This window comes from Nitrospiraceae bacterium, assembly GCA_035623075.1.
Taxonomy (GTDB): domain Bacteria; phylum Nitrospirota; class Nitrospiria; order Nitrospirales; family Nitrospiraceae; genus DASPUC01.
This window is the reverse complement of sequence record DASPUC010000049.1, coordinates 1-57,331: the sequence shown is the minus strand read 5'-3', so window position 1 is coordinate 57,331 and position 57,331 is coordinate 1. Positions and strand designations below refer to the sequence as shown.

Annotated in this window: 58 protein-coding genes (1 of these 58 cut by a window edge); 34 read left to right on the top strand and 24 right to left on the bottom strand. The window is 56.6% G+C overall.

Going from position 1 to position 57,331, the window contains the following annotated elements:
- A protein-coding gene (locus VEI50_14390; GenBank protein HXX76314.1) for an SAM-dependent methyltransferase crosses the window boundary here: on the bottom strand, positions 1–201 show its beginning. It extends 999 nt beyond the left edge of the window; the window shows 201 of its 1,200 coding nt (coding positions 1–201); it begins with the start codon at positions 199–201; its stop codon lies off the left edge, out of view.
- 600 nt (positions 202–801) lie between these two features.
- On the opposite strand from VEI50_14390, the gene VEI50_14385 reads away from it, so the two are divergent.
- Both VEI50_14385 and VEI50_14380 read left to right on the top strand, forming a co-directional pair.
- Entirely contained in the window at positions 802–1,281 is a 480-nt protein-coding gene (locus VEI50_14385) for a DUF4136 domain-containing protein (protein HXX76313.1), read from the top strand.
- A gap of 441 nt (positions 1,282–1,722) precedes the next feature.
- On the top strand, positions 1,723–2,205 hold the full coding sequence (locus VEI50_14380; GenBank protein HXX76312.1) for a hypothetical protein: 483 nt from the start codon (positions 1,723–1,725) through the stop codon (positions 2,203–2,205).
- A 1,040-nt stretch (positions 2,206–3,245) separates the two neighbouring features.
- On the opposite strand, the gene secA is transcribed toward VEI50_14380, so the two are convergent.
- Positions 3,246–5,954, bottom strand: coding sequence for a preprotein translocase subunit SecA (secA, locus tag VEI50_14375; GenBank protein HXX76311.1), 2,709 nt, complete (start codon positions 5,952–5,954; stop codon positions 3,246–3,248).
- A gap of 156 nt (positions 5,955–6,110) precedes the next feature.
- Between secA and VEI50_14370 the strand changes: the two genes are divergently transcribed.
- The 5 genes from VEI50_14370 to VEI50_14350 all read left to right on the top strand — a co-directional run bounded on the left by VEI50_14370 (position 6,111) and on the right by VEI50_14350 (position 10,515).
- On the top strand, positions 6,111–6,380 hold the full coding sequence (locus VEI50_14370) for a hypothetical protein (GenBank protein ID HXX76310.1): 270 nt from the start codon (positions 6,111–6,113) through the stop codon (positions 6,378–6,380).
- A 686-nt stretch (positions 6,381–7,066) separates the two neighbouring features.
- Positions 7,067–7,378, top strand: a complete 312-nt coding sequence (locus tag VEI50_14365) for a hypothetical protein (GenBank protein ID HXX76309.1) — start codon at positions 7,067–7,069, stop codon at positions 7,376–7,378.
- Positions 7,379–7,533: 155 nt separating this feature from the next.
- A complete protein-coding gene (locus tag VEI50_14360) occupies positions 7,534–8,655 on the top strand; it encodes a transporter (GenBank protein HXX76308.1) in 1,122 nt (373 codons plus the stop codon).
- 32 nt (positions 8,656–8,687) lie between these two features.
- Positions 8,688–9,242 (top strand): TlpA disulfide reductase family protein, encoded by a 555-nt coding sequence (locus VEI50_14355; protein ID HXX76307.1) that lies wholly within the window; start codon positions 8,688–8,690, stop codon positions 9,240–9,242.
- Between the two features lie 193 nt (positions 9,243–9,435).
- Entirely contained in the window at positions 9,436–10,515 is a 1,080-nt protein-coding gene (locus tag VEI50_14350) for a tetratricopeptide repeat protein (protein HXX76306.1), read from the top strand.
- A 98-nt stretch (positions 10,516–10,613) separates the two neighbouring features.
- Here the strand turns inward: VEI50_14350 and VEI50_14345 are convergent, their stop codons facing one another.
- Positions 10,614–11,156 carry a Slp family lipoprotein gene (locus tag VEI50_14345; GenBank protein ID HXX76305.1) on the bottom strand — a complete coding sequence of 181 codons (543 nt, stop codon included), beginning with the start codon at positions 11,154–11,156 and terminating at the stop codon, positions 10,614–10,616.
- Positions 11,157–11,239: 83 nt separating this feature from the next.
- Between VEI50_14345 and VEI50_14340 the strand changes: the two genes are divergently transcribed.
- From VEI50_14340 to VEI50_14305, 8 genes are all read left to right on the top strand, one after another.
- Positions 11,240–11,896 (top strand): thioredoxin domain-containing protein, encoded by a 657-nt coding sequence (locus VEI50_14340; protein ID HXX76304.1) that lies wholly within the window; start codon positions 11,240–11,242, stop codon positions 11,894–11,896.
- 132 nt (positions 11,897–12,028) lie between these two features.
- The gene (locus tag VEI50_14335; protein ID HXX76303.1) at positions 12,029–14,572 is read left to right on the top strand and encodes a heavy metal translocating P-type ATPase; all 2,544 of its coding nucleotides are present in this window, start codon (positions 12,029–12,031) and stop codon (positions 14,570–14,572) included.
- A gap of 74 nt (positions 14,573–14,646) precedes the next feature.
- Positions 14,647–16,071, top strand: coding sequence for a Do family serine endopeptidase (locus VEI50_14330; protein HXX76302.1), 1,425 nt, complete (start codon positions 14,647–14,649; stop codon positions 16,069–16,071).
- 120 nt (positions 16,072–16,191) lie between these two features.
- Positions 16,192–16,608: a nickel-responsive transcriptional regulator NikR gene (gene nikR / locus VEI50_14325; GenBank protein HXX76301.1), complete on the top strand. Its 417-nt coding sequence runs from the start codon at positions 16,192–16,194 to the stop codon at positions 16,606–16,608.
- Positions 16,609–16,611: 3 nt separating this feature from the next.
- Complete coding sequence (locus VEI50_14320) at positions 16,612–17,037, top strand: DUF3842 family protein (protein ID HXX76300.1); 426 nt, start codon at positions 16,612–16,614, stop codon at positions 17,035–17,037.
- A gap of 117 nt (positions 17,038–17,154) precedes the next feature.
- A complete protein-coding gene (locus VEI50_14315) occupies positions 17,155–19,347 on the top strand; it encodes a TonB-dependent receptor (GenBank protein ID HXX76299.1) in 2,193 nt (730 codons plus the stop codon).
- A gap of 38 nt (positions 19,348–19,385) precedes the next feature.
- Positions 19,386–20,180 (top strand): DUF4198 domain-containing protein, encoded by a 795-nt coding sequence (locus VEI50_14310; GenBank protein ID HXX76298.1) that lies wholly within the window; start codon positions 19,386–19,388, stop codon positions 20,178–20,180.
- 209 nt (positions 20,181–20,389) lie between these two features.
- Positions 20,390–20,953, top strand: a complete 564-nt coding sequence (locus VEI50_14305; GenBank protein ID HXX76297.1) for a DNA-3-methyladenine glycosylase — start codon at positions 20,390–20,392, stop codon at positions 20,951–20,953.
- 74 nt (positions 20,954–21,027) lie between these two features.
- Here VEI50_14305 and VEI50_14300 read toward each other — a convergent pair whose 3' ends face one another.
- From VEI50_14300 to VEI50_14265, 8 genes are all read right to left on the bottom strand, one after another.
- Entirely contained in the window at positions 21,028–21,396 is a 369-nt protein-coding gene (locus tag VEI50_14300; GenBank protein ID HXX76296.1) for a hypothetical protein, read from the bottom strand.
- Positions 21,397–21,680: 284 nt separating this feature from the next.
- Positions 21,681–23,498 carry an ATP-binding protein gene (locus VEI50_14295; GenBank protein ID HXX76295.1) on the bottom strand — a complete coding sequence of 606 codons (1,818 nt, stop codon included), beginning with the start codon at positions 23,496–23,498 and terminating at the stop codon, positions 21,681–21,683.
- A 156-nt stretch (positions 23,499–23,654) separates the two neighbouring features.
- Complete coding sequence (locus VEI50_14290; GenBank protein ID HXX76294.1) at positions 23,655–24,125, bottom strand: phage holin family protein; 471 nt, start codon at positions 24,123–24,125, stop codon at positions 23,655–23,657.
- A 9-nt stretch (positions 24,126–24,134) separates the two neighbouring features.
- Positions 24,135–24,461 carry a DUF5666 domain-containing protein gene (locus VEI50_14285; GenBank protein HXX76293.1) on the bottom strand — a complete coding sequence of 109 codons (327 nt, stop codon included), beginning with the start codon at positions 24,459–24,461 and terminating at the stop codon, positions 24,135–24,137.
- Positions 24,462–24,493: 32 nt separating this feature from the next.
- Positions 24,494–25,114, bottom strand: a complete 621-nt coding sequence (locus VEI50_14280; GenBank protein HXX76292.1) for a c-type cytochrome — start codon at positions 25,112–25,114, stop codon at positions 24,494–24,496.
- A 15-nt stretch (positions 25,115–25,129) separates the two neighbouring features.
- On the bottom strand, positions 25,130–25,996 hold the full coding sequence (locus VEI50_14275) for a carotenoid biosynthesis protein (GenBank protein HXX76291.1): 867 nt from the start codon (positions 25,994–25,996) through the stop codon (positions 25,130–25,132).
- A gap of 124 nt (positions 25,997–26,120) precedes the next feature.
- Positions 26,121–27,104 (bottom strand): hopanoid-associated sugar epimerase, encoded by a 984-nt coding sequence (hpnA, locus tag VEI50_14270; GenBank protein ID HXX76290.1) that lies wholly within the window; start codon positions 27,102–27,104, stop codon positions 26,121–26,123.
- A 118-nt stretch (positions 27,105–27,222) separates the two neighbouring features.
- A complete protein-coding gene (locus VEI50_14265; GenBank protein HXX76289.1) occupies positions 27,223–28,113 on the bottom strand; it encodes a farnesyl diphosphate synthase in 891 nt (296 codons plus the stop codon).
- Positions 28,114–28,288: 175 nt separating this feature from the next.
- Here VEI50_14265 and VEI50_14260 point away from each other — a divergent pair, with 175 nt between their 5' ends.
- The 9 genes from VEI50_14260 to VEI50_14220 all read left to right on the top strand — a co-directional run bounded on the left by VEI50_14260 (position 28,289) and on the right by VEI50_14220 (position 34,755).
- Positions 28,289–28,579 (top strand): hypothetical protein, encoded by a 291-nt coding sequence (locus VEI50_14260; GenBank protein HXX76288.1) that lies wholly within the window; start codon positions 28,289–28,291, stop codon positions 28,577–28,579.
- A 270-nt stretch (positions 28,580–28,849) separates the two neighbouring features.
- Positions 28,850–29,185 carry a hypothetical protein gene (locus tag VEI50_14255; GenBank protein ID HXX76287.1) on the top strand — a complete coding sequence of 112 codons (336 nt, stop codon included), beginning with the start codon at positions 28,850–28,852 and terminating at the stop codon, positions 29,183–29,185.
- 32 nt (positions 29,186–29,217) lie between these two features.
- Positions 29,218–29,595 carry a hypothetical protein gene (locus VEI50_14250; GenBank protein HXX76286.1) on the top strand — a complete coding sequence of 126 codons (378 nt, stop codon included), beginning with the start codon at positions 29,218–29,220 and terminating at the stop codon, positions 29,593–29,595.
- A gap of 90 nt (positions 29,596–29,685) precedes the next feature.
- Positions 29,686–30,306, top strand: a complete 621-nt coding sequence (locus tag VEI50_14245) for a hypothetical protein (GenBank protein ID HXX76285.1) — start codon at positions 29,686–29,688, stop codon at positions 30,304–30,306.
- A 174-nt stretch (positions 30,307–30,480) separates the two neighbouring features.
- Complete coding sequence (locus VEI50_14240) at positions 30,481–31,131, top strand: hypothetical protein (GenBank protein ID HXX76284.1); 651 nt, start codon at positions 30,481–30,483, stop codon at positions 31,129–31,131.
- A gap of 24 nt (positions 31,132–31,155) precedes the next feature.
- Positions 31,156–32,217, top strand: coding sequence for a hypothetical protein (locus VEI50_14235; GenBank protein ID HXX76283.1), 1,062 nt, complete (start codon positions 31,156–31,158; stop codon positions 32,215–32,217).
- Between the two features lie 408 nt (positions 32,218–32,625).
- A complete protein-coding gene (locus tag VEI50_14230) occupies positions 32,626–32,886 on the top strand; it encodes a hypothetical protein (protein ID HXX76282.1) in 261 nt (86 codons plus the stop codon).
- Between the two features lie 249 nt (positions 32,887–33,135).
- A complete protein-coding gene (locus VEI50_14225; protein HXX76281.1) occupies positions 33,136–34,242 on the top strand; it encodes a DUF2914 domain-containing protein in 1,107 nt (368 codons plus the stop codon).
- A 150-nt stretch (positions 34,243–34,392) separates the two neighbouring features.
- On the top strand, positions 34,393–34,755 hold the full coding sequence (locus VEI50_14220; GenBank protein ID HXX76280.1) for a DUF1499 domain-containing protein: 363 nt from the start codon (positions 34,393–34,395) through the stop codon (positions 34,753–34,755).
- Here VEI50_14220 and VEI50_14215 read toward each other — a convergent pair.
- Positions 34,750–34,902, bottom strand: coding sequence for a hypothetical protein (locus tag VEI50_14215; GenBank protein ID HXX76279.1), 153 nt, complete (start codon positions 34,900–34,902; stop codon positions 34,750–34,752). The two genes, VEI50_14220 and VEI50_14215, sit on opposite strands and share 6 nt — an antisense overlap.
- Before the next feature lie 158 nt (positions 34,903–35,060).
- Between VEI50_14215 and VEI50_14210 the strand changes: the two genes are divergently transcribed.
- From VEI50_14210 to VEI50_14200, 3 genes are all read left to right on the top strand, one after another.
- A complete protein-coding gene (locus tag VEI50_14210; GenBank protein ID HXX76278.1) occupies positions 35,061–35,792 on the top strand; it encodes an FAD-binding oxidoreductase in 732 nt (243 codons plus the stop codon).
- 373 nt (positions 35,793–36,165) lie between these two features.
- On the top strand, positions 36,166–36,606 hold the full coding sequence (locus tag VEI50_14205; protein ID HXX76277.1) for an S-adenosylmethionine decarboxylase: 441 nt from the start codon (positions 36,166–36,168) through the stop codon (positions 36,604–36,606).
- A gap of 84 nt (positions 36,607–36,690) precedes the next feature.
- On the top strand, positions 36,691–37,023 hold the full coding sequence (locus VEI50_14200; GenBank protein HXX76276.1) for an SCP2 sterol-binding domain-containing protein: 333 nt from the start codon (positions 36,691–36,693) through the stop codon (positions 37,021–37,023).
- A gap of 11 nt (positions 37,024–37,034) precedes the next feature.
- Here the strand turns inward: VEI50_14200 and VEI50_14195 are convergent, their stop codons facing one another.
- From VEI50_14195 to VEI50_14155, 9 genes are all read right to left on the bottom strand, one after another.
- The gene (locus VEI50_14195; GenBank protein HXX76275.1) at positions 37,035–40,226 is read right to left on the bottom strand and encodes an efflux RND transporter permease subunit; all 3,192 of its coding nucleotides are present in this window, start codon (positions 40,224–40,226) and stop codon (positions 37,035–37,037) included.
- 120 nt (positions 40,227–40,346) lie between these two features.
- The gene (locus VEI50_14190; protein HXX76274.1) at positions 40,347–41,522 is read right to left on the bottom strand and encodes an efflux RND transporter periplasmic adaptor subunit; all 1,176 of its coding nucleotides are present in this window, start codon (positions 41,520–41,522) and stop codon (positions 40,347–40,349) included.
- Entirely contained in the window at positions 41,519–42,154 is a 636-nt protein-coding gene (locus tag VEI50_14185; protein HXX76273.1) for a TetR/AcrR family transcriptional regulator, read from the bottom strand. The genes VEI50_14190 and VEI50_14185 overlap by 4 nt, the downstream gene beginning before the upstream one ends.
- A gap of 173 nt (positions 42,155–42,327) precedes the next feature.
- Positions 42,328–42,708, bottom strand: coding sequence for a PilZ domain-containing protein (locus tag VEI50_14180; protein ID HXX76272.1), 381 nt, complete (start codon positions 42,706–42,708; stop codon positions 42,328–42,330).
- A gap of 55 nt (positions 42,709–42,763) precedes the next feature.
- Positions 42,764–43,141: a PilZ domain-containing protein gene (locus VEI50_14175; GenBank protein HXX76271.1), complete on the bottom strand. Its 378-nt coding sequence runs from the start codon at positions 43,139–43,141 to the stop codon at positions 42,764–42,766.
- 28 nt (positions 43,142–43,169) lie between these two features.
- The gene (locus VEI50_14170; protein HXX76270.1) at positions 43,170–43,592 is read right to left on the bottom strand and encodes a PilZ domain-containing protein; all 423 of its coding nucleotides are present in this window, start codon (positions 43,590–43,592) and stop codon (positions 43,170–43,172) included.
- A 218-nt stretch (positions 43,593–43,810) separates the two neighbouring features.
- A complete protein-coding gene (locus VEI50_14165) occupies positions 43,811–45,490 on the bottom strand; it encodes an isocitrate lyase/phosphoenolpyruvate mutase family protein (GenBank protein HXX76269.1) in 1,680 nt (559 codons plus the stop codon).
- A 78-nt stretch (positions 45,491–45,568) separates the two neighbouring features.
- Positions 45,569–46,132, bottom strand: a complete 564-nt coding sequence (locus tag VEI50_14160) for a hypothetical protein (GenBank protein HXX76268.1) — start codon at positions 46,130–46,132, stop codon at positions 45,569–45,571.
- A complete protein-coding gene (locus tag VEI50_14155) occupies positions 46,132–46,665 on the bottom strand; it encodes a hypothetical protein (GenBank protein ID HXX76267.1) in 534 nt (177 codons plus the stop codon). Before VEI50_14155 ends, VEI50_14160 begins: the two co-directional genes overlap by 1 nt.
- Positions 46,666–46,802: 137 nt before the next feature.
- On the opposite strand from VEI50_14155, the gene VEI50_14150 reads away from it, so the two are divergent.
- The 6 genes from VEI50_14150 to VEI50_14125 all read left to right on the top strand — a co-directional run bounded on the left by VEI50_14150 (position 46,803) and on the right by VEI50_14125 (position 52,362).
- Positions 46,803–47,300 (top strand): thiamine pyrophosphate-binding protein, encoded by a 498-nt coding sequence (locus VEI50_14150; protein ID HXX76266.1) that lies wholly within the window; start codon positions 46,803–46,805, stop codon positions 47,298–47,300.
- On the top strand, positions 47,297–47,875 hold the full coding sequence (locus tag VEI50_14145) for a thiamine pyrophosphate-dependent enzyme (protein HXX76265.1): 579 nt from the start codon (positions 47,297–47,299) through the stop codon (positions 47,873–47,875). The genes VEI50_14150 and VEI50_14145 overlap by 4 nt, the downstream gene beginning before the upstream one ends.
- 80 nt (positions 47,876–47,955) lie before the next feature.
- Complete coding sequence (locus VEI50_14140) at positions 47,956–49,038, top strand: alanine--glyoxylate aminotransferase family protein (GenBank protein ID HXX76264.1); 1,083 nt, start codon at positions 47,956–47,958, stop codon at positions 49,036–49,038.
- Positions 49,035–49,754 carry a phosphocholine cytidylyltransferase family protein gene (locus tag VEI50_14135; GenBank protein HXX76263.1) on the top strand — a complete coding sequence of 240 codons (720 nt, stop codon included), beginning with the start codon at positions 49,035–49,037 and terminating at the stop codon, positions 49,752–49,754. Before VEI50_14140 ends, VEI50_14135 begins: the two co-directional genes overlap by 4 nt.
- A 9-nt stretch (positions 49,755–49,763) precedes the next feature.
- Complete coding sequence (locus VEI50_14130) at positions 49,764–51,194, top strand: CDP-alcohol phosphatidyltransferase family protein (GenBank protein HXX76262.1); 1,431 nt, start codon at positions 49,764–49,766, stop codon at positions 51,192–51,194.
- Between the two features lie 154 nt (positions 51,195–51,348).
- Complete coding sequence (locus VEI50_14125; protein ID HXX76261.1) at positions 51,349–52,362, top strand: lysylphosphatidylglycerol synthase transmembrane domain-containing protein; 1,014 nt, start codon at positions 51,349–51,351, stop codon at positions 52,360–52,362.
- Between the two features lie 27 nt (positions 52,363–52,389).
- Here VEI50_14125 and VEI50_14120 read toward each other — a convergent pair whose 3' ends face one another.
- On the bottom strand, positions 52,390–53,421 hold the full coding sequence (locus VEI50_14120) for a DMT family transporter (GenBank protein HXX76260.1): 1,032 nt from the start codon (positions 53,419–53,421) through the stop codon (positions 52,390–52,392).
- Between the two features lie 2 nt (positions 53,422–53,423).
- Positions 53,424–53,747: a PilZ domain-containing protein gene (locus tag VEI50_14115; GenBank protein ID HXX76259.1), complete on the bottom strand. Its 324-nt coding sequence runs from the start codon at positions 53,745–53,747 to the stop codon at positions 53,424–53,426.
- Between the two features lie 1,149 nt (positions 53,748–54,896).
- Here VEI50_14115 and VEI50_14110 point away from each other — a divergent pair.
- The gene (locus VEI50_14110; protein ID HXX76258.1) at positions 54,897–55,397 is read left to right on the top strand and encodes a hypothetical protein; all 501 of its coding nucleotides are present in this window, start codon (positions 54,897–54,899) and stop codon (positions 55,395–55,397) included.
- Positions 55,398–55,603: 206 nt separating this feature from the next.
- Here the strand turns inward: VEI50_14110 and VEI50_14105 are convergent, their stop codons facing one another.
- Complete coding sequence (locus VEI50_14105) at positions 55,604–56,758, bottom strand: OmpA family protein (protein ID HXX76257.1); 1,155 nt, start codon at positions 56,756–56,758, stop codon at positions 55,604–55,606.
- Positions 56,759–57,331 lie beyond the last annotated feature (573 nt).

The following is a 57,331-nucleotide window of genomic DNA, read 5'->3' as shown; positions in this document are numbered from 1 at the left end:
GAGGATCGAGTGAACATCGGAGCTGGTATAGAAATCGCCGGACCAGCCGATCCGTTCCGTCCCTTCGTCGGGTGGCCGCATGTAATAACCGAACTGGGGGTGATAGAGGGTGAGTTCCATGAACCGGACGAACGGGATCGGGCCGGATTGCGCGATCTCAGAGGCGATGGTGGCGACGAGTGCAGGGTGTCCGGCCGTCACACACAACTCCCTTCGTCCGCTGGAAAGCTCACGTAGAGACACCAATAAGTTACGGGCTCATTCCTCCCGTCCCATTGGTTGCCTCAAAAGTGGCGTAGAGTAGCCTCGCGAGGCAAGCTAAGTCAAGGCGAGATCAGGCGGAATCGCCGTGCTCTGCTCGCTCCAGGCCGGCAATTCGACCGTTCTTGTCTCACCCACTGCTTGACGCCGAAACTCGTTCCGTTCGAGCGATGCTGAACGGAACTTCAGACATCGGCGTCACTCACAGAAGCGAGCCGCAGTGGTTCGTGAGAACGGTTCCCGAATTGTCGGCATGTCGCTCACAAGGCGCTGCGATTTTCCCTTTGGAGGGGTTATGGTCTGATCAAAAACCTGCCTCCCCGTCAAGGCGGAGAAGTCGATTTTTCAAGGGCTATGACGTATTCTTCTGCCTGTTCCATAAACTAATCTTTCTTGAGTCAAAGCGGAGAGTAAGACCGGGGCCTATTTATCGCACGGGCGTTGCGTTTGCCTACGACTGGCGTCCGCAATTTGGCATTCAAAAGATATGCTGATTCTGTTGTTTCTGCACAAGACCACATCATGGGAGGGAGACACAGGATGCACATCAGATTCCTGATCGGGTGGGTGGCGCTGGAGGCGCTCGCGGTCGGAGGCTGTGCGGGGCCGTATGACATCAAGGTGCACACAGATTTCAGTCCGTCCGCCGAGTTCTCTGCGTTTCACACATTTGCCTTTTCGGGGATGACGGATAGAGGGCAAAAGATCGGGGCATCTGACAATTCGCCCTTGAGGATGCGGGTGAAAGCGATGGTAGACAAGCAACTCGCCGCCAAGGGGCTCCGGCAGGTCGGCTTGGAAGACCGTCCAGACCTCCTGGTACATTTGTTATTCGGCGTGAATGATGCCGATAAGTATCAGGAAGCCACCTTGGTCGTGAATCTGGCTGAGTCGTCGGAAAAGAAGTTGGTGTGGCGAGCCGTGATCAGTGAAATGGTGGGGGACAATTTGGAGAAGAATTTCGAAATGGTCAACAAGGGAGTTGCCAAGGCATTCAAAGAGTATCCCCCGACCAAATGAAGTGATCGAACGATCCGTACGTTAGTTACCTTGAAGCCTTGGCGCTCAGCAAAACGGCTTAGATGTCAAAACCAGTTGATTTTGACACCCCCCACCGAAGGCGAAAAAACCATAAGGAATTAATTAGATCTGCCAAGCGTCGACTGGAACCTTTTTGGAACCTCCGTTGGTTCTCTCTGTGAATTCTCGTGGGTAAAGGTTCGTACCCCCTTTGAGGGGGTCATGCTTCTTCTGAGGGATTGTACGTAAATGAATTGGAATGTACCCTTGCCGCGCTATTCATGGCTTTTGTCTTCAGACGAAGGTTCAGTGGATGGGTTCTTCTCGGAGTTATCGTAGCCTCCCGTTATCTCAGCCGCGCTTCAGTCCTACCATCATTTCCACTATGTCCTTCAAAAAGTCTCAGTCCATCCGAACGATAAGCTAGAAGGAGGGTGCGCCATGAAAACTCCCGATGGGGTTGGAGAGCAGGGCTGTTTTCACAACTTCTGGGGCACTGGTGCGCAAAACACAAGCAGTCCCGGGATTCTCGTCTTGTCTCGCACGATGGATTTGCTCCATGCGAATCGACGGGCCTTAGAAGTGACCAACCAAAGCGACATGGAAGCGACCACGTCAATCCACTGGGTCCTTCCGAGACCAGTGCGAGAGGTGTGTGCAGAAATTCAACAGGCCTTCGATAGCTACACGAAGACAGGCAGGTGGGTGCCGCTCGAAGTAAAGAAACTAATGAGCAGCCCTGAGCGATGGATCCAGCTTCGCGGATTTGGCTTGCTCGATCGGAATGTGATTGACCACTCACGAATCGTTATCGTGCTGGATGAGATAGGTCCGGCTAAAAAGCAGAGGACCCAGCCATCGCAAATCCACGTTCATCGAAATCCGAACCAGAGCACAGTTGCCAAAGTCGTTGCTGCTCAATAGAGCACAGATGAACTCCTAGCGTGTCGAGCGTCAGACAAAGGTAGATGGGGGCAAACCCAAAAGGAGGACCCTAGTATTACAAGAAGGGCACATGCATGGCACCTCCGGAGATGCCGCCAAGAGTTGATGAGTCGTTCCATCAGGAACGAAGAGACAGTCAACGGCTACCGACGATTCTGTCGTGTCCTTACGAACTGACCCGTGTCTCGGGTACTGACACTGTCGAATTGTCCGAGGGTGCCACGCTTGCTCTAAATATCAGCGCTGGGGGAATGTTGCTCTTGATGCCTCAGTCACCAGGAGAGCGGAAAGTATTTGAGGTGCAGGTACCTTCGCCCACCCCATCAGAGAAGACAGCCAGGTTAGTGGAGGTCTGTTGGACCCGAGAGTTTCCCTTTGGCGTCGACACCAAAGTCCATCTCGTTGGCGTCAAATCCCTCTTCGAACCTCCTGCTGGTCGATAGGTGGCGTCCTCATCACAGGCTTCCCCCCCTTTCTCTCAAGGATGCCTCAGGATCGGACGTTTGAACTTCACTGAGTATGAGAAATTAATGCCGAAGGAAGACCTAGCCAGTAACGGAAAGCTTCTCAGGTGTGCTCATTTTGTGCTCAACCCCCATCTCACTCCAGACAAAGTTCGAAATTTTTCCAAACCTTGGGCCCAATGGGCCTGAGTGCGTTCCTGTAGGCCTGAGGAGGGTCGTGATCGCGCTTTCCTAAACCGCTGCTCCACTGCAGCCTTTAGCAAGTTCCTCGGCGATGCGAATCTGAGAATTGCATACTCTCTCCCTCACGCCGCTGACGCGATTCGCGAACTCCATCTTCACACCATGCTCGGCTGGGAGGGATGAGGGTCGAGGCGTTCGGCATGGCGCCTGACCATATCCAAGTACGCGCTCATGTCCACGCGCGACGGCATTGCGACGTTTCGACGCAGATTTATAGGAGTGCGTGGTAAGGTCGAGACAAGTTAGCAGCAGCGGCAGATCGTCGCATCATGGCGACGCCGACAGTCCACGCCCTCCGCCAGCCGAGACTCTTTACGCCCCGTGGCATTTCTTATATTTCTTCCCGCTTCCGCAGGGGCAGGGGTCGTTGCGGCCGACCTTCTCGTTGCTGCGATGGACGGTTTGGGGTGGAGCAGGTTCTTCGCCACGGTTGAGGGTCAGCCGTAACGGTGGTGGTGCAGAAACCTGGGGAGGCGGCGGAGCTTCGCCTTTGGCGGCTTGAACGAGGAAGAGGCGTTCGAGGCTGTCGGATTTGATGCGTTCCATCATGCCGGCGAAGAGATCGTAGCCTTCCCGCTTGTACTCGATGAGTGGATCTTTCTGACCGTAGCCGCGCAGCCCGATTCCATCGCGCAGGTGATCCATCCCGAGCAGATGGTCCTTCCAATGGTGATCGATGACTTGAAGCATGAACGTCTTTTCGAGAAACCGCATGAGGTCTGACCCGAGTTCCTTCTCTTTTCGCTCATAGGCTTCATGCACATGCTTTTTGAGGTCTTCCACCAGGGCATCTCGTCCGAGCTCGCGAAGTCCTTCACCGCCATCGTTCTTCCCTTGCGTGATATCGAGGCCGAACTGGCCCTGCATCATCTCGGAGAGACCCTTGAGGTCCCATTCCTCCTGGTATTGTTCGGCCGGACAATACACGTTGAGGGCTGAGTCGACGACCCCTGCCACCATGTCGTAGATGTCATCCTTGAGATTGGTCCCGCCCAAGACGGCTCGGCGATGCTGGTAGATGACCTCGCGCTGCTTGTTCATGACATCGTCATATTCGAGCAGCTGTTTGCGAATTTCGAAATTGTGGGCTTCGACCTTCTTCTGCGCGTTGGCGATCGCGCGGGTCACCATGTTGTGCTCGATCGGGATCCCTTCCTCCATGCCGAGCTTGAGCATGAGCTGCGAGACACGCTCTGAAGCAAAGATGCGCATCAAGTCGTCTTCGAGCGACAGGTAGAAACGCGAGGTGCCCGGATCGCCCTGGCGGCCGGAACGGCCGCGCAACTGATTGTCGATCCGGCGGCTCTCATGTCGCTCGGTGCCGAGGATGTGTAACCCGCCGAGATTGACGACTTCCTGTTTATCTTTTTCACAATCGGCTTTGATCTCCTCGTAGACCGCGAGCTTGCGGTCGTCTGGCAGATTCTCTTCCCGGTACAACACCTGTTTGAACATGAAGTCAGGATTGCCGCCCAGGAGAATGTCGGTGCCACGGCCGGCCATGTTCGTGGCAATGGTGACGGCGCCTTTGCGTCCGGCCTGCGCGACGATTTCGGCCTCTCGTTCGTGCTGCTTGGCGTTGAGCACGTTGTGCTTGACGCCGTTTCGGCTCAACAGGCCGGCCAGTCTCTCGGATTTTTCTATCGAGATGGTTCCGACCAGCACCGGCTGGCCGAGTTCATGGCATTCTTTGATCTCTTCGACGATGGCGGCGAACTTTTCCTTTTCCGTCCGATACACGACGTCCGCGTAATCGAGCCGAATCATCTTGCGATTGGTCGGGACCACGTTCACGTCCAGGTTGTAGATCTTCGCGAACTCCGCAGCTTCGGTATCCGCCGTGCCGGTCATGCCGCCCAGCTTCTTGTACATGCGGAAATAATTCTGAAAGGTGACGGAGGCCAGCGTTTGATTTTCGTTGGCGATCTTCACGCCCTCCTTCGCTTCGACGGCCTGGTGGAGGCCGTCGCTCCAGCGCCGGCCTGGCATGAGCCGGCCGGTGAATTCATCAACGATGATGACCTCTCCGTCTTTGACGACGTAGTCCACATCGCGCTTGTAGAGCGCATAGGCTTGAAGCGCCTTGACGACATGATGGACGAGATCCATGTTCGCCGGGTCGTACATATTATCGACGCCAAGCAGCTTTTCGACACGAACGTTACCGTCCTCCGTGAGCGAAGCGGTCTTGGTTTTTTCTTCGATCGTATAGTCCCGCTCGATCTTGAGTTGCGGGATAATGGCATTGATCCGGTAATAGAGATCGGTCGTTTGGTCGGTCGGACCGGAAATAATCAACGGCGTCCGAGCCTCGTCGATGAGAATGCTGTCGACCTCGTCCACGATGGCGAAATTCAGCTCACGTTGCACGCACTGGCTCAGGTCGCTCACGATCAGATTATCCCGCAGGTAATCAAACCCGTACTCGTTATTGGTGCCGTAGGTAATGTCGGCCCGATAGGCTTCCGGTCTGGTACAGGGACGCAAGTGCTGCAGACGCTTGTCGGATGCGTCATAGGTGGGGTCGTACAGGAACGAGGCGTCGTGTTGAATGATCCCCACGGAGAGCCCGAGCGCGTGATAGAGGACCCCCATCCATTGCGCGTCGCGCTTGGCCAAATAGTCGTTCACCGTGACGAGATGGACCCCCTTGCCTTCGAGCGCGTTCAGATAGAGAGGGAGCGTGGCAACGAGCGTCTTCCCCTCACCGGTTTTCATTTCCGAGATGCGTCCCTTATGAAGGATCATGCCGCCGAGCAACTGCACGTCGAAATGGCGCATGGTGAGTTTTCGGCGCGACATCTCCCGGCAGACTGCGAAGGCTTCCGGCAGAACGTCGTCGAGCGTTTCCCCAGCATCGAGGCGTTTTTTGAATTCCTGCGTCTTATCGGCCAGGGCGTGATCGGACAGTGGAGTCAGACCCGCCTCTAAACTGTTGATGCGCGCCACGATCGGCATCAAGGCTTTGATTTCACGGTCGTTCTTGCTGCCGAAGACGAGGTTCAGGAGTTGTGTCAGCATGCGTCGTCTATATATAGATGTTGGGGGGTGCGCTGTCTACAATAGGAAACCTTCTTGGCAGTATACAGCATCTTTTGCATGAATCCTATAATAAGCATATGTCCTCGTGTCGAGTAGCCGGCTTAGCAGGTCTTGCGAGGGTCCTTTTGCGTTCGTATGGGTCACACTCGGTCGTCTTTTGATGAATCACGCCATCTTCAAATTCATGTCGGTCCTCCTCTGCTCTGTGTCCTTTCCGTCGGCGGGTTGGCTCAGGTGAAGGCGGTGGCGACCATGCCGCGCAACGGCGAGATCTTCGGACCACGTTCAGAAGCCGCCCCATTGACTGAACGCTGTCGGCTCACCGACAACCAGATTCGCGTCCGCACAGCACGCGGGGCTATTACCCATTTATTTCAGAAGCCAGGCGTACTTCCGCAAGTATAACGTGTCTCGACTCACAAATGATGTGGTACGAGAACTGGAGGCGATCAAGATCTCTAATTGCTAGAGCTAGCGCGCGTCTCGTAGCCATGAGCCATTAGACAACGCTCGATCGCCTGTTGGTAGGCCTCACGAGAGGACCAGGTGGGATGTGGCACATCCACCGTCCCAAGGACAACCCCACCGGTAGCCGAGCCTCCGGCACCGATCGGCGGAAGCCACCAGCGAGGTTGGATACTCAGCGGCGCCGCCTTGCGGACCTCGCTCTCACAGACCGTCCGATCCTGCGCAGGTGCGGATGATAGGGAAGACTATGAAGCATGGCGGCCAGAGGAACAGGCTGTGATGCATAAGAAGAGAAGGCCGACGACCAGATACTGAAGAAACTGTCGCATGAAGCCCCCGCCATTCCAAACAGACCTTTAACATGTTATCAGTCGGTGATTGGAGGAGCAAAGCCACGGACGTTTGCCGAGAAATCTGGGCCACTATGTTATTGATGAAGAACCATATTTCAGATGGTCCGGTGATCTTCGAGGAGGTTAGTTCCTGGCTTATAACCTCCATGCAACTGTTACGTGGAACACAACAACGCTTCGCTCAAGACGGCCACTGATGGGAGGCCTCTTGACTCTGCTTCCTATACTCCGGTAGGTTTTGCTCCCTAGTTGGGTTTGAGGCGGACAGACATGAACCGTATCCGTACAAAACGAGCACTTGCGAGTCTGTTGGTGCTCTGCGTCGTTTTGGTCGGCGGTGTGGCATCCGCCCAGGCACTGAGCCACGATTCGCAACACGCCCACCATCAGAAAGCCACTCACAGCACCGTTCTCTGTTCCTGGATGTGCGCGGCCGGGCAGGTGCTTGATACCACTTCTCCCCTGTACCTTGTCGAACAGTCACCAATCGCTCGTGCCGAACAGCCGGTAGTCCAGTCAGTACCAACTGTAACGCTCGACATCTCAACGTCCCGCGGCCCCCCCTTCTCCTTCATCATCTAGTCGAACCTGCTCACCAGCAGCCGAGTCGAGAACTGAGCCTTATGCTCGGTCTTTTGTTTCTTCGGTAGGGATCAGGTTCTTCACCTCCCACAAAGAGGTCAACCACATGCGGTTCGTTCAAGACGCATCGCGAGAAGAAGGAAGAGGAGCGAGTTATGGTACACGCGGGCATTCGTGTCAACTTCACCTCGATCATGGCCTTGTTTATGGTCGTAGGTACGATCGCATTCGTTCCCAAGGCCGAAGCATCCTGTGGAGCGGTGTCGTGCTTTGTGACGATCGGCTCTCAGCAACAGGTTTCGCAAGAAGGGATACTGACGGTGAACGGCATATACAACTATACACCGATGCGGACGATACCCGGAACGACTGGAATCATCCCGGGCGTCGACACGCCTAATCAGCAGCTGATTCTGAATCATCATCAGGAGACCAGGACCATCACCCAGACGGTCACGGCAGACCTCAATTATGGCATCACAGAACGGTGGGGACTCGAAATTACAATTCCCTATTTGATGCGAACACATCATCACATTGATGACCTAGGAGAACCTCCGAATGGCGAAGGACAGGCCACCACGTTCTCTTCCGACGGCATCGGGGATATCCGGGTAGGCCTGAAATATAACGTGCTGCCCACGCTGAGGAGCATGGTCGTCGTCGGATTTGGCGTGTTCTTGCCAACCGGCACCACCAATGCGGTTGACAGCACTGGCACATTGATGGAGCCGACCACTCAGCTCGGACGAAAACAGTTCGGCTTGAACCCCACGCTCTATCAAACATACGAATTGATCCCCCATCGTTTAAACCAGTTTGCCTTTGCAAGTTATCGGCACACCTTCGAAAACAGTGAGGGATATCAGTTCGGGGATATGTGGGAATTTAATGGCGGGTTCAATCTCATCACGGTGCCGTGGTTGGTGCTGTCCACACAGTTCAATTACCGATATATCGTCCACGATACATTCAAAAGTTCGCTGTACCGCTCAGCACAACCATCAGACGGACCTGCTCTTTTCCCCGGTGATCCGATCTTGATTGACCCCAACGTGAGAAACCGGCGGGTCCCCACTACTGGTTCCTCGTTCACCGCATTCACACCGGGTTTTCAGCTCAGCCTGGCTGAACTGATTGATTCACCTTATACGAGAGCGACCTCGGTGTATTTCTACTCGTCTATTCCAATCGCGAGAGATTCCAATAACAGTTTGGCGCAAGGAACCAGTTTCGTGGCCGGGATTTCACGCTCGTTCCGATTGTCGAACCCATAGGAAGCGAAGCGGTTAATGTGAAGGAGGCTGACATGAGATCGAGGAGAATTATCAGTGGGCCAGTGGTGATCGTGCTGCTTCTTGTGATGGTGGCCTGGCCCGCTTTCGACGGCTGGAGCATGGGCTCGCGCGTTCCCGCCATCGGGATGGAGGTGGAAGATTTCCAACTCACAGACTTGGAAGGCAAGCCGCAAAGCCTCAGCCAACATCGCGGCAAGATCGTGCTTCTGAACTTCTGGGCGACCTGGTGTAAGCCCTGCACGACTGAAATGCCGGCAATGCAGGCCAGCTTCGACAAGCTCCGCGAGAAGGGATTCGTCGTGCTGGCGATCAACGAATTGGAAGACGATGCCAAAGTGCGCGAGCACATCAAGACCTACGGCCATACGTTCACTGTCCTGATGGATCGGGACAACCAAGTGGCCAACCAGTTCGGCGTGTACGGTCTTCCCGTGAGCGTGTTCATCGATCAACAGGGGCGTGTTCAGGAATACATCAAGGGAGGATTGCTGACCGAACAGATGATCAATGACGTCGTAGCGAGAATTCAGAAGCAAGAGCCGGTGAAAGCGGCCTCTCTTCGATAGCGAATGATGGCCAGTGTGATTCGACAATTCTGAATGGAGAGGAGTGATCGGATTCGCCATCGATTCGTTTGCGCGCGATTGGCGACCACAGTCGGATGATGTCCCCCAGCGCCGTTGAGTAAGCGCTCATGATTGATTTCGTCGTCTCGCGCCGTTTATAGTCCGGCTGGCTGTTTCGACTGTGAGGGCGCGCATGGGGGGTTCGACGGAGGGCCAATCTGTCAGGCAGGTCGTCTTGGTTTATCCCGTTCTGCTCCTCTCACTCTTGAGCGGTCCTATCTGTCTTGCAGCATCTCCCACTCAGCAGGATTTGGCTCAACGGCAGTTCGAGCGGGGGCTGGCGCTGTTTCACCAGGGGGAGTTGAAAGGCGCGACCGAAGCGGCCAAGAAGGCCATCGAGTTAAACGCTTCATCCGCCGAGGCGTACCACCTGCTGGGCCTCATTTATTTCAAAGAACGAAAACCGGCTGAAGCGGCTGATGCGTTCTCGCACGCCGTGAAACTGAAGCCGACGTATTCCGAGGCGTTGAACGATCTTGCCGATGTATACCTGGCACAGGGGAAAGCGGCCGAGGGGGAGCGAACGCTGACGCGCGCGATTGAGGTCGATCCGCGGCATGTGGACTCCTATCTCAACCTGGCGAAGTTATATGAGCAACGGCGTGACTATGGCGCCGCCGCGAAAACCTATCAGGCTCTTCTGTCTGTACAGCCGGATCAGACCAAGGCCCTGTTCGGTCTCGCCAGCCTCTATGATACGCAAGGGGACAGTAAAGCAGCAAAAGAAACGGTGAGTCGGTTGCTGAAGATTGATCCGACCGATGCTGATGCCTGGTACCTGAACGGACGGATAGCTGAGAGACGAAATGATCTGGTCGAGGCCGCCTATTCTTACAAACAGGCGATTGCAGCGAAACCGGATTTCGTGGACGCTCATTATAACCTGGCCTTTATCTATCAAAGCCAAGGCCAACCGCGGGAGGCTGAACGGGAATTTCTGGAGGTGATCCGGTACCGTCCCGAGTATGCTGAAGCGCATATGAATCTCGGTGTACTTTACACGAGTCTCAATCGACTGGACGAGGCGGAACAGGCCTATGAACGAGCCGTGGCACTCAAGCCGGATTATGCGGAAGGCCATTACAACCTCGGGGTGTTCTATGAACTCCATCGCAAAGATCTTCCCCGCGCGTTAGCGCAATATCATAAATATCGTGAGCTGGGTGGGCGAGACGATCGGGTGGAGCGGATTATCGGTTCGGGGGGACGATAGCTCGAAGGGTTCAGGCCGAGGTCTAGGCCCAGGAAGTCACGCGAAGGCGTAACGCTCGACGTCAGTCTCAACCTGAGCCCTTGGCATTAATCACCTGTTTACCAGTAGGGCCAGGGACGCCAGTAGGGACCCCAGTATGGGCCCCAATAAGGACCGGGGCCGTAGTAGGGCCGTATCCGAGGGGTGGCCTCGTCAATTTCCGCCCATATCTGTAGATTCTTGATGTCAATCACCGGATAGACATAATCGACTTCATCCAACGGCATGGTGACGGAGCCGGTCACGTCGCCTGTCACGGTGACTCTAGTGCCGTACGGCAGCGTCGCTGGATCCAGAAAATCCCGGTGGATGGCTAAAAAACGTCCTTGTGATTGTGTGAGGTTCATTCCGGGACGAGACGATTGATCGAGCGGTAGTTGCAGAATTTCGATCCTGGTTCCCTCTTTCAATCTCTTGGCTGTGAGAACTTCTCCTCCGAAGACAACGGATTGGCCTTTGAAGGAATCCGGTGCTGCTTTGAATTGCGCGAAAGAGATTTGAGGCGTGCCCCCTGCTGTGTCCTGACCCTCATTGTATGGGGTGGCACATGCACCGGCAGTGAGGGACAAGGCCACGAGCATGACCCGCCAAGGTCCGGACATGGCCGGCATTATACCAAACAGCACGCAGATGATGGCTTTCGATATAATGAGACGGGTTTGATCACTGAGGAAAGGAGTGCTGCATGGGGACGATTCTTTGTGTCCGAGGTCTGGTCTCCGTCATCGTCTTATCGGTTATCGGTTTGCTGGGAATAGGACTCTCGCAAGCTGCGGTCTCAGAAGATCTTAAAGGCAAGTTCGAATTCTTGAAGGATGAGCCCTCGATGCACGAGCGCGGCAAGGTCAAGCTGTTCGAGTTCGCCGACTTTTATTGTCCTCACTGCCACCACTTTGAAGAAGCCGGTCTCCCGATGCTCCAGAAGGAATTTGGAAACAAACTGGATGCGACGATGGTCGGGTTTCCTATATTTCAAAACAAACTCCCGACGCCGTTCGACATGTATGAACAGGCGAAGATGATGGGGAAGGGAAAGGAAATGAAGCAGGTTCTCTTCCGCACGATTCACAAGGACAAGATGACCGGTGTGTTGGACCGTTCGATACGGGAAGTTCTGATCAAAGAAGTCGGGCTGGATCCGAAGGCATTTGAAGACGGACTCGCCAGCGGCAAGCCGGCAAAAGTGTTTGAGGAAGGACGGCGCTGGGGCGAGCGAATCAAAGTCCAATCCACGCCGACGTTGTTGTTGGACGGGAATATCAAGATTGAGGGGAACAATATGTCAACGGAGAACATCGTCACCGTCATCCGGAGCATTCTCGATGCCGATGCAAAGAAGTGAGAATAATTGGTCGCGGACGACGCCCTCCTCGTTCCCAGAGTCGCACGATAAAACGGTGTTCGCTCAATGGGCGCAGTGGAGATCATCGGCCCGCGCCCGCCAAGGTAGGGGATGTGGAGTGGCTGAATCAGCATGGTGATCGATCCCATTTGCGGTATGACAGTCGACCCGGCCACGGCTGCCGGGAGCCATGAATACAAAGGCCAACGGTACTACTTCTGTTCCTCGTCCTGTCTCGAGCGATTCAAGGCCGACCCCGAACGGGCTTTAGCTCGTTCGTCTCCGAGCCTCCTCACGGTTCCCTCCTCGAAAAAACCGCTTCCTATGATGATGCCGCTGAGTGGGACGGAGCAGGCCGGCGAAATCGACCCGGTGTGCGGCATGACGGTGCAGCCTGCAACGGCTGCCGGATCATACGACTACCGGGGGAAGACTTATTATTTTTGCGCGAAGAGCTGTCTCGACAAATTTCGAACGAATCCCACGCAGTACCTCACTCCACGCGATCAACGAACATCTCCAGTCATGTCGGCTCCATCTGGCGGAACCATCGACTATATCTGTCCGATGGATCCGGAGGTCGTGGAGTCGCAGCCCGGCGCGTGCCGGATATGCGGGATGGCGCTCGAGCCGAAAATGGTTTCGCTCGACGACGCGCGCAATCCCGAGCTCGACGAGATGGCACGACGGTTCTGGCTCTGTCTCGGCCCCGCGATCATCACCATGATCATCACGATGTCCGACATGGCCCCCGTTCCCCCGATTCTGCAGTCGGTTTCCCGATCAACGATGAATTGGGTTCAGTGGCTGTTGGCCACTCCGGTCGTGCTCTGGGGAGGATGGCCTTTTTTCGAGCGCGGGTGGACATCGATCGTGAAAAGGGCGCCCAACATGTTCACGCTCATCGCCATCGGAACAGGGACGGCCTATTTCTACAGCACCGTCGCGACATTCGTCCCTTCCCTGTTCCCGGCAGCCGTCCGACAGCCCGATGGCTCAGTCCCGGTGTATTTTGAAGCCGCGGCCATAATTACGTTGTTGGTTCTTTTAGGCCAGGTCTTGGAGCTGCGCGCGCGCAGCCGAACGACCTCGGCACTTCGATCGCTCCTGCAGCTGGCACCGAATACGGCGAGACGCCTGTCGCCGGATGGTCAAGAGATCGAGGTGCCGCTCGACCACGTCCAGGTTGAAGATCGCCTTCGTGTGCGTCCCGGCGAGCGCATCCCGGTCGACGGGAGCGTAGTCGAAGGGATGACGGCTGTTGATGAGTCGATGATGACGGGTGAATCGATTCCGGTTGAGAAAACGGTCGGGTCTCGGCTGATCGGCGGAACCATCAATAATACTGGTACGGTGCTGATGCGGGCGGAGCGCGTCGGACGAGAGACGCTGCTGGCGAGGATTGTGCAGATGGTGAGTGAGGCGCAGCGCAGCCGAGCACCGATTCAGCGAGTGGCCGATATGGCAGCAGGGTATTTTGTGCCGACCGTCGTGGCGGTTGCCCTGTTCACGGCGGTCGCGTGGCTCTTGTGGGGGCCTGAGCCGAAACTCGCGCATGCAGTCGTGAGTGCCGTCGCGGTACTCATCATTGCCTGTCCCTGTGCCCTGGGCTTAGCGACACCGATGTCGATCATGGTGGGAACAGGGCGCGGCGCGACCGCCGGCGTGCTCGTCAGACACGCAGAGGCGTTGGAAGTCTTCGGTCGGGTCGATACATTGGTCGTGGACAAGACCGGGACACTGACGGAAGGAAAGCCGGCACTCGTCGCGGTGCGCTTCGTCCCGCCTTGGACTGATGTTGATCTGTTGCGTCTGGCTGCCAGCTTGGAACGCAGCAGCGAACACCCGCTTGCTGCGGCAGTGGTGGAGGGAGCTGCGTCACGAGGGATCACGCTGACGACGGCCCAGCAATTTCAATCGGTGACGGGTAAAGGTGTGAAGGGAATCGTCGAGGGAAAGCGGCTCGCGATCGGAACCGTCGCATTCCTGCAGGAGGTCGCCGGCGTATCCAGCCAGAGCGTCGTTGCGTTGAACGATGAGGCTGAACCGCTGCGTCGTGAGGGACAAACCATCTTGTTTGTGGCGGTCGAGGGCCAGGCGGCGGGACTGCTCGGCGTCGCAGACCGCATCAAACCCTCGACACCAGAAGCCATTGCATTCTTCAAGGATGAGGGCGTTCGCCTCGTCATGGTGACAGGCGACCATCGCGAGACAGCGGAGGCGGTGGCTAGACAGCTCGGCATTGGCGACGTCATGGCGGGGGTATTGCCGGACCAAAAAGGACGCCTCATTCAGCAGCTCAAGTCACAAGGCCACGTCGTAGCGATGGCGGGGGATGGTATCAATGACGCACCAGCCCTGACGTTGGCCGATGTCGGGATCGCGATGGGAACCGGAACGGACACCGCGATTGAAAGTGCAGGGATGACGTTGGTGAAAGGGGACTTGCGGGCGCTGGTGCGGGCGCGCAGGCTCAGCCAATCCACCATGCGGAACATACGACAGAATCTGTTTTTTGCATTTCTCTACAACGTCCTTGGGGTGCCGATCGCTGCGGGAGTGCTCTATCCGGTGTTGGGAATGCTGCTCAGTCCCATGATTGCCAGCGGGGCCATGACATTCAGCTCCGTCTCCGTCATCTTCAATGCCCTCCGTTTACGCCATGTGGAATTATAAGTGCACCTCTTCCCCACGCATGCTAGGCTATAGCAGCCGTTGAGTGGTGATTGGGGTATCGTGAGACACTTGCGATGAAGATGCGCATTATCCGGATCGCTTTCCTGCCGTGGGTCATGGCCGCATGGTGTGTCTGGACTATTTGGAGTCCGGCCATCGCACCGGCCGGTACACGACTGCTCCCAGTATCTGTAGCGAATGATCTTCAAGGGCAGGTGAAAGCCACCGCTGCGAAGGTCATCCCTGCGGTGGTCAGTATCGCCTCGACCGTCATGGTCCGCGACCAAGCGTTCAGTGATGAGGCGTTGCCGTTCGGCATGTTCAAAGAGCCGCCCGCCCGCCGTCAGTATGGGCAGGGATCAGGGGTCATCGTGTCGCCGGACGGCTACATTATTACCAACAACCATGTAGTCGCCGAAGCCGTCGACGTGGAAGTGATCCTTGCCGATCGTCGGCAATATAAGGGGCGTGTCGTCGCGACTGATCCGAAAACCGACGTTGCGGTCGTGAAGATCAATGCCACGAATCTGCCCACGGTCGCCTGGGGAGATTCGAGCAATCTGACAGTGGGCGACTTCGTTCTGGCCATCGGGAATCCACTCGGCCTCAGCCGAACCGTGACGTTTGGAATCGTGAGTGCCGTCGGTCGCGCCGATGTCGGTGTCGCAGACTTCGAAGATTTCATCCAGACCGATGCGCCGATCAATCCCGGCAACTCCGGCGGGGCACTCGTCAACATCAAAGGCGAACTCGTCGGAATTAATACCGCCATCGCGAGTCCGACGGGGGGCAGCGTCGGCGTGGGGTTTGCCATTCCCAGCAACATGGCGCGGGCCGCCATGCAGAGCCTGATCAAAACGGGACGAGTCGTCCGTGGATTCCTGGGTGCTTCGACTCAAGACGTGACCCCGCTCCTGGGGAAGATCTTTCGCCTTCCCGATGTGAAGGGAGCCATCGTGACGGATCTCCAGGCCAAAGGGTCGGCGGAAAAAGCTGGTCTCAGACGAGGCGATGTCGTGGTTCGGTTCGATGGACGCGATGTGATGGATAGCGGCCAGCTCCGCAATTTAGTGGCAGCGTCGGCGATCGGAAGCCGGCACCGGCTCGATATTGTGCGTGACGGCAAACCGATGCAGGTTGAGTTGGTCGTGCAGGAAGCGCCTCGGGAACGTACCAAGAAGAGTCAATCTGACGCGACCTCTGCATCGACGGCTCATCCGCTGGCGGGGGTTGTCTTCGATGAAGTGACCCCACCGCTCGCGCGCCAAATGGACCTCTCAGTCAACAGCGGTGTCGTTGTGACAGATATTGAAGAAGGCAGCCTTGCCGAATCCTCCGGTCTTCAACCGGGGGACGTGGTCCTCGAAATCAATCGCCAACCGGTAAAAGACTTCGCATCGTTTCAGCGCATTGCCGATCCGTTGAAACCCAATGATTTGGCTCTTCTCCTGGTCTTGCGCCAGGGCAACGCGCTCTATGTCCCCATTCAAGGCGAGTAGCTCGATCCTCTGGTCCGGTCGTCTCCCCGGTCAATAAGAAGACGTATGGCTGATGGTTGACGGCCGCAATCTTGTCGTGCTACAAAACTCAAAATCGTGCTATCAAAGAGCGAGGCCACTATGAAACAACTCGTACGGTTCGGGGTGTCGTTGGATCATCATCTGCTAGACGATTTCGATCGACACATTCAGCGCCGAAAGTACACCAACCGGTCGGAGGCTTTGCGGGACCTCATCCGTGACAACCTCGTCGGCCAGGAATGGAATGAGGACAAGGAAACGGTCGGGACGATCACATTCGTCTATGATCATCACGTCCGCGATCTCACCAGAAAGTTGACGCACATTCAGCACGATTTCCAAGGCCATATTATGGCCGGGATGCACGTGCATCTCGACCATGACCATTGTCTCGAAGTGTTGGTGGCCAAAGGCAAGGGGTCTGAAATCAGAAAAGTGGCGGATGCGCTCGTCAGCGTGAAAGGTGTGAAACACGGCAAACTCACGATGACGACGACTGGGAAGGGGCTGGTCTAGGCGATGCAGGTGTGCGTCATCGACGGGCGAGGCGGAGGGCTTGGCTCCCGGCTGGTTGCCGGCCTTCAGACTGAACTGGGGAACACGCACCATATTGTCGCGTTGGGCACCAATACCATCGCCGCGGCGGCGATGAAACGGGCCGGCGCAGCAGACGTCGGCGTCGGGTCACGCGCCATTACTGAAACAGTGCCTGCAATGGACGTAATCGTCACGTCATTGAATTTTTTGCTGCCGGGCGCCATGCTCGGCGAAGTTACACCGGAGATTGTCCAAGCAATTCTGGGCGCACGGGCCAAGAAGGTTCTGTTGCCGGTCAATCGGGCCAGGCTTGAGATCATGGGAATCCAAGGTCAAACCATGGATGGCTTGATCGATCAAACTATCTTCCGCATTCGGACTCTTCTGCAGCAGGCTTCGCTCGTCTGAGCGGGGCCTCTTTTTGATACCGCTACTGGCAGACCATGAGGGTCTGGGTTGGCTGCGAACGCAGCCGAGACAGGCAGCTCTAAAGATTTGTGCCGGTTTGTTCAGTGGTGCGGACCCGTGAATGGAAATAAATACGTGATCAAGCGACAACAAATACCGACGCGATATCTAGGAATTGGATTCTGTTTGCTTAGCGTCTGGCTCTGTATCCCTTATAAGATTCAGGCGGAGGACTCCCCGAACCCGGAGTCGGACAATCAGTCACGAAAGGAACTTGGCGAAGAATCAGACGTTGCCATCACTCTTCCTGAAGTGATTGTGTCCGCTGAAAAGGCGCACGCGTATCGAACTGAATCAAGAACGGCTGTGACATCGGATGCAGCGGCCTTGCCGGCAGCCACTACCATTCTGGATGCGAATGATATCCGACGGACACCTATTGTGAACAGTTATGTCGATTTGTTCCGTCCGCTTCCCGGATTTAACGTGAACAACTTTGGTCAAGGCGGCATCGGCAATGGCATCGCGATTCGGGGCTTCACGGACTTGGAGCATGGACGCGATGTGGCCTATTTCATTGACGGGGTTCCGATCAATGAAGTGTCCAGCATCCATACGCCGAACTATGCTGATCTCAATATTCTGATTCCTGAAACAGTCGATCGACTAGAGGTGATTCGAGGACCGTTCAGCGCCTTGTACGGGGACTCGAATTTAGGGGGGTCGGTAAATATCGTGACAAAGCGGTTTGACTCGGATGGGGAAGTGAAAGGCTATGGTGGGTATTTTAACACTGGCCGTGGAATCGTGACGTATAGTCAACCCCGTGGACCAGAAGGCACGATCGTGCCCTATTTGGCAGCTGAGGGATATACGACCGATGGATATCGGGACAACCAAGGGTATCGACGCTACAATCTGTTCGGCAAAGCGACCGCACCGACCAAGTTTGGAGACTTCACGCTGCGAGCCCAATTCTATGGTGGCGACTGGGGCGCGCCGGGGTACATCAACCGGGACTTGGTGGCCTCGGGGCAGTTGAGCCCCAAGACGGCCGTCAATCCGACTGATGGAGGCAGTAAAGAATTGCAAAACCTCATCCTGAACTATGCATTGGGCGATCTGGACCAGGCCTTTACGATGACGGGCTTTGTGACGCACGATTACTTTATCCGCTATGCCGATTTCGGCGGTGGACAGCGGGGACAGAAGGAAGACCGCACCACCATCGGATTTACGCTCAGAAAAACCTGGACCTCTCGGTTATTTGATCTCATGCCTGCTCAGGTCTTCGTGGGAACGAATTTTCGAAACGATTCGGTAGGCGCGACTCAAATGCCAACTGTCGGTCGCGTACAGAGCGGCCCGGATGTCGTGAATCTCAATTATACAGAGCAGGGTTTGGGTGAATATATCCAGGCTCAACTTCAACCACTGCCATGGATCAAGCTGACCGGCGGCACCCGGTACGATCATTTTTGGTATAACGTCGACAATCATCTTCCCAGCACAGCAGGTACCATGCCTGACACGGGGGTTTGGAGTCCAAAAGCTGGTTTGGCGCTGACCCCAGTCTCGTGGCTGGAAATCTTTGCGAATTACGGCGAAGGATTCCGATCGCCGAGCGCCGCCGATAATATTGTGAGCGCCACGGCCATCAAACCGATCAAACTGCGAAGCCGAGAAGTTGGCATCCAGCTCCAACCATCTCCTCGGGTGAAATTTTTGGCCGATCTGTGGTACACGACGCTCAGCCAAGAGGTTTTCCAAGCCGCCCCCGGACTGGACCCCCAGAACCTTGGGAGTTCGATCCGCGAAGGATACGATATCGAGGCCCGTTATTACGTTCGCCAGGACAGGCAGGGCCAAGCCTCCGTGTTTCTCAACTATACCCAGATTCGTGCGGTTCTCACGGACCAGTCTCAGGCTCATGCGGTATTCGTCCCCAACGTACCAGCCTATATCGTCAAGATTGGCACCGATGTTGATGTGCCCATTGGGGGTCAAGACTCTCCCCATCGTGGTGGTGGGCAGTTGTACCTAGAGCTCATCGGGAAAAAGAATTTGACGGAAGACGGGATAATAACCACCTCGCCATACCAACGCATATCCGGGCGGGTGTTTTATGGTCACCAGAGTGGATGGACGGGGTTCGTCGACCTGATCTGGTATCCGTCGGACCGGTTGAGTGAAACGGCCGTGAACTTTGGGAATCCGACAGGCGCCACCTCCGCGGATATTTTCGTCAACCCTCAAGCTCCATTTGCGTTGATGGTCGGCGCAAGTTACCGATTCAAGACCGGTGGGTGAGGAAGGATTTGCCGCGACCAAATCAACAGGAGTCACAAATGACGAGCGTGTTTCACGAATGCAAGATCATGTTGGTCGCTGTGAGCATCCTCGTCGCGGCGTGCCCCGTCAACGCACATGATGTGTGGATTACGACGGACGGAGATCCGGCGGGCAATCTGCGCGCGATGGTGCATCATGGGCATCCTGGAGATCGGGAAACGCCTGATCCTGACAAACTCATCGAATTTGATGTGTTTGTTGATGGTCAAGTGACGCGTTCACTGCTCCCTGGAATTAAAAGCGCATCTCAGGACGGCATTCCTATCCTGAAAACTGAGCCGATAGCGATCGAGAAAGGCGTTGTCCTCTTGGCCATACGCTACGACAGCGGGTACTGGGTTAAAACAGCTCATGGATATCGGAACACGAGCAAGCAACAGGTGCCTTCCGCCGAAGACAGTCTCTTATCCGTAAAGTTTGCCAAGGCCTTGGTGTCAACCAAGCCGACCGCACGTCATACGTACGGCATAGTCATCGGCCATCGGCTTGAAATCGTTCCACTCAGTGATCCGTTTCTCGCGCAGCCCGGAGATATTCTTAAAGTTCGGGTGCACTTTGATGGAACCCCATTGTCCGGCGTTGGAGTGGAGGCTGGTGATGGTGTTACCCCGATGGAAGAAAAGGATATTCCCCGGTATCAGACGGACAAGGAGGGGATTGCTGCCGTTAAGATTGCCAAGGAAGGACCACAGCTCCTCGTCGTCGATTATATTCTGTCATCTATTCATCCGGACCTCGCTAACCGCGAGTTGTACAACGCTACGCTGAGTTTTGTGCTGCCATCCAAGTAAGTGAGCTTACGTCAGGTGACTAAAAGCGGTCTAGAATTTGACCGCAGAATGAGGCCATGCCCATCGACAGTATTTACTTCGTTCCTGGGAATCCGCGGTTTGTCATGGGCGGTCTCGCATGGTATTTTTAGGCGCGACAAGCGCGAAAGATGGGAAACGAGAGTCTCGCCCGTCTCGCTTTTCTCGCGAATCCCGCTTCAGTGAGAAACATGCGACGCCAGCCACTCTCACACGCCTTTTTCAATCGCCCGACGCTGACGGTTGCGCGGTCGCTTCTGGGGAAATATCTGGTGCGTAAAAACGGGGAGGGAGTCATCGCCGGCAAGATCATCGAGGTCGAAGCCTATATCGGGCCTCAAGATAAAGCCTGTCATGCCTCGAAGGGGAGAACCGCTCGCACCGATGTCTTGTTTGGCCCAGCGGGGACCTCCTATGTCTATCTTATCTACGGCATGTATCATTGTCTAAATGTGGTCACCGAACGGGAGGAGTTCCCAGCGGCTGTGCTGATTCGGGCGATTGAAATCGAGGGGGAGCTGATTGACGGCCCAGGGCGATTGTGCCGGGCGATGCAGATTGACCGGGGCTTGAACCGATGGAACATGACTGATGGGAAACAATTGTGGTTCGAAGATCGAGCTGTCGCGGTGCGGAAGATAGATATAGGCACGTTTGCGCGCATTGGGGTCGATTATGCGGGGGAATGGGCCAAGAAACCTTGGCGGTTTCGGCTTAATGGAACTGAGAAGAAGAACCGGAAGCGGAGCTCGTAAAGACTTTCAAAACAGGAAGGGGGAGTCAGGCTTACGGCCTGACTCCCCCTTCGCAGTAAAAGGAACAGTCTGAGTTACTTTACGCCAAGGCTGGCGTCGGCCTTGGTCGCAGAGGTCACTGGAGGGGCAATCTTGATCTGCGGCCCCTGCACAGTCGGTAGCTGATTCGCACCCTGGCCTTGAGTAATCCGATCATTGTCCATCTTCTTGAGACTCTGCTGGACATGTTTATCGTCAAATCCAGCGGCCTGAAGTGCGGCCTTCTCGCCACCGGCATTGGTTTGACCCGGGTCATTGGCAGTTGCTTGCCCGTTGACGGGGCTTCCGCTGTTCTTCATCGGATAGCCTTCGTGTTTGGGGAGCAGCGCCGGATTGGCAGACGCCATCGACAGCAGGAACAGCACACCGGACAGTGTCGCAACAGTGCCGATTACGAGCTTCATACCCTACTCCTTTGTGAATAAAGGTGGCTGAAGGAATACGTTGATGAATATGTTCGTTCTACAGGCGAATCAAGTGGCGGGATGATAGCCACGGGGGGCTACCTCTGTCAAGCGGGAAAAGGGTGGGGGAAGCGGGAGGCAAATCCTGTGCTCGCTGACCGCGCACGCAAGATACAATCGTAATATCCATGGGCGGTGCTCGGTCAATGCGCGCAATAAGATCTGCCTCCCGCTTCCCCCGACACGTGTGAAAGTAGGGGATATGGAAAAGGATTTGATTCGCCTTAACGCCGGTGGTGGGGGCGGCGACCGCGACCGCGCTGGCGGAACGCGGGGCCCCGGCTGACGCCAGGGAGGCGGATCGTTACGGTCGTGCCTTCGCCAGGGGCGCTGCCGATGGTGATCGATCCTCCATGCTCTTCAACGATTTTCTTCACGGTGGCAAGACCGAGGCCGGTACCTGCCCGTTTCGTCGTAAAGAAGGGTTCGAAGACCTTGTCGACAATCTCTGCCGGGATCGGGACCCCGTCGTTTTTGATGAGAATCTGGTCCTCGAGACCTCGGCCGGCTCGATGTTGGGTCACTTGAATGTGCAGGTGCCCCCCTGGGCTCATAGCTTCGACGGCGTTCTTGAAGATGCTTAAGAATACCTGTTGAAGCTTGGATTCATCACCGCGCACAGGGGCGATTTGTGTCGCATAGTCCTTTGTCACCTGAATCCGCGTGACCTCTAAATCGGTCCCGACGACAGTCAACGCGCTCTCGATCACCTCGGGGATTCGACAGAGGCGGCGGATCAGCTCGAGCGGCTTGGCGAAGTCCAATATTTCGTTCAGGATGGCTTCCACTCTCATGAGTTCGCGCATGGCGTTTTCCACGCGCGTCTGAGGATCGAAATCGAGAATACCCTCGCCTGTCAGCTCCTCCAATTGTGCGCGGATGGACCCCAGTGGTTCGCGAACCTCCGTGGCAAGAAACGCACTGAACTCACCGATGGCTGCATGGCGTTCCTGCTTGCGGATCATGGGCTCCAGCGAGCTGGGTGCTGCAGTGCCTGCCGGGGTGTCTACTCCCCCTGTTACCGGCGCTGGGCCGGCTGGTGTTGAAGCCGGAGTCTGGAGGACGTCGGCGAGCCTAAGGATGATCGGTTCAAGCGTGCGTGCGTCCGTCGGTTGGTACCGACTCGCCTCCTTTGACGAGAGGGTAATGGTGCCACCCACCTGACCACGGACGAAGAACGGTACAACGAGCGAGGACTGAAACCGGTCTTTGAAGAGGTGTTTATGGTCGAGAAACCGCCCTTGGGTCGAGGCCAGGTCGTGATCGACACGAGGTTTGCGATGGCGGACCGCCCACCCGGCCGCTGAGCCGTCCAGGACGAGCCGCTGACCCACCTTCAGATCCTTTTTCCCGTCTTTGGTCTCCCCTTTCTGATCTCCGACGATGCCGAGTACTTCAACACCCCCCGCGATCGGGTCGTAATGGCCGGCCCAAGCCCGGTCGTAAGCGACAAATTGTCCTGCATCCATGAGGATCGCAACGATCTTCTCCTGCACCTCCGGCGTAAGTTGGGAAGCCGGTGCGGCAAACATTTCAACGGCGGAGGCCGTCGGGGTCATCGGTTCATTCGCGACGTACGGCCGGCTCAGCACCAGATTCAGATTGAACAGACCTTCACGATCGAGCGCCTTCGTTACGTCCTCGCTGGCCTGATCCATCAACGCTTTTTCTTTTTTCGTAAAGCTCACGGTTTCTTTTCGGCCTATGACGAGAAACCCGTATGTCCGATTGCGATGGCGCAGCGGCGCACCCAATAAAGACTTGGCGGTGGGAGTAATCAGCTGCAGCCGCATCGTCCGGCTGCCGTCTTGATCGCTGGAGGGGCTGCTGCCCCCGATCGCGGGGGCCGACAGGGTCCGGAGAATCGCTTGAATATCACGCGGTGAGAATCCGCGTGCCACATGGTCCGAGAGCGGGCCCTGGTCGCGATGAAAGATGGCTGCCAGAGCTGCGTCGACGGGCAACTCATTCAAGACCCCAGTAAGCGTCCGTTGAAGGTGTGTCTCGGCGTTGGGTTTGCTATTGGGTGACGGGACAGTCATGGATGAATGGGCTGCACGATGAAGGCATTGTAGCAACGGGGGAGGGGCAATTCAATGAAAAGGGATGAGTGCCGATCGAAGCGCAGCGAGCGAGACGAAACAGGGTTCATGTTGCAACAAAGCTGTGTTGAGGTGCGGACCCCCATGTCTCACGTGTCAGGGTTCACGTCCTTCGTCTGGATTGATGATTGTCGGTGGGCGTTGGGGGAACGATTGAGGCTCACTCGGCTCATGGTCGACCGTCCAGGCATTCAGGATGGTCGTGACCAGGCTGATAATGATTGCACCCCCGACAGCTGGCCAGAACCCGTCCACCGAAAATCCCTTGACCAAATACGCGGTGAACTCCAAGAGAAGCGCGTTGAGCACCACGAGAAATAATCCCAGCGAGAGCACGATCAACGGCAATGTCAGCACGAAGAGCACTGGGCGCACCAACAGATTCAGCAGCGTGAGGACGAGGACAGCCGCAAGACCGGCGCTGAGCGTGCTGGCTTCAATGCCGGGCACGATCGTGATCGCCAAAAAGACTGCGACGCCCGTAATGAGAAGGCGCGCGAACGCCGCGCGAAGGCCGCCGCTGAATGGGGAACGGGACGCATGGCGGGAGATGTGGACGATCGGCATGGTGTTCAATTACTGAGCCGGCGCTGCGGGCTTCTTGGCAGGAGAAAAATGGACTTCAGTTGCAATCAATGCCTTGTCGTCCCTGGTGGCTTCGATCACGACACGGTCGCCGACGGCGGGTAGATTGGCTCCTTTCGGGTTTCCTTTCTCGCGAAACCGGGTTTGTTTGTTGAGCCGGACGTCCACGGTCTTTCCCTTGGGAGTCTTGACTTCAACGTGAGTGGCGTCGATGACGGTGACCGTGCCGAGCACGTGCTGCCCGGTTCCGTGAGCCCAGGCCAACGGTGCAGTGAGGATCAAGGCGGACGTGAGAATCAGCAGGATGAACCGATGCATAATGAATCGCGCTCCTTGTTGTCTCTAAGCCCTTAATGATGGTGCCCGCGATCGGCCTCTCCTGCGGCCGAATCGTCGCCTTCCAGGAATTTGTCGAAGGCGGCTTCTTCCTCGACTTCCTTTGGAGTTTTTGGGTTCAGCGTCTTCATCCGATCCAATTCTTCCGTCGACAATTTCGGCAGGTGTCGAATGAAATGGACCAGCTTCCAACTGTCCAGATCTTTCTCCGGCTCGCCCTCACCCCAGGCCGGCATCGCGGTGAAACGGATGCCGTTATGGATGACCCAGAACAGTTCGCCGTCGGACATCGCTTGTGTATCATCCAGCCGGAGGTCCGGCGCCTTCGGGTAGACGTTCTTGCCGATCGGCGTTTGGCCGCCGCCATCATTCCCATGACAGGTCGCACAGTGATCGGCGAAATGAGCCAGAGATTCCTTCAATACGTCGGTGTCTAATGGTACCGGATTCGACTTGTTTCGATGTTCGATCGGAATGGCCAGGTGGCGGATTTGCCGTGCCATCAGGACTTCCAAGGCATGGGGTTCCGTCTTTGCGCTGAAGCCGGTCGTGAACAATTGATAGCCCATCCACCCGAAGGCACCTATCATTCCGAGGCCCACCACGATGATGAAGACCAGGATCTTTTTCCGCATACGTACTGCCAGTCACTATACAAAGTCTCTGGTCCGATTACCACTGGGTCTGGTGGGGTGCTCGATCACGGGGGATTCGAGTAGGCGGAGGCATCCGGTGAGACGGAGGACGAGCCACACAGTCAACGGAAGACACATCAGGAGACCGCTGAGCCCCATGTTCCATTCGCTGATCCAAAAGGTCACGCCGAGGTTAAAGGCCAAGACGACATAATAGAGTCCCACACCCAAAAGGACCCGATGCGTAGTTGACCAGTTGGTATGAGGTGGAGGAGCGGGAAGTTTTCGGTCGATGGGAAAGTAGATGGCGAGAGAAATCAACCCGACCACCACCCATCCGACATAGTTGGAGAGCGGCACCCCGAAGTGGAACCCGGGATCGGTATAGACGTAGATCTTGCCAAGGAACCAACGATCTCCTCGTAGTGCCAGTGGGTCGATCACCATGTCGATCAAGGCGAACAAGAGGCTGGTCAGGAGAAAAACCGGCCGACTTGTCCGTGCGGCCGGATCGAAGCGCAACGGGATCAAGGATGGCCGTAAAGACGTTGATGTGTGATCGATTGGGAGCAGTAAGCAGAGCGCCATGCAATAAGCCGCATAGAGGAGAAAACTGAACGAGAGCGATGCCATAAGGGGAATATTGGAAACATACAACTCCTGTTCAACGGTTGAACCGGTATAGTCGTACCAGCCGAACGGGATCCCAATACGTGTTGAAATAAATTCGCACAAGAAGGCGGTCGCCCAACTGATGATCCAGAAGCGCCAGGTTCGTGGCCAGCCGATTAATGGAATGGAAGCGAGAATGAACGCGGTCAGGAACACAAACACGTATGGCCGGAAGAGGATCGTATCGATGATGCGGGCTAGAAGATCCATCGTGGTGTATTAATAATATTCAATGCTGCATTCTCGCAAGGGGGTCGTAGCTTGCAAGTGAACATTATTGAGGATGGAGCCGGCTGTCGTTATTCTGTGTATCCAGCTGGGGAAAGTACGCCAGTTACGCATAGCCATGAGACTTGAACCACCGCACGGCCTTTTCCAGAGCGACCTCGGGCGGGGTTTGTGGAATGCCCAATTCCTTGATTGCCTTGCTGCAATCGTAGTGCATCTTGTACTTCGCCATCTTCACACCTTCAAGGGGGATGCGCGGTGGCTGGCCTGTGAGGTCGGATATCCACTCGTTGACATATGCCAACGGGAGGATGGCCAACCGAGGAAGCTTGATCGAGGGCGCCTTCACACCAGTGAGGCGGCTGAGGATCTCGAATACCTCGTCCAGCATGAGATTCTTGTTCCCGAGGATGTATCGCTCACCGATCCGCCCCTTCTGCATCGCTAACAGATGACCGGCTGCGACATCATCGACGTCGACGATGTTCATGCCGGTTTCGATATAGGCCGGCATCCGGCCTTTCATGAAATCCACGATGACCTGCCCGGTCGGAGTTGGTCGGACATCACCGACGCCGACCGGTGCGCTGGGATTCACGATCACGACCGGCAAGCCCTCTCGCGCAAGCTTCAGCACCTCTTGCTCAGCCAGGTATTTGGATCGCTTGTAATGACCGGCCATCTGGTCGAGCGACACCGGAGTCTCTTCGGTGCCGAGTCCGCCCCCCGGTGGCAGGCCGATCGCGCCGATTGTACTGCAATACACAATCCGTTCAATTCCAACGTCCCGCGCGGTTTCCAGCAGCGTGCGAGTACCGGTCACGTTCACATCGTAGAAGATGGAAGGATCCTTCGCCCAGAGCGCGTAGTGAGCGGCCACGTGGTAGAGCTGTTGGCACCCCGTGAGGGCCCGTCGTAGAGAGTCGCGATTGCGCAACTCGCCTTCGACGGCTTCGACACGGAGTTGCGCGTAGTTCTGTGGATCACTGCCGGGGCGCGCAAGCACACGCACGTCGATACCGGCTTGGACGAGTGTACGGGCGACGGCACCCCCGACAAATCCGGATGCTCCGGTGACCAGGGCTTTCATCGCGGAAGCGGGTGAGAGGCGAGAGGCGAGAGGCGAGGGGATTCGCCCAAGGAGTGGAATGTCGTGAACGCTCTCTTAACCACGTGCCACGTACCTCTGGCCTCTTGCCTGCGCGGCGTTAGCTGCGCCGCGACGTGATATATCGCGCGATTTCTCGGAGGGGATCGGCAGCCGGTCCAAAGGAGGAAAGCCGGTTGATCGCGCGGGTCACGCATTCATCCGCGAGTGTCCGCGCCCCGTCGACGCCGTAGAACGTCGGATAGGTCTTCTTTCCACGTTCCGCGTCGGTGTTGGGATTCTTCCCGAGTTCCTCGCGCGTGCCCGTGACATTCAACACATCGTCGGCGATCTGAAACGCCAAACCGATGTCCTCGGCGTACCCGGTCAAATGATCCAACTGTCGGTCGTTGGCTCCGGCGGCGATCGCTCCCATCCTGACAGCGGCACGAATCAACATGCCGGTTTTGTGCTTGTGGATGTTCTGCAGGGTCGGAAGATCGATGTCTTGGTGCTCGGCCTGAATATCGAAGACCTGACCGCCCACCATTCCCATATTGCCGGACCCGTACGCCAGTTCCTGAATCAAACTCACTTGACGCGTCGGATCGCAGCCCTTCATCAAGTCCGGATGGCTACAGAGATCGAAAGCCATGGTGAGGAGCGCATCCCCGGCGAGAATCGCCATCGCTTCGCCATAGACTTTGTGATTGGTCGGTTTGCCGCGCCGAAAATCGTCGTTGTCCATGCATGGGAGGTCATCATGGATCAGCGAATAGGTATGGATGAATTCCAGCGAACAGGCGATGGCCATGATGCCCGGGGGGGTGGTTCCAACGGCCTCCGCCGCGGCAATCGCCAGAATGGGGCGCACCCGCTTGCCGCCCGCCATCAGGCTATAGCGCATGCTCTCATGAAGCGTGGAAGGCGGCGTGGTGGCCTGCGGGCTCACCTGGTCTAGGAACCGATCCACTGCGATCCGCTTTTCTTCGAGATAGTCCTTGATGTTCATGGATGTGAAAATGGGGCTCGCCGTGACCCGAAATTGAATAGGCGCGGAGCGTAACAAATGGGTATCAGGCTGTCAAACAAGGCGGCGGGCATGAGCCGGAGCGTGTGATGAGGAGAACCACCTGTCCTGCGACACTTGCCCCGTTGCGTCTCGCTTCGCTATACTCCCCCTCACTATGAGCATCCGAAAAGCCGGCGGGACATGGGAGCCATTGCTGCTCCCGATCGAACCGCGCCATTGCAAAGTGTGCAAGCAAGGTCTCTATCGCGACAAGACCATGTTCCGTGGCGGGTGGTCCCGTTGTAGCATCTGCGACGAATTCGTCCACTATAGTTGTCTCGCCAGCGGCAAAGTATCATTTCTCAAGGCACGACCTCGTGTGTGCAAGACCTGCCGTGCAGCCAAAGAGGGCACCCCCTCTTCTTCGGCAACGAAGGATGAGGCTCCGGTCGCGGTCGGGTCGTGAGTTCCGTCCAGCAGGATGGTGAAAAAGTCTCTCTTCTCACCCGCCCAACCTCGGCGCGCCGAGACGCACCTTGCACCGGGCTTTGTTCTTGCGTCACTCAGAGGCTCGACGTGCAGAACAAAGTACGCCTCACCCCTTCGCTCGCTGCGGCCGTTCGCGGTGGCGGTGCGTCTTGGCGCGTCGGGGGCGGGCGGGTGCAAAAGGACGGCCATTTTGACCCTCCTGCGAATGCTTCACAATTCCTAAATCTTTTCCTGTCACGGTGCCGAAATGACTTGCCAACGGCCTGATAGTGCCATGCACATCCGTTCCCGGTGGCACTTCGTCTTTGCGGAAACCGTTCGGTTAGCGGTGGCTCCCGTTGTCCTGCTCCTCAGCGGGTTCTTCACGGCGAATTTCATCGTCAGCGGACAGTACACGTGGCCGCGAACCAGCCGGGCCGTCGCCCTGACGCTCACCGTGGTGATTCTTTCCTATGAGTTCGTCTACAAGGAACAGCTCGCGCGGGCGGCGACCGCGGATCGAGCTCGTACGGCCTTGGTCTACTCCTGTATCATCCCGTACCTCGTCGGTGTGCTGATCACGTTGGCACTCTGGAAGAGCTAACGGGGTGCGAGGCTCCGGGGAGAGGAAGGACGATGGCAGAGATCATTCGCAGCGGGGCCTTCCTCCAACAATGTTGGTCGGTCCATCCGCTCTGTGTGGAGGTGAAGCGGATGGTCGAGAACCGCACGTTGATCCTCAGTTGCAGCTCATGCCGGTTCGTCCATCATCTGGCGTTTAGTGCCATTGTCGCGAAGGCTTCCGTGGGACTCAGCGATCCCGATCATCCGTCTAAAGCTCGCTCGCGAGGAGAAGAGGGGCTGATCCAGCTCACGGGATGTCTCGAAGCCCATGCCCCGGCCCTTTCTCTCAGAGAGATGGATGTGTTCGAAGATCGGGCTCTCATTCGCTGTGCCGACTGTCGTCGCCACTATGCACTGACCGTCTCGGCCTTTGAAACCCACCAACGGTAGAAGAATGCGGAAAACGTGATGCGTGACGCGTGACGACTAGGCTTCGGTCTTGCGGCGAAGGGCGCGTTACAAGCGAATCTGATTGATCGCATGGATACCTCTCTGCATTTTACGGACGAAGACACAGCCCTCATGGCGGATGACCAGTTCTTTCGCAAGAAGGAGCAGATCATGATCAAGGTGCGTCGTCAGCTGGAGGACACGCAGAAGCTGCTGCAAGAGGACCTGAAAGGTGCCTCGCTGGTGACGCCTCCAGGGTTCGTTCCGACCAAGACACAGCTGGTGAAAGGGGAGCACCTCGAATCGTTTCCCTTTCAGTATCTCGATTGTCCCAAGCACTTCGAGGGAACCGATAAATTCACGTTCCGGACGCTGTTCTGGTGGGGACATCATCTGGCCTGTGCCCTCCTGCTCGAAGGGACGAAGATCAAGCAATATAAGAAACACATCGTCGATCGGTTCCATCGTCTTGCGGGGCAAGAGCTGGAGCTCTCGCTCGCTCCATCGCTCTGGGAATGGAAACGTGGAGAAGGGTACACGTTGCCCATGACCCACGATCGGAAGGCTCGGATCGCCGCGGTGTTGGCTGAGCGGTCCTTTCTGAAGGTTGTCCGCTTCGTGCCGCTCAGCAACGTGCGAATTCAGTCTGGACAGCTCCCGAATCTCAGCCGAGAGACGTTTCGAGCGGTCCTGCCCATCATCACGCTATAGCTGGTAAGAGGCGTGGGGCGAAAGGCCAAAACTTCATCTCGATAGATCGGCTCTTTCCGCTTGCCTCTCGCCCCTTGCCCCTAGCCTCTTGCCTCTTATTTGTCTCCGGGATTCAACTTGGGTACACTTGGCCGGCTTCGCAGTCAGGAAGCGAGTTAACGCAGGGAGGCGCTTGTGAGACAAATCGGAAGACATTACGGGCTCATCGTCGCAGTATTGTTCAGCGCGGGCGTTGTCGCCGGATGCGGAGGAACCGGCCGGACGTTCTACATGGACCTGCAGCAGAAAGTGCCGACCGCGCAGTATGTCGAGCCGGAGCCTGTCAAGATCCTCGTGGAGCCGTTCGACGACCGGCGTCTGGAAAAAACTCGGCTGGGCATGCGAACGCATCTGTGGGGCGGCGTGACGTATTTCCAGGTCGCGGGCGAGCGCCCGGGCGAGGTTGTGGCTCAAGCGTTGGCCGACCGGCTGAAAACGCGCGGATGGCGAGACCGTTCCTGGAACGTGAGGATGGCGCGGGCCGGACCAACAACGGATGCCGATATCATAATCAGCGGCCAGATTTTTGAATTCACCGCCGGCGCCAAAAGCCGCGTCTTTTCGACCGTGCTTTCAACAAGCCTCAAGCTCGTCATTACTGCCCGCAATGTCGGAGATCGCACTTCGACGATGCGGAGCGTCGAGGGAGCCCAGCACAACACAGTGATCTGGTTTTCCGATGACGATATCCAGACATTGACGGCGGCAACCCTGCAAGACGGCATTGAGCGGTACATTGTGGATACGGCCATCGAACAACGGGCGCTGCGGCCAAGCCGGCAATGAATTCGGGGCTGAGGATCACCGTCTGTGCGTGAACGTCGCTGGGAAACCACTGCGCCACTGACGTTCGGACAAGTGCTCGCCGTGGGCGAGCGGTTGGCAGCACTGGGATTGAAACCGGCGGTGCCGGCCAAAGACATTATCTGTTATGTCGAAGAATGGACTGTTGACTCGCCGGAAGACTTCGATCAACTCGATCCCTGGGGCACTGAAGACGTCACGCTGGTCCACATCCGCGAAGGCTGGCGGGGCGATTTCTTTCTGCTTGCCGGGGCGTACCACACGACCTACCAGCAGTATCAGGACACCGGCACCTATTGTTCCATCAGTCATCCCTGGCGGATTCGAGAGCCGCTGCAGCTCCATGATCAACGGAGCATGCTCTGGCTCGGCTTCCGTCACAGCCATTCATTCGTGCGCGTCCGTCTACAGGTGCACGAGGTCATCCCGCCAGGAGAAACACGGGGAGATGCTCAACGCGAGCAGTGGGTGGAAGAACGGCGGACTGCGTTCCTCGAGGCGATTACACAGCTGGAATTGCCGATCGAGACGGCCGTGGAGAAAGGAAGTCTTGTACTCCGTCCCGCCGATACCTCCGTCCCGTTCTTCTGTTCCTGGCCCGATGCGTTCGGCCCCTGTCAATTCGAGTACAACACGGCCGATGCCTATGAGTTTCTGGTGCCGGCGAGCAAATTGGTGGCGACATTCGCACCGGAGCCGGCCGGCGTGCGGGCCTATCTCACGGGATTCTCCGAAGACGCTCTGGGAGAGTTTCAAACGATTGAACCGTCAGCCCGGCATGCCTATCGCTGTTCGGTGCACTGCCCGCTCGATGATCTACCGGAAATCCGGTCAGTGATCGAACCGGACGGACGTCTCTACGCCACGCTCTGCGAGTTCCAGACGTCGGAACTTCTCCCTGGAGGAGAGGATGCCTCTGCCATTCTCGGCATCGTCGGGGGGCGCACAGGATTCCAAATCGAGGCCCGCCTGAATCGGGCTCCGCTTGGGGAAGATTTGATGGCGAACTGGCTTGAACGGGTGGTAGGGCATCCGGTGGTGTATGCGCCATTGCCTGCCTTCGTCTAGCAGACTGCTGAAACAAGTCGTCAGCTTCGTTCTCACATCGCTTCTCCCCTGCGACGTACGTGCAGAGAGTACGTCTCGGGGCTTTGCTTGTTGCGGCCTTGCCGAACAACTTGTTTGAGCAGTCTGCGAAGATCCTGTTGACTGATTGAAGGTAAAGAAAAGGGGCGGGAGTCTTTTCTTGACAGGTGAAAGCCCATCAGGCCGCGGACTTTGGGAGCATGACCTTGACCCGTTTGAGATTGTTACGATCCGAGCACCATTGCTTTACGCCATCCATTTCGCTGCATCAGGAATACATTCAAGCCGATTGCACCGCGTTTCAGTTAGAGTTGCCATTTCAGCGTGAGGAGAGCATGAACCACCGAGCCCGACTGGACTTTCTCGAACAGTCACGGTAGAGTTAAAAATATGAAGCGAAGTGAGCAGCCCACTCTACCGTGGTGGGAAGAATACCTCGGCTGGAAGTTCGATAAGAAGAAGGTTGCACGACGGACCTGTCAGGCATACTTTCTGTGGGTCCTACCACCACTCTCGCTCTTGTTTGCTACACTCTTTGCAAAGGACCAGCAGCTATCGAACACTATTGACCCAACTCCGTTGACCGATACAGCGCCACATCTCCCTGGGTCATCCGCCAATTACGCAGGACCAGCCGTTCCCGGCTCATAAAGCAGTATGCTCTCTATCATGACGTCAGATGACATCAGCATATCTGACAGTGAGTCTGTAAAGGTTCACATCCAACCGTTAATAGGTGACCCACCGAACATTATCGTTGCTCTCACAGGCTCCCTGATGATTGCGGGACAGGGAGTTGTGAAAGTGCTTCCGCCTTCCTCGTTGCCAACCTAAGGTCGGCCTTAACCACAAATAAACATTTTCGTTGAACAAATTTCTCGGATTTCGGAGAGTGGGAACATGAGCCCGGTGGCGAAGATCCAATCCCTCCTGGCCAAGCCCTTCATGCCAGCCGTGTTCTTTCTCTCGGGCGTCACCTATGACACCCTGACCCTCACTCGCATCGATCGTCTTCAGGATAATCTTATCCTCTTGCTCTATCTCTCGCTCCTCGGAGCCTTGATCGTACTCGCCGGTCGCCTGGGCGTGGGGCCGGTTGAAGTAGGAGAACCTGAGCACCCCACGAAGTTCGTGCGACTTCTGGTCCGAGCCAGACCGTACTATCCGATGGCGATGCAATTTCTGTTGGGCGGGCTCTTCAGCGCGTATGCCGTATTCTATTCGCGAAGCGCCACACTCACGCGAACCGGGATATTCATGGGCGTGCTCATTCTGTTACTCGTCGGTAACGAATTTTTGCGCGATCGTCTCTCGAACCTGCGTCTGCTCGTGGCGCTGTATGCCCTTACCTGTTTCAGCTTTTTCACGTTCTTTCTGCCGGTCATGATCGGCACCATCGGGACCTGGGTGTTTCTGCTGGGAGCCATCCTCAGTGTGGCCGTCACCCTGCGGGTGGTGCACCTGATCTATCAGCGCAATCCGGAACGATCGAAGAACGAAGCGCGAATGGTGGGGGCACCGGCTGTTGCGCTGGTCGGTCTGCTGGTCGGGTTCTATTTCTTGAATTGGATTCCGCCCGTGCCGCTTTCCATGAAGTTTGGCGGGATGTATCGAGAAGTGCAAAAACAGAACGACCACTTTGTGCTCAGTTACGATCGCGAGTGGTATCAGGTGTGGAAACAGTCGCAGAACCCTTTCCCAGCCGATGAACCGATCTATTGCTTTACGGCGGTCTTCGCGCCGGTTGCCCTGGACACGACCGTGTTTCACCATTGGTACTACCGGGCGACCAGCGACAAGCCTTTTGCGCATGCTGACAGAATTCCCATTAAGATTGCTGGCGGCCGCGAGGGTGGATACCGGGCCTATACGTTCAAACAGCGCCTCGATCCCGGCGACTGGCGCGTGGATATCGAGACCGAAGATGGGCGTGTGATCGGACGTGTCTCGGTAGTGGTGGAAGAGCGAGGAGAGACACGGCCGACTCCGAGGACGCTGTCGTATTAGAATTGCTGGCGGCTATCGGAAGGTCCGCGTCTCGCCTATCGCGACAAAGGTATGCCAGACATGATTCCTCCCGACGCCGTGTTGATTTGTGAGATCTGGTTGCGCAACATGGAGGGGGTCTTCTTCGTGCGGATCATCACTCGAGGTTGAATGAGCCTCAGAACATTGGCTCCCTGCCCATCCAGCCCCAACTGCGTGTCGACGCAGGCGAAAGATGCTGGTCACGCCATTGCACCGTATCGCTATCGCAAATCAAAGGCGGAGGCGAAGGAGGCTTTGAAGGAGATCGTTCGTTCCCTGCCGCGCACCAAGCTCGTCGAAGAAGACGAGGCCTACCTCCACTATGAATTCACCAGCTTCTTGTTTCGTTTTGTCGATGATGTCGAGTTTCTCCTCGACGACCAGACCAAGACGGTTCACTTTCGCTCCGCCTCCCGAACCGGCTACGGCGATTTTGGTGTGAACCGGCGACGGATGGAAGAGATCAGGTCGCTGGCTGAAGGAAAGCTATAGGATTTGGCAGGCGGCAGGCGGGGTGAGTTCGGCGTCGTTGAACTCGACGTTCGCGTGATAGGCCCAACCCCTCAAGTAGGCCAATCGGCGATCGGCTTCGAATTCTTCTAACCCGTACCGCTGAAAGGCCGTGATGTCGCGTCGCACCTCTTCTTCCTCGGGTGACGGCACAAACTTGCCGAAACCGGGAGCGACAGGCAGAGAGGAACAAGCAGTCAGCCGGCCGCTGGATGAAAGGCCAATCTTCTTGATACTGTCTCAAGGGAGGGGCGGTTCGTAATCATTCCAAGGTGGTTGAAGAATCGATGGGTATCCGCACATACACTGCGACAGTCAGCCGAGTCCAAGACCTGACTCACGATGTTCGGGAACTCGAGCTGACCCTGGTCGAACCGCCGACCATCTTGTTCAAGCCCGGCCAATTTATCTCTTTCGAGGTTCCGAAGAAAGGGTTCCCTCTGCCCGTCGTGAGGCCCTATTCGATCGTCTCCCCACCCTCCCAAGAGAATAGGGTCACCCTGCTCTTCAATCTGGTGCCGGACGGTCCCGGCTCAACCTATCTCTATAGTCTGCGAATCGGCGATCACACCACGTTCAAGGGACCGGCTGGGTCCTTCTGGTTGAAGGATAACACGCGGGATCTCCTGTTTGTCGCCACAGGAACCGGCATTGCACCGATTCGCTCCATGGTTGCAGCCCAGCTTGAGCGGGGGACAGCGCAGGCCGTGACATTATTCTGGGGCCTGCGGAGCCAGAGGGATCTCTACTATCAGGAGGAATTGTTCGGGCTAGCCAGGCAATTTCCCAAGTTCTCCTTCGTCACGACTCTGTCGCGCCCGGAGGCGGGATGGACCGGTATGACCGGACGGGTGACCACGCTCGTGCGAGAGCGAGTCGCGTCAGTCCGCAACATGGCGGTGTATCTCTGCGGTAACAGCGGCATGATTCAGGAAGTCACGGCTCTCATCCAGGCGCGCGGGCTCTGCCCCATTCACAAAGAAAAGTACTACGACGACCGTGGTGAGCCGACGGATTAGTGTGCAGACTGTTCTGGGGCCGGGCCAAGCCTGATCGTGTGCTGAAAAATGCACTTCGGGCAGGTGTAGTGGAGAAACTGGCCGCTCGCGACGAGCCGTTTCTGCATGGGCACCTTACACCAGGTACAGAGCCTGTCCGGGAGATCGGCGATTGAAGGGACGGAGGACCTATGAGAAGACGGCGTGTCGGCCATGCGAGGCATTGTCTTCGACCGGTGTGAACCTTGTCAACCGAGCGTTGCGTCTCCTGTCGACACGGAACGCAAAAAAAAGTTCGGGCATCCTGCGTGATCGCAAAATAATCGTGGTATAGTGCATACGATGGTCACGCAGACGGATTTCTCACCCTCACACAGAAAGGTGCCCAACCTCTATGAGTATCCCGTCCGGTCCCGAGTCCACTATCTTACCTACTAACGTCCCAACCACCTCGTCGATTCCGATCCGCGACATGGTCGGAGCCGGCAAGGCGTGGGGACTCTGCACCGCTGTCGACCTCCAAGATTGCAATCCCGATCTCATTCGCGACCCTGAGCAGATCAAGCGCTACGTGATCGAGCTTTGTGAGCTGATTGGTATGCAGCGTTTCGGCGAGTGTCAGGTGGTCAATTTCGGCGAAGGCCGTGTCGCCGGTTATTCCATGGTACAGCTGATTTCAACATCGTTGATCAGCGGCCACTTTGCCAACGATACGAACAGTGCCTACCTCGATATTTTCAGCTGCAAAGGCTATGACCCGGCCACCGTCGAAGCCTTTTCGAAGGAATTCTTCGGTGCTCGTCGCAGTACGGCGACTGCCACGCTGCGGTATTAGTCATATCTCGTGGAACACCATGTGAGGGGGCCGCGGTTACGCGGCCCCCGATGCGTCTGATGACCGATTCCGTTCCTGCCCCACATGACACCCAAAACCATCAAAGAGTTCTTTTACTCGCTTCCAGCCAAGCTCGACAGGGAGGCTGCGGAAGATCTCGATGCGGTCTACCAGTTTGATCTCAGCGGACCGCAGGGCGGGCAGTATCTTGTCCGGATCCAGAATGGGACCTGCACCGTCGAAGAAGGAGCCCATGTTGATCCTCATGTCACGCTCGCCATGGCCAGCGAGGATTGCGTGAAGGTCTTGAACGGTCAGCTGAGCGGTCCTGCAATTGCCATGTCGGGCCGCCTTCAAATCAGCGGGGACATCGGGCTGGCGATACAGTTGAAATCCCTCTTCCCGTCGGTAGGCTAGTACGTCTCTCTTCAGCGAAAAGCCGGTTCCGCTTGTGTCTGCACGGGCAGCACGGCTGCTTCTGACTGCTCTTCTCGAAGCTGTCGCGGGAACCGTTCCTCCAGGATCATGTACATCGTCGGAACGAGGAAGAGAGTAAGCAGGGTTGAGACACTGAGCCCTCCCACCACGGCGCGCGCCAGCGGTGCATTCGTTTCGCCCCCCGTGCCCCAGCCGATGGCCATCGGAAGGAGCCCGAAGACCGTTGCCAGCGAGGTCATGAGAATAGGGCGTAACCGCGTTCGGGCCGCCACCACAACCGTTTCGCGCAGTGCCAATCCCTTGCGTCGCAAGACGTTGGTGTAATCAACCAGCAACACGCCGTTCGAGACCACGATGCCAAGCATCATGATAATGCCCATCATGGAAGTAGTGGAGAGCGTCGTGTTCGTGAGGAACAACACCAGAATCACGCCGGGGAACCCCATCGGGACTGAAAACATGATAATGAAAGGATCGATGAGCGATTTGAACTGCGCCGCCATGACCATGTAGACCAGCACCAAGGCCAGAACGGTCGCAAAGAACAATCCTTCAAAGGTCTCGCGCTGTTGCTGTATCTGCCCCGCCAATCGAATGCTGAACCCCGTCGGCAATTGCAGCTTCGCAAACTCGTCTTCCAGGTCGGAGGCGATCGCGCCGAGGTCTCGGTTGACGGGATTCGCGGTGATGTGGATCACCCGCTGGAAATACTTGCGATCGATTTTGACCGGCCCGGCGTTCAATTTTAACGACGCCACGTTCTTGAGCAGCACCGGCTCGCCGTTTCTGGCCGTGAGGATGATGTTTTCGATATCGGTGAGATCTTTGCGGTGCTCTTCTGCCAGCCAGGCGCTGATATAGTACTCGTTGCCGTTTTGAGGATCGGTATAGATGATCGGATCAGTCTGGCCGTTACCGTTGAGAGAAAAGAGGACGGCATTTGCCACGTCGGTCTCACTGATGCCGAGGAGAGCGGCTTTCTCGCGGTCGACCACGACATTGACTTCGGGATAGTTCTCCTCGCGACTGACTTCGATGTCCGCGAGCCCCTGAACTTGGTGCATGATGTTCTCCACCTGCCGGATGACGGTGCGCGCGCGCTCGAAGTCGTACCCGTAGATCTCCACATCCACCGCTTTCTGCGATCCGAAGCTGGTGACGCGCTTGACGAGTCCACCCGGGTCAAAAAACAGTGCGACACCGGGAAAGAGCTTGACCGCTTTCGGCCGAACTTCATTCATGATCTCAACTTGATTCCTGGTGCGCTTATCGGGTGAGACCAGGTAGACGGAGATCACTGACGTATGAGGACCTGTGTTGGGGTTGAACAATGAAGAGCGGCCCTGGGCCAGCACGCCGGTGCTTGAGACGATGGTTTCCAATTCGTGCGGAGCGATGTTTTCCCGCAACACCCGTTCGACTTCGGCGACTTGTTGCTCGGTTTTCTCGACCCGCTGGCCGACCGGTGCGCGTAACACGATGCGGAACTGGCTCTCGTCGGAAACAGGCAAAAACTCTGTGCCGATCATCGGCAGCAACGCCAGCGAGGTGGCGAAAAGGAGCACGATGCCGACAATGAGAAGGCGCCGGTGGGCGAGCACCCAACGCAAGGAATCCTCATACCCTTTGTCGAGCCACTCATACTGCTTCCGGCTCCAGTTCATCACTCGGACGAACCAAGCCGGCATCGATTGATGAGCCTCTCGCTCGGGTTTGAGGAATTTGTAACACAGGGCTGGCGTGACGGTGCGCGAAACGAAGAAGGAGGTGAAGAGAGCGATGGCGATGGTGAGGGTCAGTGGAATCAGCAGCAAACGCGAGATGCCAACCACGAAGAAGATCGGGAGGAAGACGACCACCGTCGTCACCGTGGAGGCGAAGATCGGCATCGCCACTTCTCGAGCTGCTTCGAGGATCGCCTCCCATCGACGTGGCGTGGTATTCAAATGGCGCTGAATGTTTTCCAGTTCCACGATCGAATCGTCCACGAGCCGTCCGATGCCGAGCGCCAGGCCCCCCAAGGTGAAGACGTTCAGGGTTTGGCCGGTAAAATACAGCACGATGAACGTCACCATGATCGACAGCGGAATGGCCACGGAAATGATCAGCGTGCTCGTCAGATTTCGGAGAAAAATGAGAATGACCGCAGCGGCCAGCACAGAGCCGTGCAATGCCTGTTCGATGAGATTGTTGATCGACTGGCGAATATAGACAGACTGGTCAAACGAGATACCGAGTTTCACGCCCGGCGGGATCCCGATCATCCTGGGCAGCGCCTTCCGCAGAGCATCAACGACTTCCACCGTGTTGGCGATCGGCTGTTTGTTCACCCGCAAGTACACCGCTCGCTTACCGTCCGTCCGGACCACGTTCGTTTGAATGTCCGAGGAATCCGTTACGGTACCGATGTCACGGACACGCACCGGGTTGCCCTGCTGGTTCACTTTAACGATCACGTCCTGGATCGGAGCAACCGTGCGGAACTGGTTATTGGTAAAGACGTTGTAGTCAAGATTGCCGGCCTTAATGTCGCCCGAAGGCAGGATCAGGTTCGACGCCTTCACTGCTCTTACGACATCAAGGATTGAGAGGCTTCGCGCGTTCAGCAGGGCTGGATCGAGGTTGATGTTGATCTGGCGGATCTTACCGCCTTCAACGGTGGCGGCGGCGACGTTGGCGATCTGCTCGATTTGCGGCGCAATCGTATTGAAGGCGAGGTCGTACAGCGCCCGTTCATCGAGGTCGTCGCTGGAGACCGTGACGAAGGAGACTGGAATATTGGACACGTCGAATTTAACAATGAACGGCTGGAGAATCCCGGGCGGCAAACTGTTTAGGATCTGCGTGATGCGTTGCATGACCTCCATCTGACCCACATTGATGTCCGCGCCCCAGTTGAACCAGATCTGAACCCCTCCGATACCCTGCTTGGCAAACGATTCTACGTGCTCAACGTTCGAGGCAGAGCTGACGGCCTTCTCGATGGGGTAGATGACGCTTTGCTCGATGTCGAGCGGCGGGGCGCCCTTATAGATCACGCCGACAAAGGCGACGGGAACCTGAATGTTGGGAAATAAGTCGACCGGCAGTCGTTGCAGCGAGGTGGCACCGAGCACCACCATCGCGAGCGACAACATCAAGATGCCGATGCGATTCCTGAGCGCCAGGAGCGTCAGCCACATAATGGAAGTGCTGAGTGACAAGTGCTGAGTGCTGGGACGAAAATCATCTTGGATATGTCTGCCAAACCTGTTGCGTCAGCCTACACCGGAAAATTCAACTCAGGGTTCAGAACTCAGCACTCACGACTGAGAAAGCGGTTGCGTTTGCACGGGAGTGCCGTCATGCACAAGATCTTTGCCCGAGACGATGACCTGTTCGAAGCCGGTCAGCCCTTTGGTGATCTCGACGCGATTCTCATCGCGGATTCCGATTTCGACTTCGACTCGTTGGGCTTGTCCGTCACGAACGATATAGACATATTGCAAGTCCTCGAGCCGGCTGACTGCGTCGATCGGAATCTGAAGAGCCTGGGCGTGTATTCCAACCAGAACTTCGACGCGGGCAAACATCCCGCCTTTGAGCATGTGATCCTTGTTGGGAAGATCAACTTCGACGGTCATGGTCCTGGTCGCGCGATTCAACGCCTGGACGATGCGGGTGACCGTTCCCTCGAACACCCGATCCGGGTAAGCCTCGGCGCGGATCTCAGCTTTCTGGCCTATCCGGACAAGAGGAACGTCTTTCTCGACCACTTCGATGAGGGTACGCACCGTTTCGACGTCGTGCAGGCTCAGGATGCCGCGCGACATCGTGGAGGTACTGGCTGTTGCGCCGCTGACGTACGAACCGGGATCGAGGTTCCGTTCGGCGATATATCCGGCGAAGGGTGCACGAATATAAGAATAGGCGAGATTCGTTTCCGCTTGGGCAAGGGCCACGTCCATCTGTTTCACCTGCGCACTGAGTGAATCTTGGGCTGCGATGGCGGCATCGTACGACACCTGCGCGTTATCCAAATCTTGCTGGGAGACAAATTGGTCCTTGATAAGCGCCTGCATACGGTCCAGTGTGAGTTTCGCGTTTCGGACGTTCGCTTCCTGCTGGGTCACCTTCGCCTTGGCCGCCGCCAAGTTCGCCTTCGCTTGATTGACGGCGTGCAGGTAGTCCGTATGGTCGATTTCGATCAAGAGCTGATTGGCTTTGACGAAGTCGCCTTTATCCACGTGGATCTTCGCAATATAGCCGTCGACACGGGAGAAAAGATTGACCAGTTGGTTCGGGGTAATGTCAGCCGTGTAGGCGAGCCGGACGTCGAGGTCTTGCTTCAACGGTACCACCGTGCCGACGGTAATCACGCGGGCTTTGCGGGTGTCGGTTTTTGCCCCGCTGCTGAGACGAAATACGACCAGTGCGGTGACCGCGAAGAAGATGATCACACCGAGCGTCACGATGGGATGTTGCTTCAAAGGGTTCACGTGGCACCACCAACCGGAGGCTGTTTCAAACCGTTTAAAAAGAGTTCGACGTAGGTGGCGACCGTCTCTTCGTGGGGCCGATGCATCGGGACACCGAAAATCTCGTGCAGCAGCCGGTGGTGGACGACCATTCCGATGAAAGCCCGAGCGGCGAGGAGAGGATCGACTTTTCGAAAAGCCCGTTCCTGAATGCGTGATTGAATGTAGGTCGCCAAGTGATCATAAAAGATTTTGTGCTGCTTCCCGAAGAACATGTCGGAAAGCTCATGGCCTTCCAATGCGCTGAAGAGCAATAGCCGTAGGAGCGTCGGGTCGACCCCTGGTCTGATCCGATAGCTGGCGATCAATGTGAAAACCCGCCGGTCGTCACGTTTCTTGGTGGCTTCCTCCACGGCTTCCAGCAACTCACTCACGGTGACCTTTTCAGCAAGTATGGCGGCGTACAAGGCACGCTTTGTCGGGAAGTACTTAAAGACCAAGGCCTCGCTGACCCCCGCCGCCTTTGCGATTTCCTTCGTGGTTGTCCCGTTGAAGCCCTTAGCCGCAAACAGTGAGGCTGCGGAGGCGATCAAGCTGGCTTGACGCTCTTGACTGGAGACACGCGTTGCTTTGCGGGCAGGACGAGATGGCATTAGCGTCTGATAAGTGAGTATTTACTCACCTAAACTATCATGTCCCAGGAAGAGATGACAAGAAGATGGTCAATTCAGGGAGGAGTGACGGCTGCTCCTGGTTTTATTGAGTTGGGAGATTGGTGGCGGGACAACGTGGTCCTCAGGAGAGGCGTGTGAAAACCGGTCCAGTCTCAGAGCGGACTATTGGCCCGCAAGAAAGAGTGGAGACGATTCAATTCTCTCACGTTCATTTTCAGTAATCGTACGCCGAAGTGATGGCCTGCAGCCCACATCACTCTAGCCTCCATCACAAAGAGGGGGTCTCGTCCGTCGGGTAAGTAAAGGAACAACGTCAATTCCGTCCCGGGGGTGACTGTGGCGTCGCCTCTGATACCCAGGCCCTTTTGAGACAGGTTCGTGGCCACGCCGTCTCCCATGATCAAGTCACCCTTCGCATCCTGGGCCGAGTACATCAGGCCGAAATCGACCGGCATGCGGTCGGCCTCTCGACGATTACAGGGGGCAACGGTCTGATACAGTGACTTGTCTGTACGTGCTCTTAACGACTTCATCGCGACACCTCCTGGCTCGGATCCTCATCACCTCATTCGATTCGGGGACGTTCGATTAAGGCTTCTGATGATTCCACAAGAAGGAACGAAGTTGATGCCGTGCGTCAATCTGCACGCTAAGGAGTTGCACGCCGAATTGACGTCCTGCGACCCACAACACGCGTCCCTCCGAAAAACAGACCGGCTCTTTTGTCCCGGGGAGGTCGACGAAGAGAGCAAGCTCCATTCCTAGTTTGACCAGACGGTTGCCGAAGATACCGATTCCGCCCTCTGACAGATTCGTCACCATCCCGTCGCCAATGAGCATGTGCCCCGCGTCCATCCCGGAGTACGTCAAAACGAACCGTGTCGGAACACGCACGATGCGCCGACGATCAGTTTGATTCATGAGTGCAGGCGCATCGTCCACAATATTTAAACTCCGGTTCTTCATGAGTTCTACCTGATGCCGAGGCTTCCAGTTATGTGATACGAAAGGCCGTTCGATTATGAGTGGCCGACGACAACTTCACGTTCCTCCAGATGACCTCTTGCACCCGCCGTCGTTCCTCAGGAGTGAGTCGTGGAAATCGAATGGCGAAGGAGAGTCCCTTTACCCAGGTGACTTGGCCTCCGGTCACGCACAAAGGAGCCCCTCCGTCTTCGATATAAAACTGTATAGTCAGATCTCCACCCATGACCGGCTGGGTCTTTCCGAGAATCTTGCAGCCCGTTTTGGAGAGGTCTTGAAGCGCACCCTCGACCTGAACGATCCGTGCCCCGTCTGCACCAGTGTAAACCACCCTGCAGTTAGTGGGGGCTCGTTCTGCATACCGTCTATCAAGGGGGGCGAAGGTTTTGACGGGACCGCTTTTGGCTGCGGGATCAGGCGTTTTCAGCTTCATCACATCCTCCAGAACGTCCAAGCTCTCTCGAGTTCTTCACCGCGTATTGTGAACAGGTTGAGAGTATCGCATTCTGAAAAGACGACCATTCCTAAGGAGAGGGGATTCGAGGCCCTCTGAAGTAGGGGGGGCGTAAATGGAGGCGCCGTTATTCAACGACTTGCGCCCACGCAGTTACCAGTAGGGAATGTGAGAAGGCCAGGAGGCAGGGGAGAGGGTTATTGCCGCAGCTTGGCCCAGGCTTTTTGGTATTCCTCGAAGGAGTCCACTTCCATCCAGCCTTTGAAAATCGGAACTGCATCAATCCGGTGACCCTGATCGATCAGTTCTTGGAGAAGGTCTGTCAGAGAGGCTTTTGTGAGGGTGCCTGCCTCATGGAACCCGGCTGCCTTATGCTTGTCGAGCGCCGTGCGATAAGAGGCGCGGAACGCCGCGATCCCCTTTTCTGAGAACATTGCCATGCCAATGAACTCCCCGTGCGCCTGGTCATGGGGGAGCTGCTGGCCGATTTTTGTCACCCGGTGTTCCCCCTCGGGCATCACGAATCGGGACAAGTAACTCTTGCCGGGGGGATCGTCAAGGGTCACGAGATCGGGGTTCAAATGCAACGTGTGGGCATGGCGCTGCTGCTGGTCGTGCCAGGCGAGATCGACGACCACAGCGATGTCCGCCGGACTCTTGAGCAGCTTTTCCAAAATCGCAGTGTCGAAAATGATGTCGCCATAGAGGATGATCGTCCGCCCCTTCATTTCGTTCTCGGCGCAAAAGACCGAAAACAGTTCACCCGTGTCTTCGTAGCGATCGTTGTCGTAGTAACGGATATTGGGGAGCGTGATCGCTTCCTTCTTATAGCCGCGGATCAAGGCGATATCCTTGATGTTGCATTCATTGAGTGCGGCCACCGCTCGTTCCAGAATCGTTTTCCCTTTAATGTCGAGCAAACACTTCGGCTTGTCTTCAATCAAGGGAAGCAACTGCTTTTCGAACCCAGCCGCTGGAATAATGGCGGTGATTTTCTCTCCGCCAACGGGGAGAAACTGCTTTTCGTCTTCCTCCATCTGCGGCACGCCGACGATCTCATAGACTTCGGGCAGTGTGACGATACGATCGTTCGCGGCGCCGGGGCGCGTATCTTTGTTGATGAGATCCAACGTCTCTTTCATGGCACGGATGGCTGCCCGAACCGGTTGGTTTGCATAGATGATGATTTTCGCACCGGCCGCTTCCATTTCCGCGGCCGTGGTCTGGTCGAAAATCGTCGGCACTACGACAAGCGGCACGCGGCCGGACCAGGCTTTGTACACCTTCTTGAGTTCATCGAATGTTTTGGACTTTGAGTGAATCAGGACCGCATCGGCGCCGGCTTCGGCATAGGCCTCCGCCCGCTTCAACGCTTCGTCCTGCCCCCACCCGGCGATCAACGCTTCGGTCCTCGCGATGATGACGAAGTCCGGATATATCTGTGCGGCTTTGGCCGCCTTGATCTTGCCGCAATGTTCTTCGATGGGGATGAGTTCGCGGCGGACGCCGGCGTAGAAGCTGCAGCGTTTCGGGTACACATTATCTTCAATGCAGATGGCGGCGACACCCGCCCGTTCACGATCGTTGACCGTGCGCATGACGTTCAGCGCATTGCCGTAACCGGTGTCACAGTCGGCGATAATCGGAATCGAGACGGCTTCTGCAATGCGGCGTTCGACGTCGAGTTGTTCACTGGAGGTGATAAAGCTCGCATCCGGGATGCATTTGAGCGAGGCCGAAATAGCAAACCCACTCGCCCAAATCGCATCGAATCCGGCTTGCTCAATCAGGCGCGCACTCAGGGCGTCATGGGCTCCAACGGCTCTGATTACACCGGGGCGTTTGAGCAGAGCACGAAGTTTAGCGGCGTTCGTCATAACTGCGCATCATGCGAGACTGCTCGGCGCTTGTCAATGAGAAATTTTTCAAAGAGGCCGACGGCGTGAATGAAGAATCTAGTAAGTGGCTCCGCCAAGATCCGGTTCGGGTGCCATCATTTCCTCGGAGAGTTTCAGGGCTAGCGCACGGCTTTCGAAGAAGATGATACCGCGGTCCATGGCGGTCTCGTAGGTCAAGGTAATCAAGGTATCGTCGCCGCGCCAGTTGAACTGCTGTACGCCACCTTTTGAAATTTGTCCCGGCGTGCGGTCGAGCGGTCCATATTTCGCTTGAAAATAGTCGACGATCTGTTTGTGTGACTCGGGGCTATGATAGCGGATCGTCACGCGCACGAATTTTCCATTCAGCGTGACGAATCGCATGGCGTCCACTTTCGCACCGCCCAGTGCAGGAGGACCTTTTACCAACTCATAGCCCTTCACGCGCGGTCCGTCATCCACCAGCTTGAAATCGGCCGTTTCGGTAAAGCCTGCGCCCCACGGGATGCCCTCGAAACCGTTGGGATCGTTCTGCATCGGGACGGCGAAGGTCAAGCCGCCGGGTAGCAGGGTCAGACCGGCACACACGAAGAGGAGCTTCCGCAGAGTTGATCGCTGATGCTGATGTGGTCGCATCGTCATTAATCCACCGTATCGCCGATTAGATCGTTAAAGCGAGGGGCTAAGCTTCGGCTGTCGATGAAAATGAACCCCCGTTCCGAAGTTCCAGTATAGGTCAAATTAATCTCCGTGTCGGTCCCTCGCCAATTATACTGCTGATTAAGTCCCCGCATCATCTGCCCGGGAAGATGCTCAAGGGGGCCGAATTGCCGTTGGAGATAGGTCAGAATCTCTTTATGTGAGGACTCGCCGTGATAGCGGATTGTCACGCGGGCGAACCGCTCATCTACCGTGATGAGGCGAATGCTGTCGACGGGAACGCCCGCGAATGCAGCTGCCTCGTTTTTCAGTCGGTATTCGTTCACGTGTTGGTCGGTCCGCGTGACTTCTAGCTCTGGTCTCGCGGTCAACGCCACGCCCCACCCAATATCGTGAAACCCCTTCGGATCGTTGAGCAGCGGCACAGCGTGAACCGTCAACGCCTGATCGGCGAAAAGTGCGAGGCCAAGCGATACGAGGACGCGGATCGTTCGTGTTCCGGGCGGGCTCTTCATCGAAGAACGCTAACACGGTGGTTCCTGTGACGCAACATCCGGCCTTTTGTTGAGAATGCGGCGAGCCATAGCTTATAATGCGCCGCGCTTTTGGCAATTAGATCGTTGGCATCGACCCATTCGAAAGAACCGAGTCCATGATCGAGAGCGACGCCTTTGTGCAAGCCCTTCAGGATATGGGAGTGAACTTCTTTACGGGAGTTCCTGATTCGATCCTGGGCGGTATCATCGCCGAATTGATGGAGCGCCGCCTCTACACACCGGCGGTGCGGGAAGATGAAGCCGTGGCCATGGCAGCGGGGGCCTACATGGCAGGAAAAATCCCGGCTGTCTTGATGCAAAACTCGGGGTTGGGCACGTCGCTCAACACCCTCATCTCACTGAATTACATCTACCAGCAGCCCTGCATCCTCATCGTGTCGTGGCGGGGGCATCTCGGGAAGGATGCGCCGGAACATCTCGTGATGGGTGAGGTCATGCCCCAGTTTCTCGACACCATGAAGATCCCGCACCGGACGCTCACCGAAAAGACCGCCATTGAGGATTGCAAGTGGGTGGCGGAGACGTTCATGAAGAAGCGCATCCCCCTGGCGCTGATCATTACCAAAGGGGTCGTGAAGGGGCTGCATCCATGAGACCAGAAGAAGGCGCGATGCAAAGCCGGGCCATGGCGATGACGGCGCTGTTAGAACTCTTGACCGATCAACCGGTCATCATATGTAACGGGTTCCCCTCGCGCGAGGCGCAAAAGATCGCCGACCGTTCCACCCATTTCTACATGATCGGCTCGATGGGCTCAGCAGCGGCGATCGGGCTCGGGGTGGCTCTGGCAAAGCCGAACAAACAGGTCGTCATATTCGACGGCGATGGGAATGTACTGATGGGGATGGGTACCCTCGCCACCGTCGGAGCATTGAAGCCGAAGAATTTCATCCACGTCGTGTTCGATAACGAAGTGTACGGCACGACCGGCAATCAGCCCACGATCTCCAACGTCGTGCCTCTCGAAAAGGTGGCGAAAGCCGCCGGGTACGTCAACGTGGAGCGCGTGCGCGAGCGAGAAGATCTCACCTACGAGTTCAAAGACATGCTCAAGAAGGACGGCCCGAGCATGTTGCTGATCAAGGTCAACGAATTGGCTGAAGATGTGGGCCGGGTCGTCCTTAATCCGCCGGATATTACGAAGCGGTTTATGAAAGCGATAGAATAGCAATTAGCCTTCGGCGTTCAGCCATCAGCTTCGAACCAAGCTGACTGCTGAGAGCTGACTGCTGAGAGCTGAGGGAAAGGATGATTCTTCTCAATCCTGGTCCAGTCAACGTAAGCGAGCGCGTTCGTCAGGCATTGCTGCGTCCGGACATCTGCCATCGAGAGACCGAATTCACCGAGCTGCTCTACAGAATTCAAAGTAAACTCTTGCAAGCCTTCGTGCCCGGTGCGGAATCCGACTACGCGGCAGCGCTCATCACCGGGTCCGGGACCTCGGCAGTAGAAGCAGCCTTGATGTCGTCGATCCCTCACGGCAAGCGCATGCTCGTGTTAAACAATGGTGTGTATGGCGAACGGATCTCGCAAATCGTTGGATTGAATCGGTTAGGCGTCTCCGAACTCAAATACGAGTGGACGGTCTGCCCCGACCCGGAGCGATTGCGCCTTGCGCTGCGACAACATCCGGAAGTCCACGGGGTAGCGATGGTCCACCACGAAACCACGACTGGCCTCATCAATCCCGTGAAGGAGATCGCCGAAGTTGTTGATAGCCAGAATCGAGTGTTTATCCTGGACGCGGTCAGCGGGTTGGCAGGAGAATCTGTTGATATCGCCGGGCCGCACATCTATATGGTGGCCGGCACGGCTGGGAAGTGCATCCAGGGATTTCCCGGCGTCTCGTTTGTGCTGGTGCGGAAGGGGTTTCTTGAGCAGATGCGGAAATACCCCAAGCGCTCCTGGTATCTCCATCTCACGCACTATATCGACGATCAAGGCCGCGGAACGGTGCCGTTTACGCCGGCCGTGCAACTTTACTATGCTTTCGACGAGGCGCTCAGCGAATTGCTGGAAGAAGGAGTCGCGAAGCGCATTCAACGGTACAGGAACATCTCGACCTTCATTCGGGACCGCATGGCGAAGCTCGGTGTGAAGCCGCTGTTGCCACCGGAACACCAGTCCAACACCATCACGGCCTATCACCTGCCGGCTGGTTTGACCTACGCTCAGCTCCACGACAAGTTGAAGGAGCAGGGCTACGTCATCTATGCCGGTCAGGGACAACTCGAAGGGCAGATTTTTCGCATTGCCAACATGGGGGTGCTGTCGCAGGCTCAAATCCAGGGATTCCTCGACGCCTTCGAACGCATCTGCACGGCCGCATGAAAGCCATCATCCTGGCAGCCGGTGTCGGGAAGCGCCTTTGGCCGGTCACCCAACATCGTCCCAAGTGCCTCATTCAAATCGGCGGGCAGACGTTGCTTCACCGCTATTTGACGGCGTTGGCCAGTCTGGGCATCCAGCGCGCCGATATCGTGGTGGGGTACAAGCAGGAGATGATACGGTCGGCCGTGGAAGCTGATTCCCGGGGCGTCCGTGTGAACTTTCTGGTTAACGAGCAATTTCATCGCGGGAGCATTTCGTCGCTTTGGGTTGCGCGGAGCGTGTTGGACGACGATGTCATTATTATGGATGCCGATGTCCTTTTTCACCGCGAAGTCTTGAGACGATTGGTGCAGTCGCCCTGGCCCAATTGTCTCTTGATGGACGACACTGTGAAACAGACCGGTGAAGAATGCATGGTTGTTGCGGAGGGGGGCCGGGTGATCGCGCTGACAAAGAAGATGCCGCTCCGGTATGATGTGGCCGGCGAAGGAGTGGGATTTTTGAAGGTCCGCCACGCTGATACTCCGCACGTCGTCGCTTCCTTGAGAACCTATGTGGACCGTGAAGCCTGGAACATGGAATACGAAGACGCCCTGCTGGAGTTTTTCAAGAACGTGAAGGTCGGGTACGAGACCGTCGGCGGGCTGGCCTGGATCGAGATCGATTTTACAGAAGACGTTGCAAAGGCGGAACGAGAGATCCTTCCGAAACTCTAACGTGGCGATATGAGCGAAAGTCTCATCCAGAAACGGGCGGAGGTGCAGGGGTTGGCTACGGCCATCCTATTGCCCTCGATCGATATTCTCGATGAATCAGGGCGCTTGCCGGTTCGTCGTGTCGGTCCGCTGACGCAGGTCGTCGGCATCGGGCTCTTTCAGCGCACGGTGCTCACGCTGCAACGAGCCGGAATCCGTCAGCTGATCGTGTTGGTGGGGGCGGAAGAAGATCAATTAAAACACGCATTAGGGAAGGGACCGCGCCTGACTATTCCGGTCCGCTGGATGCCCATTCGAGAGTTTCCGCTAGACGATTCGCGCACGTGGGAATCGCTTGCAGCCGAGTCGGGAGGCTTCTGTCTGGTTTCGGGAGTCAGAGGCGTCTTCTCACGCCAGTTGATCGAGCATTTGCGTCGGGAAGTACAGGATGGCCAGGTGATGCTCGTGGCGCGGGCTTCCACAGTATGGGATCAACAGGAACGACGCTTAGGGTTGCGCGTCACAGCGGAAGGTGAACGGCTCCTGTCGCTCGGGTCGTCGAGACAGGATGATGCCGCCTTGATCGCGACGGACGTGGTCGTTCTCCCGTCCAACTTCATAAGTGCCGCGGGTCGGGACGGAATCGAAAGTGGGACCGTGCCGCTTCGCCGGTGGCTTGAACGGGCTGCGGAAGTGGGGTGTGTGCGTGTGCTCAGCACGGAGTCGAATCCGACCCAGTGGTATCAGGACCTGCGCGACCCTGCCGACGTCCAGCTCGCCGAACGCAAGCTCTTCTCCTCGCTCAAGGGCGAGTACGAAGGGTTTGTCGATCGCTTCTTCAATCGTAAGCTCTCCCGCTGGTTCACACGCGTGTTCCTGGCCTTCGGTTTTTCGCCCAATGCCGTTACGCTGGTGGCCACGGGGATCGGCCTCATCTCGGCGGCATGCTTCGCCTTCGGTTCCTACCAGGCGGGCGTGATCGCGGCAGTGCTGTTCCAGTTGTCGGCCGTCATCGATTGCTGCGACGGCGAAGTCGCGCGCCTCACGTTTACGGAGTCTCCCTTCGGCGCCTGGCTCGATATCGCGCTCGACAACGTCGTGCATATGGCCATCTTCGTCGGGATCGCCGCCGGCTCGTACTTGCGGGATGTGGGTCATGAAGGCGCGTGGGTGCCGCTGGCCTTGGGTGCGGCGGCGGTGCTCGGAAACGCCCTGTCTTTCACGCTGGTGAACAAAGCGCAGAGGATCAAATCCGCGAGTGAATGGAAGACGCCGGTGCATGCCGCCTGGTCGGACTTCATGCTCAAGAACGTCGCCAGCCGGGATTTCTCGGTGATGGTGTTACTCTTCGCGTGCATTGACAAACTGGAGTGGTTTCTTTGGATGGCCGCTATCGGATCGATGACGTTCGTCGCTGTGATGCTGTGGGTGCTCCGTCCGTCCGCCGTGACCCGTGCGTAGTAGCGGGATGCTGAAACCGACCTTCAGCTTTGTTCTCAGTCGCTCGTTCCCCTCGAGGTACCGACAGCTGTGCGTCTCGGGGCCGTCGCTCCTTGCGACCTCGCTGGACGGTCGTGTTGAGCATCCCGTAATAAATGACGGGTTCTAACCCCACGTGCTCAGACTACTTCTCCTATTCATTGGTCTCCTCACCCTCGGATTCCTCGTTTGGCATGTCGGCCCCGGCAACATCTATGAGGCAGCGGCCAGGCTTGGCCCGGTTGCACTCCTCGCCATCCTCATTCCCTCTCTCATCATGTACGTGATCGAAGCCTATGGATGGAAGGTCACGCTCGGCCCGGCAGCGAAGCACGTGCCGTTCTGGCGATTGCTCGCGATCCGAACCGCCGGCGAAGTCGTAAACATGACGACGCCGACTGCCTACGTCGGCGGCGAACCACTTAAGGCTTATTTGCTCAGAACGCATCACGTGCCGATGGTGGAAGGATTGGCATCCGTCGTCATTGCTAAGACGACGATGACGATTGCTGAAGTGCTGTTCATTCTGCTCGGCATCATGCTGGCGTTCTGGACGCTGGGCGTCGATAGCTCGTCGGGGCACACGGTCGCAGCCGCCTTGCTCAGCGTCGCGCTTCTGCTGTTTGGTACGGCGGCATTTGTGTGTGTCCAGCGGAAGGGTCTCTTTACCTGGATGCTGGAGTTCTTGCGGAAAATCGGACTCAGGATCGGGTTCTTAGAATCACGCGAGGAACAACTGCGTTCGCTGGATCGGACAATTCTGGATTTCTATACCAATAACCGGCCAGCGTTTTACACGTCGACGGGACTTTTCTTCCTCGGCTGGTTGGCGGAAGCCCTGGAAGTGTTCGTCATGATTTATTATCTCGACGGGCCCGCGATGGTGCTCTCTGCTATGTCCATCGGTGCACTCTCGGTCTTCATCAAAGGCGGCACATTTTTCATCCCTGGCAGCCTCGGCGCACAAGACGGCGGCAATCTGCTGCTCCTCAAAGCCTTCGGGTATTCAGACGTCACGGGCATCACCTTCGCACTGCTGCGGCGGTTTCGCGAACTGGTCTGGATTGGGGTGGGTCTTCTGTGTTTGCTACTCATCGGAAAACAAACTCGACCCATTCAGGCTGATCATGCACGAAACTCTTCGGTGTGATGGCCCAACCGGTGCCTGGCTCCACCATCACCGTTGGAATCGTTTTGAGTAGGATCGAATGGCTGCAGGGGCGGCGGTCCATGTGGGAGCGAGGTCCCGCCTGACGCCCCAACTGGGCCAGGTGAGGGAGAAGCCGAAGGAAGAGGCCCGTCTGACTAATTCCGATCCCAGTAGGACTGCGATGGCACCGAGGATCGTCGACAGCGGCAACGGTTCGTCGAGAGAGAAGTGTGCTATGCCGATGGTGCAGATAGGAATGAGATTGTGGTAGGCCCCGACCATAGTCGGCGGGAGAGATCGCAAGGACCGGCTACGGAGTAAAAACACGCCGGCGGTCCCCGCTCCAATAAAGAGAACTGACCCCGCTACGTTCAACGAAAAACTCTCCTGTTGCGATCCTGTCCCCCAAATGATGCTTCCCGCCCAAAGAAAGAGGGCACTTGCTCCGAACATAACGGTGTTGGACGTCAGAACGCCATGTTGTTTCACGACATGGGGACTCATCACAATATGTACTGACATCATCAGAGTGAACAGGAGCGCCAACGCGTCGCCGAGGCCGAAATCCGCGGCTTGGGGCCCGCCTCCTCCCGAGATCGCTACGGCACAGCCGACCCACGACAGAAGAATACCGAACCAGGTGAGAGGGTTTGTGTGTTGCCTGCCGAGGCAATAGCTGAAGATGGCGGTAAACGTGGGCAGCAGACTATAAACCAGCGCATAGTGAGTGACGCTTGTATACATCAGCCCCCATGCAGCGATGGTATAGGAAGCGACGCCGAGTACCCCCACGCCTGCGAGGTGCAGGCTGTCTTGGAAACGCAAGGCACGGACACCTCTCCAATCCAGACAGACTGTCATCCCTGCAAGGATCAGAAATCCGATGTGGACGCGTTCACGGGCAATATCAACAAAGCTCATCTCGCTGTGCAGGAAGACATTCTTCATGACCGGCGTGATGGAGCTGAGCAGCGCGACGACACCGATAAGGCAGAGGATGGGCACCAGGTGGCCGGCATGATGGTTGTCGTCACCGGAAGGAGGCTGGGATGATGTCATGACTACACTCCCCCCAGGTTCTGGGCGATCAGCTGTTGAATGTGGCGCATGAGTTGCCTGTGGTGTTCGGTCGAGATGTCGGTAATGCGCCCTCCGACGTAAGGAGCCTTGACGTGCGTGACGACGAGCGCGCAATGAATGATGGTGTGAGCCTCCAGCTGGCATTCGAGATGGAGGGTATCTCCGACAGCAATCGGGAATTCTGTCCGAAGTCGCAGTCCATGTTCCGTCAGGTCCAACACATCGCAGAGGATCGTCTTACCGTCCCGCTTCAGGAAGGCGCGGCGCTCGACAGGAAGGCGGAACTCGCTACGGTGTTCAGTCATGACGCTGCTCTCTCACAGTGGTGTGGTGGCAGATCGCGTGGTGGTGGGTGGGCGACCCGGAAACAGAAGCGACCACTCGGCTGTGGTCATCGCCTTCCGTGTCTCACCCGATCCACGGCGAAAACGAGCCCCAACGCCACGGACTCTAACGCACTGACCACTAGGATGAACATCACCAGGGCTAGGGTCGCTCTCCTGAGCAGGGACATGGCTGATCTCCTTTCCCGCGTGATTCTGCTGGAAAAGAGTGCAACGCCGAGACCAGCCGTATAACCAGAAAGAAGGGTTCCACAGAACTGCTTGGTTCACTGAGACCTTTTTGCCAGTTCAGACGATGACTGAAACGAGCGATCATCGACTAGGGAAATCCTGGGCAAAAAAACGGCGGCAAAAGGCGGCATTCACCAAGAATTTCCTCCCCCTTTTGAGGCATTAAGGTGCCCAAGGATGATCGGTTTCTCCTTATGATAGAAGGTTGGCCTACGTAGGTAGACGGCGGGAGTATATGGGATTGTGGCATCATCTTGCACGACAATTTCAACAGCCGGCCGGAGGGCTCGGGTGCCTGTAAGGTTTCTCTTCCGCAGCGATCATGAATCTATTCTCATCGAACCACTATAACCTACTCAGCCGATAAGGACGGTACCAACTTCCGTATCAATCACTGGCCGACTTCCCAGCCGCCTATCTGAAGAGCCCCCAACTGCCTTCGCCAAATGCCAGAAGACCCCGGAGAATGCGCCACTTACTTTGAGCTTCGAAAACCTGTCTCAGTAGGCCTGCCTTTCGGCCGCTTTTGCGGAAGAGGGGGAGCCACGAGGGCCGGGTTTCCAGCTGAGCACACCTTTTCGCCTTCCTAACACCCGTTTTAGAATGGGTCTCCCTCGGAGGTAGTCATGCCCTGCGACGATCCGCCCCTATCGAGGGACCCTTCGCATCATGCGCTGGAGTATTGGCCCCCCAAAAATCGGGCTCGGTCATACCGATCAGCTTGTTTGGCAAGTGATTTTGAGCCGCTCATCCTCCACTGTTTCACTTTGGTATCGCATTCAATCAGCCTCCTTCAGTCCACCTGCTATACTTCAATTGGCTCGCGTACACATCGAGTCCGATGGCCATGTGAGAAGCTCAATCGAGGAGAATGTCTATATGTACCGCTTCATGATTGGTCTGATTCTAATCGCTATCTTTCTCGCCCAGGACGCCCCGGCATCACAGGTGCCGAATTCCAGGACCGAGGTGAGCGTTGATACCATGTCCATGCCTCAAATGGCCAAAGCCCAGCCCTCCAGAGCCCCCGACATCCTGGAGTCGAAACTCGTCGGACGACTCTATACATTGACATACGGGGGTCGGGAACTCTGCGAACAGGTGGGGTCAGAGGAAGCGGCGCAATTCGAACTCGTCCTCGCGGGATTTCACGATGCCTTCCCGGAGGTCATGCAACAATTCAAACAATCATCGTATTTTGAGGAGACCAAACGCGGATTTTCCCGATGGGTCAAGGAAAGCCCAGACTTGAAGTCCAGGGACGAATTAGCGAATCTCTGCCTGGCAGACTACAAGCTTTTAAAGGCCTACACCGACAACAAAAACGATCCCGAGGTTGTAGAGAACGTTTTGCGTATAAGAAAGATCCTCAAGCATTGAACCAAGCTGAGACACCCGTCAGCGAGTGGCCTGGAAGATAAGCAGCGCCCGGTTCGGTCCCATCATGTTCTACTAGCCTCTCACAATCTAGGTATTCACAAAGAAGTTGCGAAGCTCGCCCCCTAGGAGGAGCCGATGGTGCTCGCTTTGTGAGCTCTACCACCTTCCTCCTAGGGATCGAGGATTCTTGATGAGGTCGTCAGCCCTTAGGATTTCGGAGTTACTCGAACCTCCACGCGGCGATTTTTCTGACGACCCTCATCCGTCGTGTTGGGTGCGACCGGCTTTGTGTCAGCGTAGCCAGCAGAAGTGATGGTACCTGTCGACACACCGCCTTCTGCCAGGGCTGTAACCCCATTCGCGGCACGGGCTTCTGACAATTCCTTATTGGTTGGGAATCGCTTCTTGAGCGAGCTCCGGATCGGCCAATTGTCGGTGTGCCCATCCACTTCCACCTTGTACTCGGGGTAGTCCTTCAGAATGGCGCCGACTCGCTTGAGCGCATCTGTTCCGGCCGGCTTGAGTTGATCTTCGCCCGACCCGAACAGCATCGAAGAAGCCAAATTGATCAGGAGACGCTCATTATTGAGATCCACCATAATGTTGCCTTGCGCGATCTCCGGCCGCAGCGCCCGGATGAGCCCCCGTTGCGCCTCAGTGAGCTTCGCCATCTCGGCGGAAAGCTCGCCGCGGAGCCCCGCAAGCTCCTTATCACGATCAGCCAGCTGTTTCTCTAAATCAGCCACACGCTGCTTCGAAGCTCCGAGCTCTGCGGCGAGTTTGTCTTTTTCAGTGGCTCCCGCCTGGAGACTCGAAGCCTGCGACTGTGCAGAAGCAAGCTGGGATTCGAGTTCCGTGACCCGTTGGTTCGCGGCGGCCAAGTCTGCTGCAAGCTTGTCCTTGTCTCCCGCCCCAGCCTGGAGCGCCGCGACTTGCGCTTGTGCGGCGGCCAATGAGGCTGCGAGTTGGTCCTTGTCGCTGTTCGCAGCAGAGAGCTGGCTGGCTAATTGTGACGTATCGCCCGCCTTGGTTCGGAGTGCTGCCAATTCCTGATCCCGATCGGCTAGCTGCCGGTCAAGTTCCGCCACGCGTGACTTCGACCGGTCAAGTTCGGTCTGGGCCGATCGGAGGGAATCATTGGCACTAGAACGGAGCGAGGCGATTTCACGATCGCGATCGGCCAGCTGTTTCTGTGCGGCAGCCAGTCCATCTCTCAACCGCTGCTGTTCCTTTTCCCACGCTGAAGGGTGGCGGTATTCATAGCCGCCATCGCAGCAGATGGCACCGAAATCGATGGCTCCAGCATTGCCGGCGATGGCCAGCATGCTGACGGCCAAGACAAAGATCTTTTTAACGTTCATGGTGGTCTCCTTTTGCCTGTTGATATTGAAACGAGTGGTCTCTCTCGGATTGATCACAGTACACCTTAGATGTTGGACGTACGGTGCGTACATTTGGTCGTGTGATCAGGTATGGTCGAGACATAAGTAGGGACAGGCTCTCGTGGTCTCAGCCCCTGCAGTTCAGGTGTTTTCAGTCCCTTCATCTGCTTCACAGCCAGGAAGATCGCCAAGCCGATTATAAAGTCGAGCACCGCCAGAAGAAAGACCCCCCTACTAAGGTGTTGGGACTCGAAAACCAGTCCGTTTTGGAATGTTCAAAACCCCTCCGGGTTCGTCATTCGTGAATCTCAGAGATTTCATACGGTTCTGTGTCGACATGTGATGATTCAAAAACAAATCTTATTGAAGCGCAGTGAATCCACCCGTTGGACAACTGATATGCCTTGACCTTAGTGACCTAGCCCCCTTAATCCGGTCCACCCTGTATGTTAGGGTCGGGCCAAAAGGAGGGCCATATGCCACGTTTCCGTCACACCGTCGAACAGATCCTCGCCAAATTGCGTGAAGCCGAAGTCGCCCTGAGCAAGGGCC

Coding starts and splice junctions, on each gene's coding strand:
- VEI50_14200 (HXX76276.1), top strand. CDS start 36,691: ATGACACCCAAAACCATCAAAGAGTTCTTTTACTCGCTTCCAGCCAAG.
- VEI50_14355 (HXX76307.1), top strand. CDS start 8,688: ATGAGATCGAGGAGAATTATCAGTGGGCCAGTGGTGATCGTGCTGCTT.
- VEI50_14135 (HXX76263.1), top strand. CDS start 49,035: ATGAAAGCCATCATCCTGGCAGCCGGTGTCGGGAAGCGCCTTTGGCCG.
- VEI50_14330 (HXX76302.1), top strand. CDS start 14,647: ATGAAGATGCGCATTATCCGGATCGCTTTCCTGCCGTGGGTCATGGCC.
- VEI50_14380 (HXX76312.1), top strand. CDS start 1,723: ATGAAAACTCCCGATGGGGTTGGAGAGCAGGGCTGTTTTCACAACTTC.
- VEI50_14170 (HXX76270.1), bottom strand. CDS start 43,592: ATGAAGCTGAAAACGCCTGATCCCGCAGCCAAAAGCGGTCCCGTCAAA.
- VEI50_14245 (HXX76285.1), top strand. CDS start 29,686: ATGGATACCTCTCTGCATTTTACGGACGAAGACACAGCCCTCATGGCG.
- VEI50_14365 (HXX76309.1), top strand. CDS start 7,067: ATGAACCGTATCCGTACAAAACGAGCACTTGCGAGTCTGTTGGTGCTC.
- VEI50_14210 (HXX76278.1), top strand. CDS start 35,061: ATGGGTATCCGCACATACACTGCGACAGTCAGCCGAGTCCAAGACCTG.
- VEI50_14165 (HXX76269.1), bottom strand. CDS start 45,490: ATGACGAACGCCGCTAAACTTCGTGCTCTGCTCAAACGCCCCGGTGTA.
- VEI50_14185 (HXX76273.1), bottom strand. CDS start 42,154: ATGCCATCTCGTCCTGCCCGCAAAGCAACGCGTGTCTCCAGTCAAGAG.
- VEI50_14370 (HXX76310.1), top strand. CDS start 6,111: ATGGGTCACACTCGGTCGTCTTTTGATGAATCACGCCATCTTCAAATT.
- VEI50_14295 (HXX76295.1), bottom strand. CDS start 23,498: ATGACTGTCCCGTCACCCAATAGCAAACCCAACGCCGAGACACACCTT.
- VEI50_14345 (HXX76305.1), bottom strand. CDS start 11,156: ATGTCCGGACCTTGGCGGGTCATGCTCGTGGCCTTGTCCCTCACTGCC.
- VEI50_14140 (HXX76264.1), top strand. CDS start 47,956: ATGATTCTTCTCAATCCTGGTCCAGTCAACGTAAGCGAGCGCGTTCGT.
- VEI50_14145 (HXX76265.1), top strand. CDS start 47,297: ATGAGACCAGAAGAAGGCGCGATGCAAAGCCGGGCCATGGCGATGACG.
- VEI50_14260 (HXX76288.1), top strand. CDS start 28,289: ATGAGCATCCGAAAAGCCGGCGGGACATGGGAGCCATTGCTGCTCCCG.
- VEI50_14230 (HXX76282.1), top strand. CDS start 32,626: ATGAAGCGAAGTGAGCAGCCCACTCTACCGTGGTGGGAAGAATACCTC.
- VEI50_14195 (HXX76275.1), bottom strand. CDS start 40,226: ATGTGGCTGACGCTCCTGGCGCTCAGGAATCGCATCGGCATCTTGATG.
- VEI50_14275 (HXX76291.1), bottom strand. CDS start 25,996: ATGGATCTTCTAGCCCGCATCATCGATACGATCCTCTTCCGGCCATAC.
- VEI50_14220 (HXX76280.1), top strand. CDS start 34,393: ATGAGCCTCAGAACATTGGCTCCCTGCCCATCCAGCCCCAACTGCGTG.
- VEI50_14290 (HXX76294.1), bottom strand. CDS start 24,125: ATGCCGATCGTCCACATCTCCCGCCATGCGTCCCGTTCCCCATTCAGC.
- VEI50_14250 (HXX76286.1), top strand. CDS start 29,218: ATGGCAGAGATCATTCGCAGCGGGGCCTTCCTCCAACAATGTTGGTCG.
- VEI50_14255 (HXX76287.1), top strand. CDS start 28,850: ATGACTTGCCAACGGCCTGATAGTGCCATGCACATCCGTTCCCGGTGG.
- VEI50_14385 (HXX76313.1), top strand. CDS start 802: ATGCACATCAGATTCCTGATCGGGTGGGTGGCGCTGGAGGCGCTCGCG.
- VEI50_14175 (HXX76271.1), bottom strand. CDS start 43,141: ATGAAGAACCGGAGTTTAAATATTGTGGACGATGCGCCTGCACTCATG.
- VEI50_14160 (HXX76268.1), bottom strand. CDS start 46,132: ATGACGATGCGACCACATCAGCATCAGCGATCAACTCTGCGGAAGCTC.
- VEI50_14305 (HXX76297.1), top strand. CDS start 20,390: ATGCGACGCCAGCCACTCTCACACGCCTTTTTCAATCGCCCGACGCTG.
- VEI50_14115 (HXX76259.1), bottom strand. CDS start 53,747: ATGACTGAACACCGTAGCGAGTTCCGCCTTCCTGTCGAGCGCCGCGCC.
- VEI50_14105 (HXX76257.1), bottom strand. CDS start 56,758: ATGAACGTTAAAAAGATCTTTGTCTTGGCCGTCAGCATGCTGGCCATC.
- nikR (HXX76301.1), top strand. CDS start 16,192: ATGAAACAACTCGTACGGTTCGGGGTGTCGTTGGATCATCATCTGCTA.
- VEI50_14155 (HXX76267.1), bottom strand. CDS start 46,665: ATGAAGAGCCCGCCCGGAACACGAACGATCCGCGTCCTCGTATCGCTT.
- VEI50_14360 (HXX76308.1), top strand. CDS start 7,534: ATGGTACACGCGGGCATTCGTGTCAACTTCACCTCGATCATGGCCTTG.
- VEI50_14340 (HXX76304.1), top strand. CDS start 11,240: ATGGGGACGATTCTTTGTGTCCGAGGTCTGGTCTCCGTCATCGTCTTA.
- VEI50_14180 (HXX76272.1), bottom strand. CDS start 42,708: ATGAAGTCGTTAAGAGCACGTACAGACAAGTCACTGTATCAGACCGTT.
- VEI50_14285 (HXX76293.1), bottom strand. CDS start 24,461: ATGCATCGGTTCATCCTGCTGATTCTCACGTCCGCCTTGATCCTCACT.
- VEI50_14120 (HXX76260.1), bottom strand. CDS start 53,421: ATGACATCATCCCAGCCTCCTTCCGGTGACGACAACCATCATGCCGGC.
- VEI50_14150 (HXX76266.1), top strand. CDS start 46,803: ATGATCGAGAGCGACGCCTTTGTGCAAGCCCTTCAGGATATGGGAGTG.
- VEI50_14350 (HXX76306.1), top strand. CDS start 9,436: ATGGGGGGTTCGACGGAGGGCCAATCTGTCAGGCAGGTCGTCTTGGTT.
- VEI50_14225 (HXX76281.1), top strand. CDS start 33,136: ATGAGCCCGGTGGCGAAGATCCAATCCCTCCTGGCCAAGCCCTTCATG.
- VEI50_14310 (HXX76298.1), top strand. CDS start 19,386: ATGACGAGCGTGTTTCACGAATGCAAGATCATGTTGGTCGCTGTGAGC.
- VEI50_14265 (HXX76289.1), bottom strand. CDS start 28,113: ATGAACATCAAGGACTATCTCGAAGAAAAGCGGATCGCAGTGGATCGG.
- hpnA (HXX76290.1), bottom strand. CDS start 27,104: ATGAAAGCCCTGGTCACCGGAGCATCCGGATTTGTCGGGGGTGCCGTC.
- VEI50_14205 (HXX76277.1), top strand. CDS start 36,166: ATGAGTATCCCGTCCGGTCCCGAGTCCACTATCTTACCTACTAACGTC.
- VEI50_14300 (HXX76296.1), bottom strand. CDS start 21,396: ATGAAGCTCGTAATCGGCACTGTTGCGACACTGTCCGGTGTGCTGTTC.
- VEI50_14110 (HXX76258.1), top strand. CDS start 54,897: ATGTACCGCTTCATGATTGGTCTGATTCTAATCGCTATCTTTCTCGCC.
- VEI50_14335 (HXX76303.1), top strand. CDS start 12,029: ATGGTGATCGATCCCATTTGCGGTATGACAGTCGACCCGGCCACGGCT.
- VEI50_14320 (HXX76300.1), top strand. CDS start 16,612: ATGCAGGTGTGCGTCATCGACGGGCGAGGCGGAGGGCTTGGCTCCCGG.
- VEI50_14130 (HXX76262.1), top strand. CDS start 49,764: ATGAGCGAAAGTCTCATCCAGAAACGGGCGGAGGTGCAGGGGTTGGCT.
- VEI50_14280 (HXX76292.1), bottom strand. CDS start 25,114: ATGCGGAAAAAGATCCTGGTCTTCATCATCGTGGTGGGCCTCGGAATG.
- secA (HXX76311.1), bottom strand. CDS start 5,954: ATGCTGACACAACTCCTGAACCTCGTCTTCGGCAGCAAGAACGACCGT.